This is a genomic window from Amycolatopsis sp. cmx-4-83 (assembly GCF_046548815.1).
Taxonomy (GTDB): domain Bacteria; phylum Actinomycetota; class Actinomycetes; order Mycobacteriales; family Pseudonocardiaceae; genus Amycolatopsis; species Amycolatopsis pretoriensis_A.
This window is the reverse complement of record NZ_JAEBEF010000005.1, coordinates 224,694-277,705: the sequence shown is the minus strand read 5'-3', so window position 1 is coordinate 277,705 and position 53,012 is coordinate 224,694. Positions and strand designations below refer to the sequence as shown.

The following is a 53,012-nucleotide window of genomic DNA, read 5'->3' as shown; positions in this document are numbered from 1 at the left end:
CTACGGCGCGCGGATCGTCTTCTCGCCCGCCGCGGGCGGCTCGAACGAGGCCGTCCGGCGGGCGAAGGAACTGGCCGAGGCCAACCCGGACTGGGTGATGCTCTACCAGTACGGCAACCCGGCCAACGCCGAAGCGCACTACCGCGGCACCGGTCCGGAGCTGCTCAAGGACCTGCCGACGCTGACGCACTTCGTCGGCGGCCTCGGCACGACCGGCACGCTGGTCGGCTGCGGGCGGTACCTGCACGAGGCCAAGCCGGACGTCCAGATCATCGCGGCCGAACCGCGCTACGGCGAGCTGGTGTACGGCCTGCGCAACCTCGACGAGGGGTTCGTGCCGGAGCTCTACGACCCCAGCGTGCTGAACGGGCGGTACTCGGTGGGCGCGTACGACGCGCTTCGCCGGACGCGTGAGCTGCTGGAGCACGAGGGCATCTTCGCGGGCATCTCGACGGGCGCGGTGCTGCACGCGGCGCTCGCCGTCGCCGAGAAGGCCGCGGCTCGCGGCGAAGCGGCCGACGTCGCCTTCGTCGTGGCCGACGCCGGGTGGAAGTACCTCTCGACCGGTGCTTACGCCGGTTCGCTGGACGAAGCGGCGGAGCGGCTCGACGGGCAGCTCTGGGCCTGAGCTACTCCGCTTTCCAGAGTTCGGGCAGGGCGAGGCCGACCCCGTCGGCCTCGGCCAGCCGCTCGAACGTCGCCATCGTGGTGCCCAGGTCGTCGAAGACCTTCGGCAGGAGCTTGAGCGGCTTGCTCAGCGGCCGCCAGAAGGCGTCCCAGTGCACCGGCCGGACGGTCCGGGCGCCGACCGCGCCGACGGTCTCCCGCCAGTACTCCTCGCGCCAGCCCTCGGTCTTCTTCCCCGCCGCGCCGATGCCGAGGTAGACCACGTCCGCGGGGTGGCCGGCCAGTGCGCCGGGCACGAAGTTCGCCGAGGCGTGGACCAGGACGCTGCCCGCCGCGTGGGCGATGTGGAACGAGTAGCAGCGCCCGGTCTTGAACGCCTTGGCCTTCGCCGGCGGCCGGACCGGCCCGGTGATCTCGCCGGGCACCCGGTCGCCGTCGCTGTGGCGGGCGTCGACGGGGGTCACGGTGAACGCCCCGAACTCCACCGGCTGCCCCGGAACCAGCTCCTCGAACGGCTCGTCCGCCAGGCCGTAGCCCTCCTGGATCCGCCGCGTCGACGGCGAGCCGCCCAGCGTGGCGCCGGTCAGCTTCGCCACCACCGGCGCGTCCAGTGCGTGGTCGACGTGCGAGTGCGAAACGAGGACGGCGTCCAGCTCCGTGACGCCGAGGCGGCGCAGGGCGTCGTCGATCCGGGCGCGGTCGGGCGCCACCCGTGTCGCCAGCTTGAGCACCGACGGCTGCGAGAAGAAGCCGTCGACCAGCACGGCCGACGCACCGTCGCTGACCAGCACGTTCGAGACCCCGGCAAACGCCGTCCGCAGTTCGGGCATGCTGTCATCATGAAGGTCATCGGGCTGCTGGGCGGGATGAGCTGGGAATCCTCCGGCGAGTACTACCGGCTCGTGAACGAACGGGTGAAAACCGTGCTCGGCGGGTTCCACTCGGCGCACACCGTGCTCTACTCCGTCGACTTCGCCGAAGTCGAGCGCATGCAGGCCGACGGCCGCTGGGACGACGCCGGCGCCGAGCTGAACCGCGCGGCCAAGGCGCTCGAAGCGGCCGGTGCCGACTTCGTCGTGCTCTGCACCAACACCATGCACAAGGTCGCCGACCGGCTCGAAGACGGCCTCGGCATCCCGCTGCTGCACCTCGCCGACGCCACCGCCGCGGCCGTGCGGGCCGCCGGGATCCGCCGGGTCGGCCTGCTCGGCACCGGGTTCACCATGGGACAGCCCTTCTACCGCGACCGCCTCGCCGCGCACGGCCTCGACGTGCTCGTGCCGCCGGTCGAAGACCGCGACCTCGTGCACCGGGTGATCTACGACGAGCTGGTGCTCGGGGTCGTCGAACCCGCCTCGCGCGAGGCCTACCGCGCGGTGATCGCGCGGCTCGTCGAGGCCGGTGCCGAAGGCGTCATCTACGGCTGCACCGAGATCGAGCTGCTGGTCGGCCCCGAAGACGCCTCGGTGCCGACCTTCCCCACGACTCGCCTGCACGCCGAAGCGGCGGTGGACTACGCGCTGGGCACCACCTCGCTGCCCTTGCCGCCGACGTGAGCCTCGTGCTGGGCGACGCACCGCCGCCACAGCCGCTCGCGCTCCTCGTCCGTGAACAGCGCCGCCGGGATGCCGTAGACGTCACCGGCGGCCGCCCACCAGTCGCCGGGTGACTCGATCAGCTCCTTGGCGCCGTGGCGGTCCAGCGTCAAGGCGCGCAAGGTGTCCACACCCGCCGCGTCCCGCCGTTGCAGCACGCAGACCCGCACGAACCCGGACTCCGGCGCGCTCGACAGCCAAGCGTGCTTCGCCGCGAAGTCGGCCATCTCCGCGACGCCCGGCGCGAAATCCATGCCGGTGAAGCTGCCCGAGGGGTCGTGCTCGAACCGCCAGCCGCCCGGCGCCACCGCGGACGGCCGCAGCCGGTAGGTGTGCGGGCCCTGCACGTAGGTGCCTTCCCGGAGGGGGAGCGGCTCGTGCGGGCCGTCGCCGAGACCGGTGTCGGCCAGCCACGCCGTCTCCGGCGCGTCCGGCAGCCCGGTGACCGTCAGCGCCAGGTGGTTCCGGTCGACGTTCGGCGCGTCCGCCGCGCTGCCCTGCACCCCGCCCAGGTGCCGGGTCACCCGGTAGCCGAGGGCGTGCAGCAGCGCGGAAAAAGCGCCGTTGAGGTGGTAGCAGTACCCGCCGCGGCCGCGCAGGATCCGCGCCAGCGAGGCCGCCGGGTCGAGCGGGGTCGGCCGCCCGAGCTGGACCTCCAGCGCTTCGTAGGGCACGCGTTCGACGTGCGCCGCGTGCAGCCGCCTCAGGGCGGCGAGGCTCGGCGGCTCGGGATCGAGCCCGAGCCGCGCGAGGTAACCGGTGACGTCCATGCCGCGCACGCTAGCGGCGGGCACCGACAAAACCGCCGGATCAGGGATTTCACCCGAGGCGGAGCCGCCCGGCCCGGACGTAGCCTCGAAAGCGTGAGCACACCGATCCCCGCCCCGGAAACCGACGCCGCCAAGCGCGTGCTGCCGCCGCGACCGAAGGCGGCCGCGCTCGTCGCGCTGTCGTTCACCCTGCTGCTCTACCTGGTCGAGCTGGTGGACGTGATCCTGCCCGGCGACCTGGACCAGGGCGGCATCCGTTCGCGGGAGCTGTCCGGGCTGGACGGCGTGCTGTTCGCGCCGGTGCTGCACGCCGGCTGGTCGCACCTGTTCGCGAACACCGTGCCGGTGCTGCTGTTCTCCTTCCTCGCGATGGCCGCCGGGATCGGCCGGTTCGCTCTGGTCACGGCCATCATCTGGGTGGTCTCCGGGCTCGGGGTGTGGCTGATCGGGCCGGCCAACGCGGTCACCGTCGGCGCGTCCGGGCTGGCTTTCGGCTGGCTCGCCTACCTGCTGGTGCGCGGCATCTTCAACCGCGCGGCCGGGCAGATCCTCGTCGCCGTCGTCCTGCTGGGCGTGTGGAGCGGCATGCTGGCCGGGCTGCTGCCGGGCAACCCCGGCGTCTCCTGGCAGGGTCACGTCTTCGGCGCGCTCGCCGGTGTCCTCGCCGCGTGGCTGACCAGCCGCCGGTCGCGCAAGGCCGTGCCGGCGGCAGCAGGTAGCCTCGAAGCGTGACGTCTCCGCCCGCTGATGCCCCGATCGGCGTGTTCGATTCCGGCGTCGGCGGGCTGACGGTCGCGCGGGCGATCCTCGAGCAGCTCCCCGACGAGCAGCTCCGCTACGTCGGCGACACGGCGCACAACCCCTACGGCCCGCTCCCGATCGCCACCGCGCGCAGCTACGCGCTCGCGGCGCTCGACGAACTCGTCGAGAGCGGCGTGAAGGCGCTGGTGATCGCCTGCAACACGGCGTCCGCGGCCTGCCTGCGCGACGCCCGTGAGCGCTACGACGTCCCCGTGATCGAGGTCGTGCTGCCCGCCGCGCGCCGTGCTGTGGTCGCGACGCACACCGGCCGCGTCGGCGTCATCGGCACCGAGGGCACCGTGCGGTCGCGGGCCTACGAAGACGCGTTCGCCGCGGCGCCCGCCATCACGCTCACCAGCGTCGCCTGCCCGCGGTTCGTGGACTTCGTCGAGCGCGGCATCACTTCCGGCCGCCAGGTGCTCGGGCTCGCGCAGGGCTACCTGCAGCCGCTGCTCGACGCGCAGGTCGACACGCTCGTGCTCGGCTGCACGCACTACCCGCTGCTGCAGGGCGTGCTGCAGATCGTGATGGGCCAGGAGGTGACGCTGGTTTCGAGTGCCGAGGAGACCGCGAAGGACCTCGTCCGCGTGCTCACCGAACTCGACCTGCTGACCACGCGCGACACCCCGCCGCGGCACGAGTTCGTGGCCACCGGCTCGGCCGAGCCCTTCGCCCGGCTCGCCCAGCGGTTCATGGGCTTCGCGCCGGGTGTCCTCGCTCCCACCACCGCGTGATCGGGGCGGCGGACGCTTAGGGTGTCGAGGTGCGACTGACCATCCTCGGGTGCTCCGGCAGCATCCCCGGGCCGAACGCGGCCGCGTCCGGTTACCTGCTCGAAGCCGAGGGCTTCCTGCTCGGCCTCGAACTCGGCAACGGCACGCTGGCGCAGCTGCAGGCCGTGGCCGACCCGTTCGACCTGGACGCCCTGGTGCTCACGCACCTGCACCCCGACCACTGCGCCGACGTCAGCGCGCTCACCGTCCTGCGGCGCTACCACCCGGCGCCGCCGTACCCGGCCCGGCCGCGCCTGCTGCCGCTGTACGCACCGCACGACGCTCCGACGCGGTTGGCGAACGCCTACGCGCCCAACGAGACCGAGCGGGCCAGCACGGACCTTTCGGACGTCTACGCGTTCCGCCCGCTGCGGCCGGAGCCGTTCCGGATCGGCCCGTTCGACGTCGTCGCGGTCGAGGTCGACCACCCGACCCCGGCGTACGGCCTGCGCATTTCCTACGGCGGCCGGATCCTGGCGTTCACCGGCGACACCGGCCCGTGCGCGGCGCTGAACGAGCTCGCCGACGGCGTCGACCTGCTGCTCGCGGAGGCGTCCTGGACGGATTCCGCGGAGCGGCCCGCGGGCGTGCACCTGTCCGGCAAGCAGGCCGGCGAGCTGGCGCGCGACGCCGGAGTCGGCAGGCTGCTGCTGACGCACATCGCGCCGTGGACCGACGCGGGCGCGGTTCTCGCGGAGGCGTCGGCCGAGTTCGCCGGGGCCGAGGTCGTCAAGCAGGGTGCCGTCTACGACGTGTGAGCGGTGCGGTCCTAGAGTGCTCCCGTGGCTCGAAAAGATGGCAGGAACGACGACCAGCTCCGTGACATCAAGATCACCCGGGGGTTCCAGCAGTGGCCGGCGGGTTCGGTCCTGATCGAATTCGGCAACACGCGGGTGCTGTGCGCGGCGAGCGTCACCGAAGGCGTCCCGCGCTGGCGCGCCGGCTCCGGCCTCGGCTGGGTGACGGCCGAATACGCGATGCTGCCGTCCGCGACCAACACCCGCGGCGACCGTGAGTCGGTGAAGGGCCGCATCGGCGGGCGCACGCACGAGATTTCGCGGCTGATCGGCCGTTCCCTGCGCGCCTGCATCGACCTGGCGGCGCTGGGCGAGAACACGATCGTCATCGACTGCGACGTCATCCAGGCCGACGGCGGCACCCGCACGGCCGCGGTGACGGGCGGGTATGTGGCCTTGGCGGACGCGATCACGTGGCTGGGCGCGGCGAACCGCCTGAACGACCCGCAACCGCTGTCGTCCTCGGTGGCGGCGGTGAGCGTCGGCGTGGTGGACGGCCGCGTGCGGCTCGACCTGCCGTACGAGGAGGACTCGCGCGCCGAGGTCGACATGAACGTGGTGGCGACGGACGCCGGGACGTTGATCGAGGTCCAGGGGACGGGTGAGGGGGCCACCTTCGCCCGGTCCACTTTGGACAAGATGCTGGACATCGCGCTGGCGGGGTGCGAAGAGCTGACCCGGTTGCAGAACGAGGCTTTGGCCCTGCCGTACCCGGGTGAGCTGCCGGAGCCGCGTCCGGACAAGAAGAAGGGGTCGAAGTGACGAAGCTGCTTCTGGCCACTCGGAACGCCAAGAAGCTCGGGGAGCTTCGGCGGATCCTCGAGGCCGAGGGGATTTCGGGGATCGAGGTGCTCGGTCTCGCCGATGTGCCCTCGTTCCCGGAGGCGCCGGAGACTGCTCCGGACTTCGAGGGCAATGCTGTCGCGAAGGCCCGTGATGCCGTTGCGGCTACTGGGTTGCCTGCCATTGCGGACGACTCGGGGATCGCTGTCGATGCTTTGAACGGGATGCCTGGGGTGCTTTCGGCCCGCTGGTCGGGCAAGCACGGCGACGACGAGGCGAACCTGGATCTGGTGCTGGGGCAGCTCGGGGATGTGCCGGATGAGCGTCGTGGGGCGCAGTTCGTTTGTGCTGCGGTGCTGGTGCTGCCTTCGGGCGAGGAGACCGTGGTCCGCGGCGAGTGGCGTGGGTCGCTCGTGCGCGCGCGGCGGGGGACGAACGGCTTCGGGTACGACCCGATCTTCCGGCCGGACGGCGAAAGCCGGACGTCGGCGGAGATGGAGCCGGCGGAGAAGGACGCGTTGTCGCACCGGGGCAGGGCCCTGCGAGCCCTGCTCCCGGCGCTGCGGGAGCTCGCGGAAGCCTGACGGCGTCCGCGAGCTCGGCGTCAGGCGGCGAGGCCGAGGTCGCGGATCAGCTTCGCCACGTGGCCGCTCGCCCGGACGTTGTACCAGGCGTGCGCGATCTTGCCCTCCGGGTCGACCACGAACGTCGAGCGGATCACGCCCAGGTACGTCTTCCCGTAGTTCTTCTTCTCGCCGTACGCGGCCCACGCCTCGATGACCGACTTCTCCGGGTCGCCCAGGATCGGGAACGTCAGCTTCTCGTTCTCCGCGAACTTCGCCAGCTTCGCCTGCGTGTCCGGGGAAATGCCGATGACGCGGTAGCCGGCGTCGTTCAGCTCGGCCAGGTTGTCGCGGAAGTCGCAGGCCTGCTTCGTGCAGCCCGGGGTGCTCGCCGCCGGGTAGAAGTAGACCACCACGGACTGGCCGCGGAAGTCGTGCAGGGACACGTCCTTGCCCTCGCTGTCGGGCAGGGTGAAGTCCGGGGCTTCGTCACCCGGGGAAAGACGCTCGGTCATGGCCCGAGCGTACTGCGCCGATTGTTACCCATCCGACCGGCAGCCACGGCGGAACGGGTGCCGGTGAGCGGGCCGGCTCCGGTTTGTGTCCGCCTGCTTTCGGCCGGATGGGTAACGTCACGCGGGACCGCAGTAGGTGACCGCGGCGGGTTCGGTCGCGCTCGGGCGCAGCTGCAGGCGCAGCTGGGTCTGCTCGCGCGGGACCGCGAACGCCAGCGTGATGAGCACCGACCGGCCCGGCAGCACGTCCTTGCCCGCGTCGGTGATGCCGGTGAAGCCCTGCGTCGTGTCCACGACCTGCTTGACCGCGGTGCCCGACGACGTCGCGGTGACCGTGAGGCCCGAGAGCTTGTACGTCGTCGCGCCTTCGTTCGTCAGCTGGATGTCGAACGCCGCGCCGCGCGGGCTCTGCGGGTACGCCGACGGGCTGGGGCGGAACGACTTCGGGGAGCCGACCGAGATGGCCAGGCCGCTGGCGAACTGGTGGTCGGCGCCGAACTTCAGGTCGTTGCCCGCCTGCGAGGCCGAGGCACCGGCGCCCGCCGGGGATCCCGCGACGCCCAGTGCCGCGGTTCCGGTCTGCGTCGACGGGACCCCGCACGCCACCGCCAGGCCGAGCAGTCCTGAGGTGAACATGATCTTGCACGTGCGCGCGAGCGCCATCGCGGGTACTCCAGTCGGCGGTTCGGGGGTGCCGTTCGGCAACGGGGGATTGCCGGGCGAACCCGCTCCACTCTGGCCGTGATCGCGCGTGGTTACGAGGCGCGACGGGGGGTTGTCGCGCACCTGGTGCCACCCCGTGGCCAATCCGTGACCGGAACGGCACCGGTGGTGACAATCACTGCCCACATGCCACTTAAACGGCGACGGCGAACAACAGGATGAAGATCGCCACGCCGGCCACCCACGCGGCCATCAGCCAGCCGAAATCCCGGATCGGGTCGACCGCGCGGCTCTCTTCGCCGGGCACGTAGACGCCGCGCTTCTCGAACCAGTCCGCCCAGCGGGCGAACCAGCCGAACAAGTTGCGCGACGACATGCTTCACCTCCGGCCCGGGTACCTGGAGTCACAGTACGGGTTCGGCCGCGGCCACCGAAAGGCACGTAATCGCTTACCGGCCGTGACTCGACGTGCCACGGCTGAGTGAACGCCGTCGTCGCTGGTGTAGATCTTCAGAGGACGCCGTTGCGCTGGAGCACCGACACCGCGCGGACGGTCGCGTAGCCGCGCCATTCCAGCTCCGCGGCGGGCGAATAGTTCGCGAAATCGACCCGCCAGCCACCGTCGTCCTGTTGTTCTCCGGCGAGCCGTCGCAGTTCGCCCTCGACGACGTCGTCCTTGAACAACGCGCGGGCCGGGCGGTCCGGCAAGGGTGCGAAGTCCAGCGCGCGCAGGGTTTCGCCGTCCGACCCGCCGGCCACCGGGGCCAGGCCGTCGGGCGGGACGAACGCGGCCAGGTGGTCCAGCAGGCCGGGTGCCTCCGGGTGGAGGTCGTGGGCCGCGTCCACGAACTGCACCGCGAACGACAGCTCGATCGCGTGCGGCGCTTCGGAAAGCTCGCGGATGGCGCGGAAGCAGTACCGGGTCGCGGCCGCGAGCCACGGGTGTTCGCGCACCGAACGGTCGTGGCGGGCGACGCGCAGGGCGACGCCGGCGGTGAACGCGGTGCTCTGCAGGGTGGCGACCGCCGGATCGGCCTGCGCCCAGAACGGCGCGCAGCCCGCCGGGTCCGCGACGGGGACGGCGAAGGGCAGGCCGCCGTCGGGCAGGGCGACCGACGCGAGCCAGTCGCAGAGCTTCGCCGCGTGCGGGGACGTGCCGGGCGCGACGTCCTCGAAGACCTCGAAGGCGTGCAGCGCGCCGCCGGGCTGGCTCTCCGCCGCGCGCAAGTCCGGCTCGAGGCCCCAGCCGTAGCCGCCGTCGGGATTGCGGTACCCGTCGACGGCGGCCAGCACGGCACCGACGTCGGTCTGACCCCGGAGCAGTTCGAAGCGACGGCGGTCGAGGAGGCGGGCGTGCGTCGCCATGAACGACGCCGCCGCGGGAAGGTTCACGGACATGCGCTCAGCGTCGCACCCGGCGGGGGCGGCCGTCTTGAACGGATCGGCACTCAAGGCAGCTGCGGCCCCGCGGGCGCGGCGGCCTCCCGCAGCCGGGCCGCGTCCTGTCCGGGTGGGGCGCCGAACAGGCGGCGGTATTCGCGGTTGAACTGCGACGGGCTGTCGTACCCCACGAGGTGCCCGACGCCCGCGACGTCGCCCGCGTCCGCCAGCAGCAGGGAACGGGCCTCCTGGAGGCGGATGCGCTTCTGGAACTGCAGCGGGCTCATCGCCGTCACCGCGCGGAAGTGGCGGTGGAACGCCGAGGCGCTCAGGTCGCTCAGGCGCGCGAGTTCCTCGATGCGCATGGGCTCGGCGTAGTTGGACCTGATCCAGCGGATCGCCCGGCTGACGTGCGACAGGCCGCTGTCCGCCAAGCCGATCTGGCGCACCAGGCCGCCGTGCGGGCCGGTCAGCAGGCGCCAGAGGACCTCGCGCTCGATCAGCGGGGCCAGCACCGGGGCGTCGGCCGGGTGGTCGAGCAGGCGCAGCAGCCGCAGCGCCGCGTCGAGGAGTTCCGGGGTCGCGTCGCCGGTCGCGATCGGGGACGGCGGTGGGGTGCGGGACCAGCGCCCGGGCGGGGACTCCAGCAGCAGCGGGGCGATCGCCGCCGGGCGCAGCGTCAGGCCGAGGCCGAGTGCCGGTGTTCGCGGGGTCGCGCCGACGAAGTGGCCCGTGACCGGCAGTTCGGTGCTGACCAGCAGGTACTGCCCGGCGCGGTACTCGTGGACGCGGTCGCCGAGCAGCAGCCGCTTGCCGCCTTGGGCCATGATGACGAACAGCGGCTCGGCCAGCGAGTGGTGCGGCTCGCTCGTGTCCACTTTGGACAGAAGCAGGCCGGGGACCGGCGTGCGCAGGTCGGCGTGCGCGTGGGCGGCGACGAGGTCCCGGATCTCGGTGAGCACCACTCCAGGAAACTCAAGTCGAGAGGATCGTGCAAGGGCGTTCGGGTATCGATCTACCAAATGCCCGGTTAACGCGGTTTCCTGGGTTGACCGATCCGACACGCAAGGAGAGTTTCGTGCCACTCGACCACTACGTCACCCTCGGCCGGTCCGGCCTCCGCGTCAGCCCCTTCGCCCTGGGCGCCATGACCTTCGGCGAGGACCCCGGTGGCGCCGGCTGCGGCGTCGAGGAGTCCGAAAAGATCCTCGCGACCTACCTCGACCACGGCGGCAATTTCGTCGACACCGCGAACTTCTACACCAACGGCCACTCCGAAAAGATCCTCGGCGACTTCTTCGCCGCGCACCCCGGCCGCCGCGAGCGCGTCGTGCTGGCGTCGAAGTTCTTCGGCAACATGTTCCCCGGCGACCCCAACGGCGGCGGCGCCGGCCGCGGGTCGATCACCGCCCAGCTCGACGAGTCGCTCCGGCGGCTGCGGACCGACCACCTCGACCTGTACTGGCTGCACAACTGGGACCGCCACACGCCGGTCGAGGAAACGATGCGGACCCTCGACGACCTCGTGCGCGCGGGCAAGATCCGGTACGTCGGCTTCTCCAACACCCCGGCGTGGGTGACCGCGCAGGCCCACACGACGGCGCTGCTGCGGGGCTGGACGCCGCTGATCGCGCTGCAGGTCGAGTACTCGCTGCTGGCGCGGACCGTCGAAGGCGAACTCGCGCCGTTCGCGCTCGACCAGGGCCTCGCCTGACGCCGTGGAGCCCGCTGAAGAACGGCTTCCTGTCGGGCAAGTACCGGCGCGGCACCGACGTCACCGACTCGGCCCGCGCGGCCTTCGTCGGCGGCCCGTCCGAAGCGGAGTTCGCCGTGATCGAGGCCGTCGCCGGGATCGCGGACGAACTCGGGACGACGTCGGCGGCGGTGTCACTGGCGTGGCTGCTGGCCCGGCCCGGCACGGTGGTCCCGATCGTCGGCGCGCGGCGGCGGGAGCACCTGACCGGCAACCTCGCGGCGCTGGACGTCACGCTGTCGCCGGCTCAGCTCGCGACGCTGGACGAGGTCTCGGCGCCCACTTTGGACTACCCCGCCCCGATGCACGGCGCCCAGCGGGCGATGCTGCAGTTCGCGGGCACGACGGTCGACGGCGAACCGTCCACTGTGTACCCGCCGTTGCTGCAGAGCGACGTGCGCTACTGACCTTTCACGCGGGCGAGGACGTCGTCGAGGGCACGGCGCACGCGCTCCGGATCTCGTACGGCCGTCCGGAACTGCTCGTTGATCCCACCGGGCGTCTCGTGCTTGCGGGCCAGCTCGCCGAGGGTGCCGTCGAACCCGGCCAGGGTGCGGCCGAGTTCGCCGAAGACGTGGGCGAGGTAGCCGTCGGCGTCCGCGGGGGTGACACCGTGTTCGGCCATCCAGCCGCGATCGTCGCGAGCTGGTCCAGGTGCGCGGCGAAGGTCGCGGTGGCGGCGCCGAAGGTGGCCAGGGTCGGTTCGTCCGCCGGCACGACGACGTCGCCGACGCGCTCGAACAGGGCACGGGCGACGACGTCGTCCGGGTACATCGCGGTGCGGCTCGCCCGGCGGCTCGCGGTCGGCAGCGGGATGGACCGGACGATCCGCTCCGCTGGGGCGACCAGGACGCGCAGCTCGTCGAGCGCGACGGCGCTCACGACGACGTGTTCGGGGCAGATACGAGCCCGACCGGCTGTTCCAGGCCCAGGAGCGGCCCGCGGGCACCCCCACCGCTCCCTGGGGGGCGTCCCTCGTCCAGCGTATCGGGCCCGGCCGACAAAACCGGTGGATCGGGGCCGCGGCGGCGAGGTTGTCCACAGCGGCGCTCGGATGTGGACAATTCGGGCTACGCACGGGAATCTTCTGCGCCGGAGTGAAGGCAAAGGACCGCGAGCGGGCGGCGAACCCTAACCGCGGAACGTGCGGCGGTAGGTGTCCGGGGGTACGCCGATCGCGCGGTTGAAGTGGCGGCGCAACGTCGTCGCCGTGCCCATGCCGACCGCCTCCGCGATGGACTCGACGCCGTTGTCGGTGTTCTCCAGCAGCTCCTGTGCGCGGCGGATGCGCTGGGTGAGCAGCCACTGCAACGGCGTCGTGCCGGTCGCCGCGCGGAAGTGGCGGCCCAGGTGGCGGGAGCTCATGTTGGCCTGGCGGGCCAGGTCCTCGACGGTCAGCGGCCGGTCGAGGCGGGCGGTGATCCACGGGAGCAGCGCCGAGAGCGGGTGGTCGTCGCGCGTGGGGACCGGGGCCGCGACGAACTGGGCCTGGCCGCCCGCGCGGTGCGGTGGCACGACCAGGCGGCGGGCGACCGCGTTCGCGACCGACGGGCCGTGGTCGGCGCGCACCAGGTGCAGGCACAGGTCCATCGCCGCGGCCTTGCCGGCGGATGTCAGCACCTGGCCGTTGTCGACGTAGAGCACGTCCGGGTCCACCGTCACCCGCGGGTAGCGGGCCGCGAGGACGTCGGTGTGCGCCCAGTGCGTGGTCGCGCGCAACCCGTCGAGCAGGCCGGCGGCGGCCAGCACGAACGCGCCCGTGCAGAGCGACGCCACCCGTGCACCCCGCGCGTGGGCCGCGCGCACCGCGTCGACGAGGCCGGCGGGCGGGGCCGCGTCGACGTCGGCCCACCCCGGCACGAGCACCGTGTCCGCCCGCGCCAGCCGGTCCAGGCCGTCGTCGGGTTCGAGCAGGAAGCGGCCGACCCGCACGGGCTCGTTGCCGCACAACGCGAAGTCGTAGCGGGGGTTCTCGCCGAACACCTCGGTGGCGATCGTCAGCTCGAACGAGAGCATCCCGTCGGTGGCGGCGAGCGCGACAGCGTGCATGTCCGAAAGTGTACGCATCACGTCGTTCCGGACACTGTCGCCGGCGAACCAAGGTCGCGAGGATTGCTTCATGACTTCGGTACTGGTTTACGGCGCTTACGGACTCACCGGCCGCTTCGTGGTGGCCGAGCTGCGCGAGCGCGGCTTCACCCCGGCCCTTTCCGGGCGCGACGCGGCGAAGCTGCCGGGCGGGCGGCCCGCGTCGGTCGACGACCCGGCCGCCCTCGACCGCGCGCTCGACGGCGTCGCGGCGGTGATCAACTGCGCCGGCCCGTTCGCCGCGACGGCGCTCCCGCTGGCCTCGGCGGCGATCCGCGCCGGCATTCCCTACGTCGACGTCGCCGCGGAGATCGAAGCCAACCTCGACACCTTCGCGCTCGCCGCCGACACCGTGGTGGTGCCCGCGATGGCGTTCTTCGGCGGCCTGGGCGACCTGCTGGCCACGGCGGCGATGGGCGACTGGCCGTCGGCCGGCGAGGTGCACGTCGCCTACGGGCTGAGCGGCTGGCACCCGACGCCAGGCACCCTCGCGGCCGGCCAGGTGTCCCGCGAGCGCCGCGGCGGCAAGCGCGTCCGGTTCGCGGGCGGCCGGCTGGAGCACCGCGACGACGCCCTGCCGTCACTGGAGTGGAGCTTCCCCGAGCCGCTCGGTACGCGGCCGGTGCTCGGCGAGTTCTCGATGGCCGACATCGTGACGATCCCGCGGCACCTGGCGGTCCCTTCGGTGACGTCGTACATGACGGTCGACGCGGCGCAGGGCCTGGCGGCGGCCGCCGAGCGCGACGCGGCGGAGACGTTCGTGGTGGACGTCCGGGTGCGGCGTGGTGCCGAGGAACGCCGGGCCGTCGCGCACGGGCAGGACATCTACGCGGTCAGCGCGCCGCTCGCGGTGGAGGCGGTCGAGCGGATCCTCACCGGGCGGGCGCGGGTGAAGGGCGTCGCGTCGGCGGGGGAGATCTTCGACGCGCCGGACTTCCTGCGGGCGCTGGCGCCGCACATCACCGTCGAATTCAGCTGAGCGAGCGGTAGCCGCCGGGGGTGGTCGCGTACTCGCGGCGGAAGGCTTTGGCGAAGGCGAACGCCGACCCGTAGCCGACGGCCGAGGCCACCTGCGCCAGCGGACGGTCGGTCTCGCGGAGCAGCCGCGCGGCCGTCGTCATGCGCCAGCGGGTGAGGTAGGTCAGCGGCGGTTCGCCGACCAGCGCGGTGAACCGGCGCGCGAACGCGGCCCGGGACAGCCCGGCCGCGGCGCCGAGCTGCTCGACGGTCCACGCCCGGGCCGGTTCGCCGTGGATGGCGGCCAGCGCCCGCGCCGTCACCGGGTCGGCGAGCGCGCCCGACCACCCGGGCGCGCCTGCGGTCTCGCTCAGCCAGGCGCGGAGCATGTAGACGAGCAGCGCGTCGACCAGCGACGGCGCGACCACGGCGGCACCGGGCGGGTGCGCGGCGAGTTCGTCGCGCAGGAGCCCGACCATCGCGCGCAGCCCGGGGTGGCGCCCCGGCGCGGCGGGCAGGTGCACGACCTCGGGCAGGTCCCGCAGGAGCGGGTGCGGCCGGTGGCGCCGCAGCCGGTACGCGCCGCAGACGATCGTCGCGCGGGAGCCGGGACCCGGCAGCGAGACGCGGCCGAAGGGGGTGGCCGGCGACGGCCGTTCGGGCCGGAAGGCGACCTGGGGCGTGCCGGGTGCGGACGTCATCGCGTGCGGGACGCCGCGGCCGAGCAGGACGACGTCACCGGGACCGAGCTCGACCGGCTCGAAGCCGGGGCCGCCGGGCAGCGGGGTCAGCCAGGACGTGCCGTCGAGGACGACGTGGAACGCGGCTCCCGTGGTGTGGTCGAAGCGCAGGCCCCACGGCGCGTGCGCCTCGGTGTGGGCCGCGACCGGGGTGCCGGCGCGCAGCGCGGTGAGCACGTCCGCGAGAACGTCCATGGGCTCACCCTAGCGAGACGATCGGACAACACAACGCGCTTTTCAGCCATTCTGCGTCTCGTTCTCCGGGCCTAGCTTGGGGGCATGACGGTTTGGGTCGAAGGAGCGACGGGCAAGGCGGGCCGGCGCGTGGTGGCCGCGTTGACGGCGGCGGGGGTGCCGGTGCGGGCCGCGAGCCGCCACCCGGGTGCGGCGCGGGGTCCGGTGACCCCGGTGCGGTTCGACTGGTACGACGAGACGACGTGGGCCCCGGCGCTCGGCGACGCCGGCACGCTGTTCGTCAAGGGGCTGGACAGCGACGACGGTGCCGCCGCGCTGGTCGCGCGGTTCCTCGCCGCGTCGCAGGCCGGGCGGGTGGTGCTGATGTCGGCGGCGGGGGTCGACCGGACGCCGGACCACGCGCCGCGCCGGGCGGTCGAGCTGGCGGTGCAGCGGTCCGGCAAGCGCTGGACCGTGCTGCGGCCGAACTGGTTCCTGCAGAACTTCGACGAGGACGAGTGGGTGTTCGCGAAGGCGCTTCGCGAGACTGGCGAGCTGTACGCGGGGAGTGGCCGGGCCGGGTTCACCGACACGCGCGACCTCGCCGACGCGGCGGCGGCGGTCTTGACGTCGCCGGGGCACGACGGCCGCGGCTACACGATCACCGGGCCGGCGGCGCTGACGTTCGGGGAGGTGGCGCGGGTGCTGGCGGAGACGTCGGGGCGGCCGATCCGGCTCCGGGACGTGACGCCGGCGGAGCACCGGGAGCACTTCGCGAAGTCCGGGCGTCCCGAGGCGTGGGTCGACCACATGCTGCACCTGTTCGAGCTGGTGCGAGCGGGCGCGTTCGCCGCGGTCACCGACGACTTCCGGCGGCTTACGGGGAACGAACCCCGCACGTTGGCGGCGTACGCCGAGGAGAAATGGGCGCCGGCGGCAGTCAGCCCGAGGTGACCACGGCGGGGGTCCGGGGGCGAAGCCCGCCGGGCGGGGTCCGGGGTTGCACCCCCAGAAGACACGACGAGCGAGTCCGGCGAAGGCGCGAAGCGCCGAGCAGGACTGACCAACGAGCGAGTGGGCCCGGAGAGACTCGAACTCTCACTGGCATGGACCTAAACCATGTGCCTCTGCCAATTGGGCTACGGGCCCCCAGCACGGGGAAGCGTAGCGTGCGGCGTGGCCCGTGCGGGAGCGGTGGGGCGGTCGACTAAGTTGGGGCTCGGAAGACCCATGCGGCGAGGAGGAAACGTGGCTCGCGACCCCGAGACGATCGAGCGTGAGATCGAGCAGGCCAGGACCGCTCTGGCGGCGACGCTCGACCAGCTGACCGTCAAGGCCGACCCCAAGAAGCTCGCCGACGCGGCCAAGGACGGCGTGCGCGCCAAGCTGGACAACCCCAAGGTGAAGTACCCGCTGATCGGTGGCGGGATCCTGGTGCTCGTCCTGCTGGTGCGCAAGCTCCTCAAGTAGCGGCTCAGGCCTGGTTGGCCGGCGCCTTGCTCTCCGTGGCGGGCGCCGGCTCGGCCGGGGCCTTGCGGTCCTCGACCGCCTTCGGGAGCTGCTTGCTCGGGGGCAGCTGCGGCTTCTTGTCCGCGACCTCCGGGACCTGCGCGGCCTCCGTGGTCTGCTGCTTCGGCACGCTGCCCGGCGGCGGGACCTCGAGCGGCGGGAGCTTCGGGAGCGTCAGCCGCGCGGTCATGTACGCGCTCGTGAAGTCCAGCGCGCTGCCGTTGAGCAGGTGCACCACCGTTGCCTTGCCGTCGACCGCGAGCTCCTCGACCAGCTGGTCGGCCCGGTCACGGGCCGCGATGATGCCGGGTGCCCGCGCGGTCAGCTCCTTGCCCTGGCCGCTGACCGTGATCGTCCAGTCGGCGTCCTCTTGAACGTACGTCGCCGTGATCGCTTCCACCATCTGCCTCACGCCCCTCTCATGCCTTCACAACCGTGACGCGGTCGCCGCGATTCCATGACGCGGTACCGCGCCCCCTCTCGGCCGTGAAGGTCCAGCACACTTTCTACCGTGTCTTCAGTACCGTAGAGCAACTCTGTGTCACAGGACACGACAGCAGTGAGTAACGACCGAATGGCCTAATGCACTTGCAGGCTACCGTGCACGGTGCTGCAAGCCGCTCCACAGCACGTCCATAGCGTATTCGGTGGCCGTCTCGGGGTTCACCTCATCGTGTTTCTCGCACCAGATCGCGAGCCGTTCGCACGCCCCGACCACGAATTCCGCGGCCGCTTCGGCCCGCAGGTCGTCGCCGCTGTCGAAGTAGCCGCTCATCAACGCGGCGATCAGGTCGGTCTGCTGGCGGCGGGTCTCCTCGACCTCGTCCGCGGCAGGCGTGCCGATCAGCGCCATTTCGTGGCGCAGCAGCGACCACGCCTGGCGCCGCTCGCGGATGAAGACGAAGAAGGCGAGCAGGCCGCGGCGCAGCGCGTCCTCGGCCGTCGCCGCGCCGACCGTCGCCTGCTCGGTGACCTCGCGCAGGATCGACCGCGACTCGCGGATGCAGGCCAGCAGCAGGCCTTCCTTCGAGTTGAAGTACTCGTAGAGCATCGGCTTCGAGACGCCCACCAGTTCGGCGATCTCGTCCATCGACGCCGCCGCGTAGCCGCGTGCCGCGAAAACCTCTTCGGCGACCTCGACCATCTGCCGCATCCGCTCGGCCCGGGGCATGCGCTTGCGCTTCGCGGTCGTCATGGGCAACACTCTACCGGCAGTAACCTACTCTGAGTAAGATGGACGACGAGTAACAGGCAACGGGAGGGCGCCATGGGCAACCGCACGGAAACCGGGGTCGTCATCGTCGGGACCGGCTTCTCCGGTCTCGGCATGGCGATCCAGCTGCGCAAGGAGGGGCGCGACGACTTCGTCATCCTCGAAAAGGCGCAGGACGTCGGCGGCACCTGGCGCGACAACAGCTACCCGGGGTGCGCCTGCGACATCCCGTCGCACATGTACTCGTTCTCCTTCGAGCAGAACCCGGGCTGGTCGCGGGCCTACTCGCCGCAGCCGGAAATCTGGCGCTACATGCGCGAGGTCGCCGACAAGTACGACCTGCGCCGCTTCGTCCGGTTCGGCCAGGAGATGACCGGCGCCCGCTGGGACGCCGAGGGCAACCGCTGGCACGTCGCCACGAGGGGCGGCGACGAGTTCGTGGGGAACGCCCTGGTCGCCGGGGTCGGCGCGCTGCACCTGCCGATGGTCCCGGACCTGCCGGGCATCGAGAAGTTCGCGGGCCCGGCCTACCACTCCGCGCAGTGGCGCCACGACGTCGACCTCGAGGGCAAGAAGGTCGCCGTCATCGGCACCGGCGCCAGCGCGGTCCAGTTCGTGCCGAAGATCGCGCCCGAGGTGGCCGAGCTGACGCTGTTCCAGCGGACGCCGCCGTGGATCATGCCCAAGGCCGACCACGAGATGTCCGGGCGCACCCGCGCGCTGTTCAGGGCGTTCCCGCCGGCCCAGCGCGCCTACCGGAACCTGCTCTACTGGCTGCTCGAAGCGCGCGCGATCGGCTTCAACGGCCAGTCGTGGGTGATGAAGCTGGGCCAGCGCCTGGCCAAGCGGAACATCGACCGCGCGATCAGCGACCCGACCTTACGCCGTAAGGTCACGCCGGACTACACCATGGGCTGCAAGCGCGTGCTCATCTCCAACGAGTACTACCCGGCGCTGGCGCGGGACAACGTCGACGTCGTCACCGACGGCGTGCGGGAGGTGCGCGAACGCAGCGTCGTCGACGCGGCGGGGGTCGAGCACGAGGCCGACGTCATCATCTACGGCACCGGCTTCCACGTCACCGACGCCTTCGACGACCTGGAGATCGTCGGCCGCGACGGGCGCAACCTCGGCAAGGAGTGGGCGACCGAGGGGATGCGGACGCACCTGGGGATCACCGTCGCGGGCTTCCCGAACCTGTTCTTCCTGCTCGGCCCGAACACCGGGCTCGGGCACAACTCGGTCGTGTTCATGATCGAGGCCCAGATCTCCTACGTCGCGGAGGCGCTGCGGCTGGCCCGGGGCCGGGCGATCGAGCCGAAGCCCGAGGTGCAGGAGCGGTTCAACACCGACATCCAGCGCAAGCTGGCGAAGGGCATCTGGACGCGCGGCGGCTGCAAGAGCTGGTACCTCGACGCCAAGGGCGTCAACCGCACGATCTGGCCGGGCTTCACCTGGCGCTACTGGCTGGACACCCGGAAGGTGCGGCGCGAAGACTTCCTGGTCGGCTGAGGGCCGTGGGTGTTCAGGGCGGTTCTGACCGCCCTGAACACCCACGACCGGGCAGGGACTAGCGGGAGACGTAGCGGCGGAGGCCGGCGATCAGCTCGACGGTCGGCAGCTCGCAGAGCTCGGCCATGCGCTCCAGCGCGGGCAGGTCGAGCGCCACCTCGGCGGCGCCGTGCTCGCCCGACTGGCGCAGCCGGTCCTCGGCCCAGCGGCGCAGGGGGAGCAGTTCGGGGGACTCGTCGGCGACGACCTTGCGCAGGTCGACGCGGACCCGGCCGGGCTCGTCGACGAACACGCGGCGGTGCACCTTCGCCAGCAGGTCCTGGGGCAGCTCGTCCATCGCGACGCACAGCTCGACCAGGCGCACGACGGAGCACTGTCTCGTGCCCAGTTCGTAGGTGGCCAGCGTCTGCAGCGAAATCTCGCTCTGCAGGTGCTGGTTGAGCTCCTTGCGCGTCCAGCCCCGGCTGCGCCGGAGCTTCCGGAGCTCGTCCCCGAGTATCCGCTGGTACTCCTCGCCGTCGATCAGCACATCAATTTCCCCTGCCGTGCGCTCCCGCGGCACCCGTACGGTTGTGACAACTTTCCCGTGCAGGTGCACCCTCACGTGTATGTAAGTGCGCAGGAGCCCGACCCTTACGCGAATTCGCGCATGTCTTTGATACCGATTGCGCGAGTTAGGCCGAACGGGTTAACGCCGGCTCGCTCACCGGCGCATTCCCGGGGGTCAGTTGACGCAGGGAACGCCCTCGGCCGTGATCGGCTTCTCCGCGTCGGCGGGCGGCGCGGCGGCCTGGGACGGCGCGCTCGAGGAAGCACCGGCACCGGCGCCCGAGTTCGCGTCGGAGGTGGCGCCCTGGAAGTCGGCGCCGAGGAAGACCAGCACGTGACCGGCCTGGACGCTCTTGTCCTCCTGGATCGTCGGCGAGCCGCCCAGGGCGTCCGCGACGGCCTGGCCCTTGTCCTTGCCGCCCTTCGGCACCCAGATGACCGTCGTCTTGCGCGAGGTCGCGTTCGCCGTGTCGCCGGAGGTGAAGCCCTTGCCTTCGAGGGTCTTGGCGACGCTCGCGGCCAGGCCGGTCTTGCCGGAGGCGTTGCGGACGTCGACCGTGGTCGCCTTGTTGGCGGGGTCGGCCTGCGGCGCGGGCGGCTGCGAAGTCTGGCCGGGCTGCGGCCCGGCGAGGCTCTGCACGAACTGCTTGACCTCGGTGGGGTCGACCTGGATGGCGACGCCGTCCTCGGGGGTCCGGTACTCGACGTTCTTCACCGGGATGGTCCGGAACTCGAGCTGGCCGCCGGTCAGGCCCTTCATCTGCTGGGCGAACCCGAAGATGTCCCAGTTCTGGTTGAGCACGACCGACTTCTTGATGGCGTCGATCAGGTCGTTGAGCTTGCCGGGGTTGGTCAGCGTGCCCGCCGAGAGCACCTTGCGGGCCATGCCGGCCATGAAGACCTGCTGCCGGACGACCCGGTCGAGGTCGCCGTTGGGCAGGCCGTGGCGCTGGCGGACGAACTCGAGCGCCTCGACGCCGGAGATCGTGTGCCGGCCCTTGCTGAAGTTCGCCCCCGAGTACTGGTCCTTGACGTTGTCGTTCAGGCAGACGTCGACGCCGCCGATGGCCTTGGTGATGTCGCTGAAGCCGAGCAGGTTGACCGCGGCGTAGTTGTCGATGGTCGACCCGGTGAGCTTCTCGATCGTCTGGATCAGCTCCTTCGCCCCGGCCTGGTTGGCCTTGACGTCGAGCTCCTTCGGGTCGGTGACGCCCTGCTTCTGCAGGTCCTTGCGGGCCGCGAGCATCGCGCGGGCGTACGCCGAGTTGATCTTGTGCTTGCCGTAGCCGGGGATGTCGACGTAGGAGTCGCGCGGCAGGGACATCGCGACGGCCTTGCTGCCGTCGTTCGGGATGTGCACGAAGATGAGCGAGTCGGTGTTGAGCTCGCCGTCGGACTCGCCGGCGCGCAGCTCGTCGAGCACCTCGCGCGGCAGGGGGTTGCCCTGGGCGTCGGTGCGGCTGTCCAGGCCGACCAGCAGGATGTCGCGGGCGCCGTCGGCCGGCTTGTCGCCGCCGGCGTCGTCGCTGATCACGTTCGCGTAGTTCAGCCCGTTGACCAGGCCCTGCATGGCCGCCCACGCGTACCCGGTCAGGCCCATCACCAGCAGTGAGACGACGGCCAGCGCGATCTTCGCGCCGCGGAAGGAGTTGCGTCGGCCCCGCGCGACCGGGCGCGGCTGGGGGCGGCGCGGCGCAGGAGCGGGACGGCGGGCGTCCACGGGTTCGCGGCGGGGCGCCGGGCGGCGGGACGGCGGTGGGGTGCGCCGGCCCGGCTCGTCCTGCCAGGGCCGGGCGGGGCGGCGGTCGCCTTGCCCGTTCCGCGGCGGGTGATCCACGCGGGCGACTCCTCACTGCTTCGATCGGTGGTCCTGGGGTTGGGACGCATGGTGCCTGCCCCGGGTTGCCGTAGCGTTACACATCCCCCCACGAATGTGTCATGCACCACCCAGTTTCCCGCAGGACCGGCGCTTTCGCCTGGTCAGGAAGCCGCACCCGCCGGACGTCCGGCCGGCAGCAGCGTGCCGGCCGCGGCGAGCAGGGCGAACGCCGCCGTCACGGCGTGCAGGGTGACGCCGAGGAAGCCGGGCGTGCCGCCGTCCGCGGCGAACAGCAGCGAGGGCGCGCAGGCCAGCGCCGTGGCCAGCCAGGTGCCGGTCGCCGCGCCCGCGCCGATCCGGATCGTGTGCAGCAGGAAGACCCCGAGGAGCAGGTGCACCAGGCTCTGGATCGGGTCGAGCCGCAGGCCGAGCAGGTCGGCGTCGGCGGCCACCCCGCCGAACCGGGTCAGCGCGAAGCCGAACACGCCGAGCATCGCGTAGCCGATGCCGAGCACGGCCGCGGCCCGCGTGAGCACTGCCGTCCGGCGGCCGGGGAGCTCGGCCGCGCGAGGTGCTCGTGCACCGTGGCTGTGCCGCTCGAACCACCAGAAGACCACGGTCGCGGGCACCGCGAGCAGCCCGACCGCGACCAGCGTCCGCGGCCGGATCAGCCAGCTCAGGCCGTCGGCGATCCGCCCCGGCAGGTAGACGACGGCGACGAGCAGCAGCATCGCGGCGAGGAACGCCAGGTAGAGGCTCATCGGCGCGCGCAGGACGAACCGGCAGGCGGTGGCGACGCCGGGACGGCGGCCGAGGCGCGCCAGCGGGCCGGCGAGGAGCCCGAGCAGGCCCAGCTGGACCAGGCCGAGCAGCAGCACGCCCCACGGCGGCGCCGACAACGCCGCCGGGGCGCCCGGGCTGCCGAGCAGGACAGGTGGTCCGGCCCGCAGGACGCTCGCCACGACGAGGCCCGCCACCCCGGTCGCGGTGGCCGCGGCGAGCAGCCGTCGTGCCGGGCGTACGCCGTCGGCGTGGGCGAAGGCGAGCTGCTGGGCGAGGAGCGCGAGGGCGAACGTCGCCGCGTAGCGGGGCAGCGGCGAACCCACGGCGTCCGCGAGCACCTCGCCGCCGACGACCAGCGCGAGCAGGACGGCGGCCGCGCTCACCGGCGCCCGGCGGTGCAGGGCCAGCAGCGCGGGCGCGCAGACGATCGTCAGCAGGTAGACCCCGAGCAGCCAGAGCGGGTGCAGCGCGATCCGCATGACCGTGGCCGTCGTGCCGGCCGGGATGCCGAGCAGTTCGAGCGCGAGCGGCGTCAGCAGCGCGACGACGGCGAAGATCAGCGCCGGGCGGAGCAGCGGGCTGGCGCGTTCGGCCAGGAAGTGGCGGTAGCCGCCGCCGGCTTCCTGCTCGGCGCGCCAGCCGGCGGCGTTGGCGTGGCCGCCGGCGAAGAAGATCAGCGGGGTGAGCTGGGTGAGCCAGGTGAGCGGCCACCACGCCGTCTCGGCGGCGCCCGCCCAGTGCGCGAGCGCCGTCACCGACTCGCCGAGGAGCAGCAGGACGACCCCGCCGGCGCCGAGCAGCGCCCACCGGCTGACGTCGGCGGGGGTGGCGGGGGCCGGCCGCCGTGGTTCGCGGCGGGTGCGCAGCCAGCCGCGCAGCCGGAACACCAGCAGGCAGGCGATCACGAGCACGCCGGCGACCATCGGCCCGATCGGGTCGCCGACCGGCGGGCCCCAGCGCTGGTGCCACGAGTTGACGACCAGGCCCGCCGAGTAGAACGACGCGACCACCCGGCAGGTGAGCGCGGAGTTCATCGGGTTGAGGTCGCAGGCGTGGTGCATGTCGTAGGAGAGCCGGTCGTCGAGCGCCTCCCGGACCTCCGGGCCGAGCGGGTGGCCCTTGCGGTCGGCGTAGCGCAGCAGGTCGTAGCCGAGGTCGTGCGCCTTGCACGGCACGGCGTAGTCCCACTTGGTGTTGTCGTCGCCCCACGGCGTCGAGCAGCCGCCGTCGACGTGGACCGCGCGGACGGTCCCGTCGCGCGCCGGCAGCGCGCCCGGGGTGACGCCGCTGAGCGCGGTGAAGTCCTTCGGCAGCAGGGCCAGCGCGTCGGGGTGCGGGCCGGGGTGCACGAGCGCCTCGACGGCGTTCTGCGCGGCGAGCACGTCCCCGGTCGGCGGCCCCTGGTCGGGCGGCGACGGCGGGCGCGAGGCGATCAGCCCGAACGCGAAGACGACCAGCAGCACCAGCAGCAACCACCCGGACGTCGACCAGGGTCGGCGACGGCGCGGCGGCTCGGGGGCGGCTGGCATGGGTCCAGGGTGCCAGCCCGCCGGCGGGGCCGACATGGGGACAACCCCAGTGCCGCGGCGCGGGTTTCCCCTAAGCTGCCCGATCGGCCGCCCGATTTCCTCTTCCCCGCGCGTACCCGGGTCGGTGACGCTGTCCCCGGGGGCGCGGTGACCAGGAGGGCGTGCGGTGAGCTCGACCGATCCCGGAGTACCGGTGGAGAACGCGGTCCGCGCCTTGCGCCGGCTGGCCCCCGGCGCGCTGGTGCGCCGGCCGCGGAGCCCGGAGCTGCGCGCGCTGGCGCGGGCGTTGCGGTCGCTCGCACCGCGCGAGCTGGCCCGGACGTGCCCGGACGCGGTGGCGCGGGTGGTGCTGGCCGGGCAGCTCGATGCGATCGGCCGGGCGATGACGGGGTGGTACGGCTCGGCGGGTCCGGAGGCGGCTCGGCTGGTGCGGGCGGCGCGGTACAGCCGGCGGTTCGGGCGGGCCGGGCCGCTGCGGGAGCGGTTGCGGGCCGAGCCGGGCCTGCGCGCGGCGGCGTTGGGGTGGGCCGAAGCGAGCGGCTGCCGGTTGTTGGTGGACGAGCTGCTGGGAGCGCCGCTGGTGCCGAGGGTGGAGGACGGACGGCAGGCGGCGGAGCTGGTGGTGGCTGCTGTGCTGCCGCAGGTGGAGCTGCGTGACCTGGGGCCAGGCGGCCCGGCGCCGGGCAGAGTGGCCGGCGCCGGGCCGGGCGGCGGTGACCGGGCCGGTGCCGGGCTCGAAGTTCGGGCGCTGCACCTCGGTGAACTCGGCTTCCGCGTCGACATCGAGGCCGATCCCCCCGTCGACCTCGCTCGCGACGACGGCGGCCTGACCCTGCGCGCCCTCTGGTGGAACGGGCTCGGCCGCGTCGCCGACGACCTCGGCCACGAGTACCTCCTGCTCGCCAAGGACCCGGCCGGGACCGGAACGGTCCGGCACTGGTGTCACCCGCGGCCCGCGGCCGGGGCCCGGGTGCTGCGGCTCGAGTCCGGCGGCTACCGCGGTGAGCTGCTGCGGCTCGATCCCTCCGCCGCCCGGACCTGCGCCGACGTCCTCGTCAAGCTCGAGCTCACGGTGCGGCTGGCGGCGTGAGCGTGTCCGGGGCGAAGCAGACCTGGTCGCGGCCGTTCTCCTTGGCCAGGTAGACCGCCGCGTCCGCGGACTGGAGGAGGCGCTCCAGGGTGTCGCCGTGGCGGGGGTGGCGGGCCACGCCGATCGAAGTGGTCCGGTCCGCGATCGTCGCCGGGTCGCCGCGCTTGTCCGTGGTCACGATGTGCAACTTGGCAATCGCGACGCGTATCCGTTCGGCCGCGTCCCAGGTGGCCTCTTCGTCGATGTCCGGGAGCAGAATGAGGAATTCCTCACCGCCGAAACGGCCGACCAAGTCGCTCGGTCTCGTCACTTCGTCCAGCGTTTGCGCAACGGTGCGGAGCACGTCGTCGCCCGCCGGATGTCCATAGGTGTCGTTAATCCACTTGAAGTGGTCGAGATCGACCATCAGGAGCGCCAGCTGATCACTCGATCGAGCGGTCCGTTCCAGTGCCCGCTCCGCCGACTCCGACCAGCCGCGCATGTTGAGAATGCCCGTTTTCGGGTCGGTCCGGACGTCGTTCTGGAGCTGGTCGAGTTCCGCGAGCCGATTGAAGACCACGGTGGCGACCGCCATCACCACGACCATCGGCGGGACGACGGCGAGCAGAATCGCGGTCACCGCGCCGAGGCCGACAGTGATCGCTTCGAGCATGTTGTCGGCCGGGCTGCCCAGGACGTTACGCAGGGTCGGCTCGGAGGACATGCCGAGCGCGAGTGCCCCGCCGACGTAGACGATCTGGATCGCCTCGTAGATCGCGGCGGTGACGACGATGGCGCCGAACTCGGCGAGGAAGTCGTCCCAGCCGGTGCCCAGGAAATGGGGGCCGAGCGCGGTGTAGGTGAGGTGCGCGAGCACCGCCGCGAGACCGTGCGTGATCGACGAGAAAATGAAGTTGTGGGCCGGGCGGCGGGCGATGAACCAATGCTGGAGCCGGACGACGAAGATGACGAGCAACGTCAGCGGAACCGGGAGGATCATCGCCGCGGAAAAAGTCCACACGGCGGTGAGGTCGATCAGCACCGTCTTTTTGCGGTTGCGGCGCCGTTCTTCCTGCCGTTGGGTCAGCTGAATGTGCACCGTCGCGCCTGCCGCGAGGATTCCGAAATTCAGCCAATCGCGGGAAACGAGCGCCTGTGAATAGGCGAGCGAAACCGCGAGAACGGCGATGGCCAATCCCTCGCTGCCCAGCATGAACGCGATGACGCGGGGACGTCGCCGCCAGAGCGCCCAGTTCCGCGGCGAGTACGGGTGGTCGCGCCGGACCGTCCCGGGTGGACCACCGGGCGTGGTCGGCTGGTCCGGCTGTTCGTGCGGCGACGGCGGCCGCGGCCGGTCGCCGCCGGCCGGTTCGCCGCCGCCGGTCGCGGCGTCGTCTGGTCCGGGATGCAATTGGTCACCTCCTTTCCAGCCTACTTCGGGTGTTGAGTAATCTCATCGGTACCTGCCAGAGTGTTCACACATTCCGTCGGCGGGTACCATCCCACTGCAACGGAACTGCCGAGTCCTCGGTGGAACTGCCGGGAACGCGGACCAAAAGCATCTTCAGGCTCCCCACACGGAGGTGGCACCGTTGACCAACCGCGATCTCTGATGCGCCGTCGAATTGTCCTCCCCGATTACCCAGAGAGGTGGCGACCATGCGCAACCGCGACCTGTGACCGCCTGAATACCATTCATGATCTTGACCGCACGGAGAGGTGGCTCCCGATGGCCAACCGTGACCTCTGAACCCCGGCTCATGACGGCCGCGGTTCCCGTTCGGCACCGCCGACCCGGCGCCAGGCGAACCCGACCGGCACGGCCAGCAGCAGTCCCACCGCACCGGCGAGCGCGATCGTCGCGTTCGCGGAGCCGAGCCACTGGGCGACCAGCCCGCCGATGCCGACGCCCACACCCTGGGCGACGCGCAGCCCGGTCCGGTACAGCCCGCCGGCGCTGCCCCGGATGTCGTTGGGCACCCACGTGATGAACGTGGCGGACACCGTGATGACGTACGCGCCGGTCGCACCGGCCAGCGCGAGCAGGACCAGCGCGAGCGCCAGGTTCGGGTGCAGCGCGAACGCCGCGAGCGCGGCCAGCGGCAACGCGGCCAGCACACCCAGCAGCTTGCGGCGGTGCTCGGTGGAGACGAACCGCGACAGCAGGAACGTCCCGAGCACGAACCCCAGCGGATCGGCGGCCAGCAGCCAGCCGACCGCCTGGTCACCCGCGCCCAGCTGCGCGGCGAGCGGCGCGGCGAGGCCCTCCGGGATCACCGCCAGGCCGACCAGCCAGGACAGGTAGAGCAGCACCCGCAGCCGTTCGTCGCCGAAAACCTGCCTCACGGCGCCGAACCACGGGGCGTTCCCGTTCCCCGCGGCCGGGCGCCGCAGCATCATCAGCCGCACCACGGCGGCGGCGACCAGGAACGTCAGCGCGTCGATCGCCAGCGCCCACGACGTCCCGATGCCGGTGACCAGCAGCCCGCCCGCGGCGAGGCCGGCCAGCATGGCCGTGTTGTTCGTGATCCCGCGCAGGTCCTGGCTCTGCAGGTAGACGTCGTCGTCGGCGAAGATCTCCCGGCCGAGCGCGTTCTGCGCCGCGTTGCACGGCGCGTTCGCCAGCCGCGCGAAGACGAACAGGACGAACAGCCAGGCCATCGGCATCCCGGGCACGGCCATCAGCCCGATCAGCACGGCCTGCGCGAGCGAGCCGGTCGCCAGCACCGCCCGGCGGGGGAACCGGTCGGCGAGCTGGGAGAGGCCGAGCCCGCCGGCGAGCGCGGGCAGGAACGTCAGCGAGTAGACGACGGCCGACAGCAGCGGCGAGCCGGTCCGGTCGAAGATCAGGATGGCGAGGGCGACGATGGTCAGCTGGTCGCCGAGCATCGACTGGGTTTCGGCGAACCACAGCGCGCGGAACTCGCGGTTGGCCAGGACGGCCCGCAGCCGCGGCGTCGCGCGCGTCGTCACCTCGTAACCACCGTCCCCCGATCGAGTGAATATGGACCGTCCGCATTGTGCCTCGCCAGTGACGGCCCCGTCCGGGGGAGTCACCGCTGACCTCCCGGAAGCACGAACAGTATGGCGCCGATTACGCGCCGATGTCCTCGGAACGGGCGGCACTCACCCCGTCGAGGGGCGATCGGGTCACACACCCGAAGAGGCGGCGGACGGTGGCTGTGACCGGCCCGCGGGTACCTCCGGACTGATCGAACCGGATTCGCTCGGCGCAGGGCGGCCGCCGCTCGTCGTCGGGGCGCTGCCCCGCTGGGCCGGATGGGCCAAGACTGGACCCAGAGCCGGCCGGGGTGGACGGGACGCGCGCCGCCGGCGCCGCAGAGCGGGGAGTGGACGATGGACGGGTTGATGCAGGGCAAGGCGGTCGTGGTGACCGGCGCCGGGCGGGGCCTCGGCGAGGCGTTCGCGGTGCACGTGGCCCGCGCGGGCGGCGCGGTGGTGGTCAACGACGTCGACGCCGAGCTCGCCGAGCGCACGGCGGCGAACATCCGGACGCACGGCGGCCGGGCCGTCGCCAGCGGGCACAGCGTGGCCGACGCGGGGCAGGCCCAGGAGATCGTCGACCTCTGCGTCAAGGAGTTCGGCGGGATCGACGGGCTGGTCAACAACGCCGGGCTGAACTACGAGGCCCTGCCCTGGGAGGACGACGCCGAGCAGGCGCGCGAGCTCGTCGCCGTCAACGTCATGGGCGTGGTGAACACCGGGCTGGCCGCGATCAAGGCGATGGTCGGCGCGGGCACCGGCGGCTCGATCGTCAACATCTCGTCGGGCGCCTCGCTCGGGCAGCGCAAGCTCGGCGTGTACGCGGCGAGCAAGGGCGCGGTCGCGTCGCTGACCTACTCCTGGGCGCTCGACCTCGAGGAGCACGACATCCGCGTGAACGCCGTCTGCCCGCTCGCGCACACGCGCATGGTGTGGAAGTCCGAGCGCTCCCTGCGCGCGTGCCCACCGGACCGCACGCCGGCGCGGATCGCCCCGGTCGTGCTGTTCCTGCTCGGCGACGGCTCGCACGGCATCACCGGCCAGATGATCCGGTGCAACGGCCCGCAGCTGCACGTCATGGGCCAGCCGTTCCTCAAGCAGCCGATCCTCGAGCGGCCGGTGTGGGACACCGAGACCGTGCAGAAGGCCTTCGACGAGGTGTTCTCCGCCCACTTGGAGAACTACGGCCTGGAGAAGCGCGTGCCGCCGAGGCTGCGCAAGTGGACGGAGTCGACCTCACCCCGCACCGCCTGAGGGCCGCACTTTCACGTGAAAGTGCGGACCTGGGGCTCGCACTTTCACGTGAAAGTGCGAGCCCTGGGGGCGGAGCTTTCGTAGGGAAAGTGCGGCGGGGTGGTCAGGCGCCGGCGGCCGGCTCCGGGTCGCGGGTTGCCGCGTACAGGGCCTCGATGTTCGTCGAGTAGCGGTCGTTGATGACCCGGCGCTTGAGCTTGAGCGTCGGGGTCAGCTCGCCCGACTCGGGCGTCCACGCCTTCGGGAGCACGTGGTAGCGCTTGATCTGCTCGATCCGCGCCAGCCGGCTGTTCGCCGACTCGACCGCGCGCTCCAGTTCCGCGCGGACCGCCGGGTGCGAAGCCAGCTCCTCCGGCGTCGCCTCGACGCCGTTGGCCGCGGCCCAGCCGGGGGCGATTTCGTCGTCGAGGACGATCAGGGCCGTCACGTACGGGCGGTCGTCGCCGATCGCGACCGCCTGGCCGATCAGCGGGTGCTCCTTGAGCAGGCCCTCGATCCTCGTCGGCGCGATGTTCTTGCCGCTCGAGGTGATGATCAGTTCCTTCTTGCGGTCGGTGATCGTCACGAAGCCGTCTTCGTCGATCGTGCCGATGTCGCCGGTCGCGTACCAGCCGTCCGCGTCGGTGGCGTCGGCGATCGTGCCGTCCTCCTGCAGGTAGCCGAGGAAGACGATCGGGCCGCGGACCAGCAGCTCGCCGTCGTCGGCGACCTTCACCTCGACGCCGTCGAGGGGCTTGCCCACCGAACCCGCGCGGAAGTCCGTGCTCGAGTTCGACGTCGCCGCGCCGGTGGTCTCCGACAGGCCCCAGACCTCGCAGATCTCGACGCCGAGGCCGGCCAGGAAGTAGATGATCTCCACCGGCAGGGCGGCCGCGCCGCTCGAGGCGACCAGGAGCTTGTCGAGGCCGAGCAGGCCGCGGACCGGCGCCAGTGCGGCTTCGTCGGTCTGGCGGATCTTCTCGGCGAGTTCGGCCGGTACCTCCTGGCCGGCGCTGCGCAGCTTGTAGCCCTGCTGCAGCAGCTCGTTCGCCTGCAGCAGCGCCGTGCGCCGGTCTTCGGGGACGCTGCCGAGCATGTTCTTGAGGCCGGCGACCATCTTCTCCCACACGCGCGGGACGCCGAAGAAGCTCTGCGGGTGCACCTGGCCGAGCGCGCCGGCGACCGCGGTCGGGTCGGCGAGGGTGTGCACGTGGCCGGCCCACACGATCGGCAGGTACACCGACAGCTCGCGCTCGGCGATGTGCGCGAGCGGCAGGTACGCGATGTTCGTCGCGTGCATCGGCGGGTGGTGCAGCTCGGTGACCGCGTACGCCTGGTGGATCGCGTTGCGGTGCGAGAGCACGACGCCCTTCGGGTCGCCGGTGGTGCCCGAGGTGTAGATCATCGACAGCGGGTCGTCCGGCTTGATGTCCTGCCACGACCGCTCGAACGCCTCGGGGTCGGCGGCAAGCGCTTCCCGGCCCCAGCTCCGGAGGTCGGCGAGGGAGACGAACCGGCCGTCGCCTTCGGGGATCGCGGTTTCGTCCATCACGACGATGCGGCGCAGCGCCGGGAGGTCGTCGAGCACCGGGCGCCAGCGCGCCAGCTCGGTCTCGCCGCCGAGCACGACGACCGGGGCCGCGCTGTGCCGCGCGACGAACCGGATCTGGTCCGGGCTGAGCGTGGCGTAGGCGGTGCACGGGATCGAGGACAGGTGCGTCGCGGCGAGGTCGGCGATGATGTGGTCGGGACAGCCGGGCGCCATGATCAGCATGCGGTCACCCGCGGCGAGCCCGAGCCCGGCGAGGCCGCGGGACACCTCCGCGATCGCCGTGCGGAATTCCAGCCAGCTCAGCGTCGGCCGGCCTTCGAGGTCGAGCGAAGTGATCGCCGGCAGGTCCGGGTAGTCGACCGCGTTGCGGTGCAACAGCCGCGGGATCGTCTGGCCTTCGGTCTGCTCGGCGACGGACGGGGTGGTCAACGCTGGCCTCCTCGGTGCTCCGGATGGCCACACTGTAGGGGCTCCCGGCCGAGGTGGATAGAGAATCGCGGCCAGGTCAACCGTCGCCGTCGAACCGGACATCCCGGTCAGCCGCCCACCACCGTCCACTGTGTACACGGGCGCCCGCGCGCCGGCCGCGCTTCAATGGAGGTACCACGGACTCCAGGGGGAAGCGATGACGCGGTCGGCTCGTGAGCTGCTTGACCGGATCCAGGCCGAACTCGCGCCGCGCGACGGCGACAACCGGCTGGTCCCGCTGATCACCGCCGGCCGGGCGCCGCGCGAGGTGTTCGCCGCGCTCGCCGCCGAAGAAAAGCTGATCACGGCCAGCGACTGGCGGAGCTTCCACGCGCTCGCCGCCCGCGCCGACGAGCCGAACGCGCGCGCCTTCTTCGGTGGTCTGGCGCCGGGGGAGCAGCAGGCGAACGGGATGCTGGACGCGTTGCTCGCGGCGACCGGCCCGGACCACGGGAAGGAACTGCCGCGCGCGGGCTGCCAGGCGTACCCGGCGTACGTGGCGTGGCTCGCGCTGAACGGCGAGTCGGCGGCCGCCGTGGCCGGGATCTTCGCGAACTTCGCCGCCTTCGGCCGGTACTGCCGGGACGTCGCCGCCGCGATGCGCGCGCACTACGGCTTCACCGCCACCGAATGCGCGTTCTTCGACTTTTTCGCTGCGGACGTCCCCGAAATCGAAGAACAAGCGCTCGCGGCCGTCCAGGCCGGCCTCGACGCGCGGCGGCTCGACAGGGCCGAGGCGCATCGCTACGCGCGGCTCTTCCAGAGTTACGAACTGCTCTTCTGGAACACCCTCGCCGACGAGTTCCCGGCCTGACCGCCCGCGGAACCGGTACCGGCGCCACGGGCCGTGTCCGCGCGGACGCGCATGCGGAATGGCGGGAATTCCGGTGTGCGGCCCGGGGAATCCGTGGCGGTCTTCACGAATGCCGCGCATTTCCGCTTTCCGGAAGCCGTCCGGCCCGGACGAAGTGGCGGCGGACGGCCGGCTTCGCGAACCCGTGACGTTTCTCACCGAACCATCCGGCGCTGTCGTACGTAGCGGCCCCGGCGCGGGACGGGGGCCGGACCGCAACCGGTACCAGCGTGCATCCCTGCGGTGAAACGGAAGTCGACCTGGGACGAACGTCACGACTTTCGGTGGTGGACTTTCCAAGAGCAGGCAGCAAGTGTGGACGGGTCACCGTGCCAAGATCACGTTCGCGCCACGGACTTGACGCGCCCTGAGCGGCTGCATACCGTCGTCGCGGGCGAAGCAGACCACGGTGATGTTGATCCGGCTGGTCGGAATCCGGGTGTTGACCGCCTCGGGCGACCCGAAACCATGTACTGCCGGAAGGAAAACGGACCCAGGTGAAGCAGATTTCTCTTCGACGCAACCGGGGATCCTCGATTCGGAAGCGCGTGCTCACGATCGCGCTCATCCCCAGTGTGGCCTTGTTGCTGGTCGGCGTGGCCCTCGCGGGCTACCTCATCTACGACGCGGTGACCGCACGCGACTACACCACGCGCATCCGGAATTCGGAAGCTCCGGCGATCCCGTTCTTCGCCGCGCTCCAGCAGGAGCGCCAGGCGACGCTGAGCCTCCTCGCCGGCCAGGGCAACCAGCGGGCCGTGCTCGCTGCCGTCCGCCCGAAGGTCGACTCGACCGCCGCGAAGGAGATCGAGAACCTCCGGGACAACTTCGCGGACTACGACGACACCCCGCCGAGCGTCCAGAAGAACATCGCCACGTTCTTCGGGGTCTTCCAGCAGCTGCCGCAGACGCGCCAGGCGGTCGACAGCGGCCAGATCCAGATCAGCCAGGCGTTCGCCTTCTACAACAAGATGCTCGACCAGTTCACCGACGGCGTCGCCGGGCTGGCGCAGAAGGCCCGCGGCGCGCAGAACGCGTTCGACCGGCTGACCGCCATCCCGCTGTTCACCGCGGCCGACGCGATGCAGCGCAGTGACGCGCTCGCCGCCGCCGGGCTCGCCGCGGGCGGGCTGACGAATGACGACTTCCGCGCCTACGTCGGCCAGGTCGGTGCCTACCACGCCCAGCTCGACGCGTCGGCGCCGAAGATGATCCCCGAGGTCAAGGCCAAGTACGACCAGCTGCTGGCCAGCCAGCCGTGGCAGACCGTGACCCAGGTGGAAACCGCTTTCCTGCGCGGTGACCTGACGAAGCTGCCGGTCGCGCAGGACCAGTGGCGCACCGCCGCCCGCCAGGTCGGCGACGCGCTGATGGGCATCTTCGTCGCGCAGAGCTCGAACGCGAGCCAGGCCGCCATCGAGGACGCCGACTCGACGTTCACCGAGTCGCTGATCGCCGGTGTGATCGCCGTCCTGTTCGCGGTCTTCGTGGTCTTCGTCGCCGTCCGGCTGTCGAACCGGCTCATCGGCCGGCTGCACCGGCTGCGCGAGGACACCCTCGACGCGGCGGAGGTCCGGCTGCCCGAGCTGGTCGCCCGGGTCCAGGCGGGCGAGCCCGTCGACCTCGAAGAGGGCGGGCACTTCCTCGACCACGGCACCGACGAGATCGGCCAGGTCGCCGACGCGTTCAACAAGGCGCAGCAGACCGCCATCGCGGCCGCCATCGACGAGGCGAAGATCAAGGAGGGCACCAAGGCGGTGTTCCTCAACATCGCCCACCGCAGCCAGGTCATCGTGCACCGCCAGCTCAAGGTGCTCGACCAGGCCGAGCGCAAGCAGGAGGACCCGGAGCAGCTGGACACCCTGTTCCAGCTGGACCACCTCTCCACCCGCGCCCGCCGCAACGCCGAGAACCTGATCATCCTCGGCGGCGGGCAGCCGGGCCGGCAGTGGCGCAACCCGGTCGGGCTGGCCGAGCTGGTCCGCGGCGCGTCCGCCGAGACCGAGGACTTCGCGCGGGTCAAGACGGCGGCGCTGCCGCAGATCGCCATCCGCGGCCCGGTCGTCGGCGACCTCGTGCACCTGCTCGCCGAGCTGATCGACAACGCGACGTCGTTCTCGCCGCCGCAGTCGCGGGTCGAGATCCGCGGCAACGTGGTCGGCAAGGGCGTCGTGATCGAGGTCGAGGACCAGGGCCTCGGGCTCGAGCCGGACCAGACCGAAGAGATCAACACGATGCTGGCCAGCCCGCCGGACTTCGGCATCATGGCGCTGTCCGACGAGCCGCGCCTCGGCCTGTTCGTGGTCGCGCGGCTGGCCGCCCGCCACGGCATCCAGGTGCACCTGCGCGAGTCCGCTTACGGCGGCACCCGGGCCATCGTCCTGGTGCGCACCGACCTGCTGGCCCCGCTCGCCGAGTCCGAGCCGGAGCAGCCGATCACCCCGCCGAAGCCGGAGCTCGTCCCGAACCCGGTCGAGCCGGAGCAGGGCAACGACGAGGTCGCGCCGCTCAAGCGCCCGCAGCGCCGCCCGGCCCGGCACCGCACCGAACCGCCCATGCCGACCCAGCCGGCGCCGGTCTCGCCGCCGCCGTCCGCGCCGACCCCGGTGGCGGCGCCGCCCGCGCCGCCGTCCGCGCCGACGCCGGTCCCGGTCGCGTCCGTCCCGGAGCCGGTGAGCCAGCCGACCCAGGCGCAGCCGGTGGCCCCGCTCCGCCCGCCGTCCCCGCCGAACCGGACCTCGCGCCCGGCCCGCCCGGCCGCGCAGCAGCCGGCGTGGCCGCCGCAGGAACCGCGCCCCGCGGTGCCCGAAGGACGGCCGCAGCAGCCGCGCCGCCCGGAGGCGCCCGGCCGCCCGCCGCTGCCCCAACGGCGACGCCAGCAGAGCCTCGTGCCGCAGTTGCGGGAAGATAAGCCCGCACAGGAACGCGAAGAGGTGCGGCTGGACTCCCCGGAGGCCGCCCGCAGCAGGCTTTCCGCGTTCCAGCAGGGCACCCGCCGGGCCCGTGACGAAGAGTTTCCCGAGAACGACGACACGTACGGAGAGCGCGAGTAATGGTCAACTCAGGCGCCCACGAGCTCGACTGGCTGCTCGACGACCTCGTAAAACGGGTCGCCGGGGCGGACCGGGCGGTGGTCCTGTCCTCGGACGGCCTGCTCATCGGGCGATCGGGAAACCTCTCCGAGGAGGACGCCGAACACCTGTCCGCGGTGGCTTCGGCGTTCCAGAGCCTCGCGCGCGGGACCGGACGGCACTTCGGCGGCGGCAACGTCCGGCAGACGATGGTCGAGATGGACCACGCGTTCCTCTTCGTGACCGCGGCCGGGCGGGGTGCCTGCCTGGCCCTGCTCGCGCGTGAAGACGCGGACATGGGCCTCGTCGCGTACGAGATGAACCTGATGGTGAAGCGCGTCGGCCAGGTGCTCACCTCGGCCCCGCGGACCGGTGCCGGCGTCCTGCCCACGTCGCCATGAGCGGACGGCACGAAGCCTGGTTCGACGACGAGGCCGGCCCCCTAGTCCGGTCGTACGCGGTCACGGGCGGCCGCACGCGGTCGGACACGCTCGGGCTCGACCTCATCACGCTCGTCGTCGCCCTGCGCACCGCGCACGAAGCGGGCATGCTCGAACCGGAGTACGCGCGGATCATCGCCCTGTGCCAGCGGCCGGTCTCGGTGGCCGAGGTGGCCGCCCGGGTCGACCTCCCGCTGCCCGTGGTCAAGGTGATGCTCAGCGACCTCATCGAGCAGAACCTGGTGCTGTTCCGTACCGCGGCACCGGCTCAGGAATCCCCCAACCGACACGTATTGCAGGCGGTCCTTGATGGCATCCGGAAACTCTGACCCCCGGCGGAACCTGACCGCGACCGCGGTCAAGGTACTCATCGCCGGCGGGTTCGGGGTCGGCAAGACCACGATGGTCGGCTCGGTGAGCGAAGTGCCGCCACTGCGGACCGAGGAGGTCATCACCACCGCCTCCGAAGGCGTCGACGACCTGTCGGGCGTCGAGCAGAAGACCACGACGACGGTCGCGCTCGACTTCGGCCGCATCACGATCAACCCGGACCTGATCCTGTACCTGTTCGGTACGCCGGGGCAGGACCGGTTCTGGTTCATGTGGGACGAGCTGGCCGAGGGCGCGCTCGGCGCCGTCGTCCTGGCCGACACCCGCAGGCTGGACAGCTGCTTCGCGGCCGTGGATTTCTTCGAGCGCCGCAACCTGCCGTTCGTCGTCGGCGTGAACTGCTTCGACGGCGCGTACCGCTACGGCACCGAGGAGGTCCGGCAGGCACTCGACGTCGGCATGGACGTCCCGCTGCTGCTGTGCGACGCCCGGGACCGGGAGTCGACCAAGCAGGTGCTGACCAGCCTGATGGAACACGTGATGGCGCGGTCCGATCTGGCAGCCGCCCAGGGTGGCTACTGACCGGACCGCGCTCTCGCGGCGTCAGCGGCGGCGCTTGACGAGCGTGTCCACGGCGAAGCGGCCCGGGCCGATCGCGGCGAACAGCAGGAAGACCCACGCGTACACCGCGGCCGGCTCGCCCATGTTCTGCAGCGGCAGCAGGCCCATCGGGGCGTGCACGGTGAAGTAGGCGTAGGCCATCACGCCGGAGAGCAGGATCGCGGCGGGCCTGCTGGCGAGCCCGACGAGGAGCAGCAGCGCGCCGGCGAGCTCGAAGACGCTGCCCCACCAGCCGGGGAACGAGCCGAACGGGACGCCGCCGCCCTGGCCGTCGACGCCACCGAAGAAGCCGAATCCCTGCAAGCCGTGGAAGCCGAACAGGAACGAGATCACGATCCGGCTCGCGCCGATGACGATGCCGGTGACCTGCGTCTTCGGGGTGGCGGTGGACTGGGTTTCGCGGGCGATGGTGGTGGTCATTTCGGGGTTCCTTCCCTGGGTTGCTTCCGTGCCTTCTGCCTACGCGTCGAGCGGGTCACCACCGGATCGACAACCCCGGCGGATTTTTTTCCGGGGGTTTCGGCAGACTGGGCCGATGGCGGGCAAACGCAGTGCCGGGCTCCTGCTCCACCGCGGGCGGGGCGAGGCCGTCGAAGTGCTCCTCGGGCACATGGGCGGGCCGTTCTGGGCGAAGAAGGACGCGGCGGCGTGGTCGCTGCCGAAGGGCGAGCTGGAGCCGGACGAAGAGCCGGAGGCCGCGGCGCGGCGTGAGTTCGCCGAAGAGCTGGGCCTCCCGGCCCCGGACGGCGAGTACGTCCCGCTGGGCGAGGTGAAGCAGTCGGGCGGCAAGGTCGTCACGGCGTGGGCGGTGGCCGGCGACCTCGACCCGGCGCTGGTGGTGCCGGGGACGTTCACCATGGAGTGGCCGCCGCGCTCGGGCCGTCAGCAGGAGTTCCCCGAGGTGGACCGGGTCGAGTGGTTCTCGGTGGTGGCGGCGCGCGAGAAGCTGCTGAAGGGCCAGCTGCCGTTCCTGGACCGGCTGCTGGAGTTAGTGCGCGAGTAGGGCGTCCAGCGGTTCGGCGGTGAAGGACGGCAGCACGACGTCGGCCTGCCCGAAGTCGAGGCTTTCGGTGATGGCGTTCGGCACGGCGACGCAGGTCAGCCCGGCGGCCTTGGCGGCGGTGACACCGTGCGGGGTGTCCTCGAAGGCGATGGTCTGCGCCGCGGTCGTTCCGAGGGCGTCCAGCGCGGCGAGGTAGAGGTCGGGATCGGGCTTGGCTTTGTGCCGGTCGCCGGTGAGGACGGCGTCGAAGTGGTGGGCGATGCCGAGCCGGTCGAGGTGCGGGTTGACCCAGCCCCCGGACGAGCTGGAGGCGACGGCGAGCTTGAGGCCCCTTTCGTGCGCGGCCGCGAGGTAGGTCTCGACGCCTTCGCGGGCGCCGAGGGTCTCGAGGAGCTCGTAGACCCGGGCCTTGGTCCGGGGGCGCAGCGCGTCGACGTCGATGCCGGGCACGTGCTCGGCGAGCAGCGCGAACATGGCGGGCGTGGTGTGCTGGGTCCCGATGACGGCGTACCAGGCTTCCAGGGGGAGCTCGGTGCCGTGCTCGAGGAAGACCTCCTGCCACGCCTGGAGAACGGCGGACTCGGTGTCGGCGAGCGTGCCGTCGAAGTCGAAGACCAGGGCGCGGGTGGGCACGGGTGAACCCTGCCCGGTCGGTGATCGTTCAGGCAAGGGGGTTGTGACGAGCCTCGAAGGCCCGCATCGCGTGTTCGCCGCGGAGGGCGAAGACGACCTCCTCGATCCCGCCGGGGTCGGCCTGGCTGACGGTGGCGAGCGCGATCTCGGCGGCCGAGTCGAGGGGCCAGCGGTAGCTGCCGGTGGAGATGGCCGGGAAGGCGACGGTCCCGGCGCCCAACTCCTTCGCGACTTTCAGGGCGTTGCGGTGGCAGTCGGCGAGCAGCCCGGACCGGTCTTCGGTGGCCGACCAGACGGGACCGACGGTGTGCACGACCCACTCGGCCGGCAGGTTCCCCGCGGTGGTGGCGACGGCTTGGCCGGTCTTCAGCCCTTTCCCGTAGTGCCCGGCCCGCAGCTCCGGCACGCGGCGAGGATCTCGGGGCCGCCCTTGCGGTGGATGGCCCCGTCGACCCCGCCCCCGCCGAGCAGCGAGGAGTTGGCGGCGTTGACGACGACGTCCACCTCGAGGGTGGTGATGTCGGCGTCCAGGATCCGGATGCGCATGGGGTGGATCCTCCCGGACAGAATGGGTTCGTGCTGCTGAATTCCATCGCCGAGCCGGCCACCGAGGAGTACCTGGTCGAGCCGTCGGACCCGCTCGCCGAGTCGCGGCAGAACACGTGGCACCTCGGCGCGTCCGCGGAGCAGCGGGCCGGCCTGACGGTCGAGCAGGTCGTCGCCGTGTTCGAAGCTGTGGTGCGGGCCCTCGGCCGGCGCTCCGGTACGCCGTCGACCTTCTACGTGTGGCACGACCAGCAGGTCGGGGCGCTCAAGTCGTCGCTCTCGTCGCTCGGCCCCGGCGAGCTGCTCTTCGGCGCGGAGTACGTGCCGACCCGCGAGCTGGCGCCGATCGTCGAGGAGTTCCTCGCCGACCCGGGTCCCGGCTTCGTGGCGTGGAGCGCGATCGCTCCCTAGCCCAGGAAGAACTTCGTCAGCACCGGGGCCAGTGCCGTCGCCTTCACGATGTGCGTCTGGCCCGGCAGGGTCGCGTACTCCGCCGACGGCAGCACCCTCGCCAGCGACGACACCCCGTGCCGCATCCACTCGGGGCTGCGGTCGCCGTCGATCGTCAGCGTCGGGATCGTCACCTCCGGCCACGACGGCGTCAGGGGCTCGCCCGACTGGCGGTCGCCCACCACTGCCGTGTCGTACGGGATCGTGTGGGCCACCTTCTTCAGCTTCGGCCAGAACGGCATCACGCGCATCATCGCCACCGTCGCGCGGCCCAGGCCGACGCCCTCGGTCATGAACATCTTGACCGCCTTGCCGCGCTTGCCTTCGGCTAGAGCCGCGTCGAGGCGGGCCGGGTAGTCGGCCGGGACGCGGGGGCGGGTGGCGTCCACCACGAACGGGGGTTCGTACAGCGCCAGCTTCGGGACCGGCAGGGTGCGAGCCGCTTCGAGGGCCAGTGCCGCGCCCGACGAGATGCCGAACAGGAACGCTTCACCGCCCGCTTCCTTCAGCAGGGCCTCGATGTCCTCGACCTCGCGCTCGATCGCGTACGGGCCCGTGTCGGTGCTTTCGCCCCGGCCGCGGCGGTCGTACGTGTACACCGTGAAGCGCGCGGAGAGCTCCTTCGCCAGCGCGTCGTTCGGGGACGAGCCGCGGTAGCACATCGCGCCGTCGACCAGCACGAGCGCGGGGCCGGTGCCGGAGCGCGTGTACGCGATCTTGGTGCCGTCGGCGGAAATCGTCGTGGTCATCGGGACTCTCCTCGCGGCATCAGGTGGGCGGACGTCGTGGCGAGCCAGGCCCAGGCGAGCACCACGGCCGCCCAGAAACCGAGGGTGACGGCCGGGCTCGCCGAGCCGGACGCTACGCCGCCGAAGCCTACGAGGAACAGCAGGCCGGTGATCCGCGAGTACCACGCCCGTGCGGGCGGCAGGTGCGAGCCGATCGCGAAGCACGCGGCGACCAGCGCGGCGAAACCGACGCCGCCGCAGGCGAAGTGCAGGACGCCGTGCCAGCTCACCGACGACGGCGGGCCGGCCGGCGTGCCCAGCGGGAAGCCGTCCTGCGGGTCGGCGCGGAAGACGCCGGCGCAGTGCAGGCTGACGCCGTACACCGCCAGCAGTCTCGGCCCCCACCTCCCGGGCAGGACGCGCCGGAGGCCCGCCGCGGCCGCGAGGGTGAGGAGGCCGGTGACGAGGAAGTTCGCGACCTGGACGAAGCCGAGCGAGCCGTTGGCCAGGATGCTCGCCGGGTGCCGCGTGAAGTCGAAGCCGGCGCGGGTCAGGCCCTGGAGCACGCCGGTGCCGACGAAGACCGGTCCGGCGAGGATTCCGCAGGTCAGCAGTGTGCGGGTGGGCGTGGAGACGCGGGTGGGAAGCGTGGTCGTGGTCATGCGGACAGCCTGACAGCCGATCATTCGAACTGTCAAGACAAAAAAAGTTGTCGGTGACACCGGTTCGGATCGGCTGCGGCCGAGATTCGGCTCAGGCGGAGCGCAGGGTGAGGAGCGTGATCTCGCTGGGCGCGAAGACGCGGAACGGCGGACCCCAGAACCCGGTGCCGCGGCTGTTGTACAGCTGGGTCGGGCCGTGCCGGGTCAGGCCGGACAGCGTCGGCTGGTCGAGGCGCACCAGGAGGTGGAACGGCCAGATCTGCCCGCCGTGCGTGTGGCCCGAGATCTGCAGGTCGACGTCGGCCTCGCGGGCCTCGCGGACCTGCTTCGGCTGGTGTGCGAGCAGCACCACCGGGACGCCTTCGGGCCGGTCGGCCAGCGCCGCGGCCAGGTCGGGGCCGTGGCCGGGGAGGCCCGAGGAGGTGCCGGTCGGGTCGTCGATGCCGGCGAACAGGATCCGGTCGCCGCCGCGCTCCAGCAGGGTCGAGCGGTTGTGCAGCGTGTCCCAGCCGAGCCCTTCCATGTGGTCGAGCCACGCCTGGGCTTCGCCGAAGTACTCGTGGTTGCCGGTGATGTAGAAGCGCCCGAGCGCGGCCTCGACGCCGCCGAGCGGGTCGACCTGCTTGCGGCGCTTGGCCACCGCGCCGTCGGCGAGGTCGCCGGCGTGGCAGACGACGTCGGCCTGCAGGGCGTTGACCGCCGCGACGACCTGCTCCGACCACTTCGTGCGGTCGATCGGGCCGAAGTGGGTGTCGGTCAGCACGGCGACGCGCAGGCCGTCGAGCCCCGGCCCGAGGCGCGGGACGACGACGTCCGTCCGCTTCACCGGCGGCACGCGCATGGCGACGCGGTTGCCGTGCACGAGCAGGACGGCGGCCACCAGCACGGTCGCGCCCGCGACGATCCGCGACCGCAGCGGGTCTTCGACGCCGAGCAGCGCGACCCGCAGGACGAGGCTCAGGATGCACCAGCTGAACAGCACCCAGATCACGGCGAGCAGGGAGTCGCCGAGGCGCGCGGAGGCGTCGCTCTGGCGCTTGGAGTGCCCGCGGAACATGGCGATCGGCATCGTGACCAGGCCGGCCGCCAGCACGACGGTGCCGGCGATCGTGCCCGCCAGGCCCCATTCCGGCGCCAGCACGAGCGTCCACCACGGCACGCCGTACAGCAGCAGCATGGCCAGGATCGGCACGACGACGAGTTGCCCTCTCATCGAACCAGGTTACAGCCCATCGGGCTGTTAGCGTTTTCGCTACCCTGGGAGGCGGAGGAAGGGGGACGGCCGTGAACACGCTGCTCGAGCTGGCGTTCCCCGCCTTGACCGGCCCGACCGCGCTGGTCGCCTTCGCCTCCCTCGCCGCCGCGAGCCTCCTGGTCGTGCTGCTGGCCGGCAGCACGCACCGCAGCGAAGTCGCGCTGTGGTCGGCGCCGGTGCGCAGCCGCGTCACGGCGTTGCGCCGCCGGGCCCGCCGCGCCGAGTCGATCCGCCTCCGCGATCCGGGAAGAGCCGGCCGCAGCAGGCCACGAGCACCCGGGCACCGCAGCACGGCTGCGTAGGTTCGGCACGCAGCCATTCCGCCTGTCCCCATTCCTTTCACTCACGCGGAGTGCTGCCCATGTTCGGCTTTCTCGACGTGCCCGTTTCCGGCGCGTACCACCTGATCCACGCCCTCACCGGCCCGCTTTCGACGGCGCTGGCCATCGTCGTGTTCACCCTCGCCGTGCGGCTCCTGCTGCACCCGCTCGCCCGTTCGGCTGCCCGCGGCGAGCGCGCCCGGGCCACTCTGCTGCCGGAGCTGCGGGCTCTGAAGGAGAAACACGGCGGCGACCGCGACAAGCTGGCCGCGGAGATGACGAAGCTGCAGCAGGAGTCCGGGACGTCGTTGTTCGTCGGCTGCCTGCCGATGCTGCTGCAGCTGCCGTTCTTCACGGTCATGTACCGGCTCTTCACCACCCCGGCGATCGGCGGCGAGCCCAATTCCCTGCTCGGCGCGACACTGTTCGGGACGCCGCTGGGCGCGCACGGCCTGGCCGGCAGCCCGCTGGTGTTCGTCATCGCGGCGGGGCTGGCGGTCGTGGCGTGGTGTTCGGTCCGCTGGCAGGACCGCCACCGCTCCGAGACACCGGACGTCCCGGGCGTCCCGGGCGTCCCGGGCGGCAAGCTCCTGCGCCTGCTGCCGTACGGAACGGTGCTCGCAACCCTGGTCCTGCCCCAGGCGGCGGGCCTCTACCTGCTCACGACGACGGCGTGGACCGCGGCCGAGCGTGCGCTGCTACGACGCGGTTCGTGAGCGGCGCCAGTCCCGGACCGCTTCCTCGACGTCCACCAGCGCCACCGTCAGCGGGGGTCCCGTGTGGTGGTTGAGGTAGGCCTGCCGGATCCGCTCGTTGAGGTCGGTCACGACCTCCCGCACGCGCGCTTCGGTGCGCTCGGCGGCGAGCGTCTCCGGCAGGTCCTGGACTTCGCGTTTGAGCGCCAGCGCCGGCGGCAGCAACGCCTTCGTGTCGTGACCGCCCCTGCGGACCTCGCGCAGCACCCAGTCGGTCGCCGCGTCGTTGCCGGTCGGTTTCGGCAGCGGGCGGCCGGTGCCCGGGAGGTCGTCGAACTCGCCGCGGTCGCGGGCTTCGGCGATCTGCCGGTCGACCCACCAGCGGAAAGAGACTTTCGTCGGCTTGCGCCGGGTCATCGCCGCACCCCCCTCGTCCGCCGTCCAGGGTAATCTCCGGGGAAGGAGCGAGGGGACCGCATGACCGTCGAACGCAGTGGCGCCGATGCCGTCGACCGCACGCTCGCGCTGCTCTGGCGCGCCCGCGGTGGCACTTCCGAACCGACCAGGGGCCGCAAGCCGACGCTGACGGTCGAGCGGATCGTCGCCGCCGCGATCGGGGTCGCGGACGCCGACGGGCTGGCCGCCGCGTCGATGCACCGGGTCGCGAAGGAGCTCGGCGCCGGCACGATGACGCTCTACACCTACGTGCCCGGCAAGGCCGAGCTGGTGGACCTGATGGTCGACGACGTGCTCGTCGAGCGCCGGCTGCCGGGCCCGGGCGAACCGCGGTCCGGGGACTGGCGCGAACAGGTGGCGCTCTACGCCGAACGGACCAGGGCGGCTTACCGCGCCCACCCGTGGCTGTGCGAGGTTTCGCGGGTCCGGCCGCCGCTCGGGCCCGGGCAGCTGGCCGGGCAGGAGTACCTGCTGTCCATTGTGGACGCGCTGGGGCTGGCGCCGCGGCAGGCGGTCGCCGCGGCCAACGCGATCGGCACGTACGTCGACGCGAACGCCGCGCTCGGCGCGGAGAACACCAGCCTCGAACGCAGCACCGGCCAGTCGACCGAAGCCTGGTGGCACCAGCGGTCTTCCTTCTGGGAGGACTACTTCGTGGTCGACGCGCACCCGGCGATGAACCGGATCTGGCTCGGCGGCGGCTTCGACCAGAGCGCCGAAGCGCAGGGCGAAAAGGCGTACGAGTTCGGCCTGAACCGCATGCTCGACGGCATCGAGGCGCTGGTCGGCTAGCGCCGGCTGCGCCACCGCAGCCGGCGTCGCTCCTGGCGGGGCACTTCGACCGCCGAGCCGCCGCGCAGCAGGTCGCGGCAGACCGGGTCGAACCGGCCGGGTGCCTCGATCATCGGCGCCGCCAGCACCAGGTGCCCGCACACCGCCCGGAACCGCCCGTCGTGCCGTCCCGTCGCGAACTCGTCTTCGGTGACGGCGTGGGTGTAACCGTCGGTGTCGCAGCGGATGTGCACCAGGAACGGCTCCACCGGGCTCACCCGGCCGGGGTGGTCGAGGTGGTTTCGGTCGGGGTCGCCGGAGCGTCGGCCGGGTTGGTGCTCGAAGGCGTCTCCGGCGGCGGGGTGGTGGCGGCCGTCGTCGACGGCGGCGGCGTGCTGGTGGACGGCGGCGGCGTCGACGGGTCCGTGGTCGGGGTCGTCGGCTTGGTGGTCGGGCTGGTCGGGCTGGTCGGCGACGTCGGCGTGGTGCTGCCCGGCGGCGTCGACGTGCCCGGCAGCGAGCCCGGCGGCTGGGCGGTCACCGGCGGCGCGGGCGGGGCCGGGACCCCGACCGGGGCACCGGCCGCGGCGGCGTCCGGGGCGTCGGGCGCGCCGATCGGCACCTGGCTGTCGGGCAGCTGGGCCACCCCGCCGCGGTAGGCCGACGCCCACGCCATCACCGTGTCCACATAGGACTGCGAGTTGTTGTAGCGGCGCACGGCGATGCGCTGCCCCGCGTCGGTCGAGAGGTCCAGCCCGCCCGAGCACAGGTAGCGCGCGGTGGCCAAGGCCTCGTCGTAGACGTTGTTCGGGTTCGAAACGCCGTCGCCGTTGCCGTCGGAGGCGTAGCCGCGCCACGTCGACGGGATGAACTGCGTCGGGCCGACCGCGCGATCCCACACGGCGTCGCCGTCGTACTTGCCGCCGTCGGTGTCCGGGATCGCGGCGAACGCGCCGGCACCGTTGAGCACCGGGCCGAGGATCGGTTCGAGGGTGTCGCCCTTGGCGTTGACGTACCCGCCGCGGGCGTGGTTCGACTCGATCCGGCCGATGCTCGCGATCAGCGCCCAGTCCAGGTGGCAGTTCGGCTGCTCCTTGGCCAGGATGTCGGCGGCGTTCTGGTACGCCTTGAGCATGCTGCCCGGGATGCCGAGCGGCCCGGAGATGCCCGCGGAGCCGGCGCGCCCGCCGGGCACGACCAGCGGCGTGGGCAGCGGGGGCTGGGGCAGGCTGCCGTCGACGGCGATCGGCGGCATGACGATGGTGGGCTGCTGCAGCGGCGCGGCCTGGTCCGGCAGGGCGTTGCCGGCGTCGGCGACCACGACGGGCGCGGGCAGGCCGGTGGTCAGCGTCGGCAGCACGACGAGCGCGCCGCCCGCGAGCGCGGCCGCGGTGCGGCGTACCGCCCGCGAGCTCTTGCGACGTGGCCGGTGCTTCGGCATGGTCGTCCCCGCTTCCCTCGATCTTCGCTGATCGCCTCACCCGATCGGCCCCACCCACCGGTACTGACCGGTAGGAGCAAGCTATCCGATGGGAGCGAACTTTGGCGAATGGCACAGCGAAATCCGGCCGTCGCGGAGAAGTTCGTCCTGATGGCACAAAACCTTAGTAGGGAATCTGTCACATTCACCAGGACTTAACGGGTCGCCGAGGACAGTTTGCCGAGCAGTGCGCCGGGCACGGTGATCCCGCGCTGTGCCACGTCCGAGGAAAACCGCCGGACGAGCGAATCCGAAGGCGTCGCGGCGAACACCACGACTTCGCGGTGCAGCGCCGGCTTCAGCCGCCGCAGCGCACCGGCGAAGGTCCGGGAGAGCGCGGTCGTCGGGACCAGGGCCAGACCGAGCCCCGCCGCCGCGAGCTGAGCCGCCGTGGCCGCTTGTTTCGTCCGCATCACCGCCTCCAGCACGGCGCCGCGGCGCGCCGCTTCCTCGTCGAGCCAGCCGCCGAGTCCGTTGTCCGGGTGGTAGTGCACCACCGGCAGCCCGGCGAGGTCGGTCATCGCGAGCGCCGTTCGCGCGGCGAGCGGGTGGTCCGCGGCCAGCGCCACGACGACCTCCTCGCGCCCGACCACCTCGACCGGCCCGGTCCAGCGGCTCGGCCGCGGCCCGGCGGCGACGTCCGCTTCGCCCGATTCCAGCGCCCTGACCAGCGCGTCCGCGCTCGTCGTTTCGGTCAACGTGATCAGCACGTCCGGGCGGTGGCGGTGCCAGGCCCGCAGCACCGGGGCGAGCAGACCGGCGGTCATGCTCTCCGCGCACGCGATCCGCAGGGTGCCCGCGCCGCCGGCGGCCACCGCGCGCCCGGTCCGGACCACCCGTTCGGCGGCGGCGAGCGCCGCTCGCGCGTCGGCCAGGACCGCCCGCCCGGTGGCGGTCGGCCGCACCCCGCGCGGCAGCCGTTCGAGCACCGGCGCGCCCAGTTCGCGTTCGAGCGCGCCGATCTGGTGGGACAGCGCGGGTTGCGAGAGGTGCAGCCGCGCGGCCGCTTCGGTGATCGACCCCGCGTCCAGGACGGCGACCAGGCACTCCAGCGCGCGCAAGGTAGGCATTCGCCGATTTTATCGCAACCCTCGAAAACATCGAGATCAAGACGGGATTGTCCGCGGGGCCGTGAGCGCTGAACGACGTGTGCGAGACGGAAGGAGCACGGAAATGTCGTTCGAAGGAAAGCGCCTGGTGGTCGTCGGTGGCGGTTCGGGAATCGCCCGGCGGATCGCGGTGGACGCGCGCGACGCGGGTGCCGAAGTCACGGTCGCCGGGCGGAACCCGGCGCGGTTCGCCGAATCCGGGGTGCGCACCGCATTCGCGGACCTGACCGAAGAATCGTCGCTGAAAGCGCTTGCCGAAGAGGCCGGCGAAGTCGACTACCTGGTCGCGCTCGCGTCGGCGCCGGCGAACGGCCCGGTCACGACGCTGGAGCGGGACGCGGTCACCCGGGCGTTCGACGCGAAGGTGGTCGGGCCGCTGCTGCTGGCCAAGCACTTCGCCCCGCGGTTCCGCGAGGGCGGAGCCGCGGTGCTGTTCTCCGGCGTCGCCGCCTGGCGGCCGGCGCCGGAACGGACCGTCATGGCCACGACGAACGGCGCGGTGGCCTTCCTCGCGGCCGCGCTCGCGGTCGACCTGGCGCCGATCCGGGTCAACGCCGTCTCGCCGGGCATCGTGGACTCGGGCGCGTGGGATCGCCTCGGGGACGCGAAGGACGCGTTGTTCCGGCGGACGGCGGAAGCGAACCCGGCACGCCGGGTGGGCACCGTCGAAGACGTGTCGGCGGCGACCCTCCACTTGCTCCTGAACCCGTTCGTCACGGGCACGGTGCTGCATGTGGACGGTGGCGGCCGGTTCGCCTGAAACCCAGGGTGAGCAAGCCTTTACACGGCGGTTGACCATTCCTATGATCGGGCCCGACCGGACGCGCCGCCGCGGTCCGGTCGGCCCGAGGTGGAGGGTTCAATGGCACGTAGGGCGCCGCGACGGGAGCACGTCACCGTCGCCGAGCTGCTGGTCCGGACCACCGCGCCGCGCGAGCAACCCGACGGGGCGCGGGCCCGGCACCGGGAGAAACCGCAGGTCTTGCGTTCGCTCGCCCGGCTGCGGGTGTTCTCGGTGGTCGCCGGGGCGCTGGCGCTGACCGGCGGGGTCGGCGCGGCGGTGTCGATGCCGGTGCAGCGGGGCGCGGGCGGGTCCTGGCCCCCGGTGGGCCTCGAACCGCCGCCGATCGCGCTGATCCCGTTGCCCGCCGACGTCGTGGTGCCGGCCGCGCGGCCGGGTGCGGAATCCGTGGTTTCACCCGCGAATCCCGCCGCGACTTCCCCGGAGGCGGCTTCGGCGAACCCGGATTCCGGAATTTCGCCGGGACACCGCGGAACCCTCGCCCGTGCGGTCAAGATCGTCGAGAAGGCGAAACCGAAACCGCGGCACGCCGCGCCGGTGCGGCACGAAATCCCGGACGTGCCGGTCTGGTCGCGCGGCCGGGCCCCGGCTCCGGAGCGGCAAGCGATCCACACCGGACGCCACCGCGGCGGCGGGCACCACGAGTGCGGTGGCCGGCACCGGCGCTAGGCGTCCAGCGGGATCTGGTACTGCATGAATCCCTTGTCGACGGCGACCTGGTCGTAGAGCCGCCGGGCGGTCGTGTTCGACGTCTGCGTGTGCCAGTAGACGCGGACGCACCCCTTCGCCCGTGCCCAGCCGGCGACGGCTTCGATGAGCGCCCGGCCGACGCCATGCCCGCGGGCTTTCGTGTCGGTGAACAGGTCCTGCAGGTAGCAGACGTCGTCCGAAGTGGTGCTGACGTGGGTGAAGAAGTGGACGATGCCGACGAGTTCGCCGTCGAGCCGCGCGCCGAGGGCGTGCATGCGCTCGCCGGTCGCGAACTCGCGCCACGCCCGGTCCACCCGCTCGGCCGGGAGTGTCCTGCCGTAGAACGTGTTGTAGCCGGCGAACAGGTTTTCCCAGGTCGCGCGGTCGCTTTCGGTGAGTCCCCCGGTGGTGATCATGGAATCAGGCTAGTCCACCGGACACAACTCACCAGTAAGGTGACGAACCCGAATCAAATTCATAGAATCAGGGCGCTCATTCGGCAGCAGTCAAGCGGAGGTTCCTGATGGCGCGCACGGCGCACCGCGGCAGTGGCAGACCCGTCTCGGTGGGCGAGCTGATGCTCCGCTCGGACGTCCACGGCAGGCGCCGCCCGGAGGACCTCGAGGTGCTGGAACTGGCGTACCGGATGCGCCGCCGCACCGGCGTGGCCGCGGACCTCCCCGCGGTGAAGAGCGGTGGCTGGTGGCAGGTGCTGCGCCGCGGTTTCCGCCGGGGCTGACCTACCGGAACGCGACCGCCACGGCCAGCGCCGCGGCGAGGGCGCGGTGGCCCGCCGCGCTCGGGTGGACGTCGCACCCGCCGGACGGCAGCTTCACGAGCAACCCCGCGGCGCACGGGTCGCCACCGGCGCGCAGGGAAGCCAGCCGGAACGCGGTGAACCCGTCGGCGACGGTGCCGCGGTGGTGCCGGGTCACCTGGGCCAGCGTCGCGTTGATCGCCTTCACCTGCGCGACCTGCGCCGGATCGCGGTAGTCGAGCGAGTAGTACGACACGAGCACGAGCTCGCCGCGGTACTGCGCGCGCACCGCGCCGAGGATGGTCGCGAGGTTCGCCCCGACCTGCTTGAGCGCGGCGTCGAACGTGGCGCCGGTGCAGTGGTCGGGCGTGGTGTCGCGGCAGCGGAACAGGTCGTTGGCGCCGACGGTCAGCGTGACGAGCCGGGTGTCCCGGTGCGTCTTCAGGTACTGCACGGCGTAGCCGATCTGGCTGCCGGGATAGGCGACGTGCAAGGGAAAGGCCAGGCGGTAGGCGTTCTCGCAGCCGTTGCTCGGCGCGGCGACGTCCAGCATGCTCCCCGTCGTCTCACCCGGGCAGGACGCATTGGCGAGCTTCAGCCCGCGCGCGGCCGCGTACTTCTCCGCGTAGCCGCGGAAGTTGGCCGCGTCGAGGTAGTCCGCGTCGGCGTCGGGCCGGTAACCGAACGCGACCGAATCACCCAGGGCGAGGTACCCACCGTGGGACCGGGCCTCCGCCGGGGCCGTGAGCAGCGTGCTCGCCGCCAGGACCGCCGCCGTGACGGCGAAGAATCGACGAAGTACCAATCCGGCCGAAAGCAGGCGGACACGGTCCGCAGCCGATCTGCACGACGCACCAGGTTCCGCCGTGACTGCCGTCGGGATTGGTACTCGACGGCACAGCATCTTCGGCTCCTTCCGCGCACCGGTGCGTGGCCGGAACCGATTCCGCCGGTTCCGGCCACGCGGCGGTAGGCGTCAGAAGGCGATCGTCGACGGTGCCTTCGGCCCGGCGACCCGCGCCTCGGGCGTACCCGGCTCGACCGCGGCGCAGTGCGTGCCCTTGGCCGGCAGCTTGCCGGTGATCAGGTAGTCGTCGGTGGCCTTGGTGACGCACTGGCTGTTCTTGAAGTACGCGCCGTGGCCCCAGCCGTCGTAGGTGAGCAGTGTGCTGCCGCTCTGCCGGGCGGCGGTCTGCGACCACGCGTACGGCGTCGCCGGATCGTGGCGGCTGCTGACCATCAGCAGCGGCGGCGCGCCGTGGACCTGCAGCGGGTGCTGCGGGTTGCTCGCCCGCTCCGGCCAGCCGATGCAGCCGGTGACGGCGGTCCAGCCCAGCGAGTTGACCTTGACGTCGGGTGCGAGCGCCGCGGCGGCCCGGCGGTAGGTCTCGAGTTCGGCGAAGTTGTGCACCGGCAGGCGCCAGTCATCGCAGAACACGCTCTGGAAGACGTTGTTGATCGGGACGTCGTCACGCAGCCGCGCCGACGCGGCCGGCGGGGTGCCGTCCTTGAACGACTTGAGCACGGTCGCGAGCCGATCCCAGCTGGGGCCGTAGAAGCTGCCCTGGATGATCGCCGCGAGGTCCAGCGGGGTGACCGGCTCCTCGCTCTGCGGGTCCTTCAGCTCGCCGCGCGCGGCCTTGTCCTGCAGGTCCCTGGTCACCTTCGAAACGTTCTGGCCGTGCAGCGCGCAGCTCGCCGTCCGGGCGCACCAGGCGGCGAACTCGCCGAACTCCGCTTGCACGGACTGCGTTTCGCTGTTCAGGAAGTCCCACGCGGTGTACTGCGAGTGGTCCATGTTGCTGTCGAGGACGAGCGCGCGGACCTTGTCCGGGAACAGTTCCGCGTACTGCTGGCCCATCAGCGTGCCGTACGAAACGCCGTAGTACGTCAGCTTCCGCTCGCCGAGCGCGGCGCGGATGGCGTCCATGTCCCGCGCGACGCTCTTGGTGTCGCCGAACCGCGCCAGCGGCCCGGTGAGCCGGCCGCAGCTTTCGCCGAGCTTCCGGTTGTACTGCGCGAGCTGCTCGAACTCCGCCTGGTTCGCCGGTACCTCCGGGTGGTCGGCGATGATCTCGTCGAGCCCGCACTTGATCTGCGTGCTGTCGCCGACGCCGCGCGGGTCGAACCCGACGGTGTCGAACCGCTTGGTGATCTCGGCCGACAGGGTCCAGCCGGCCTTGACCTCACCCGCACCCGCGCCGCCGGGACCGCCCGGGTCCATCAGGATCGAGCCGATCCGGGCCTGCGGATCCGTGGCCTTGCGCCGCGCGAGCGCGATGCTCGTGGTGCCGCGGTCCGGGTGCCCCCAGTCGATCGGCACGGTGACCGTGCCGCAGTCGACGTCCGGCGCGTCCGCGCACGGCTTCCAGGCCACGGATTCCGCCGCCGAAGCGGGCGCCGCGAACAGGCTCCCCAGTACCGCCGTTGCCGCCGCGGCCGTCAGCAGCCGCTTCACTACCCCCGACATTGCCAGCCCTTCCCCTCACCGACAGTGTTTGCCCGGCTCCAGGAAATCACCGATCCGGTGATCGCGCCAGCTTCCCAGGTGAACCGGCCCTTGGTGTCTATTGTGGACAGATCAAGCGGGCCGAGCTGCCGCGGACGATCAGCTGCGCCGCCAGCGTCGTCGTGGTCGCCGGGCGGGCGCCGCCGTCGGCGATGCGGTCGAGGAGCAGCCGGGCCGCCCGTTGTCCCATCGCGTAGGCCGGTTGGGCGACGACCGTCAGCGACGGCGTGATCAGCGTGGCCCACGGCACTTCGTCGAACGAGACGATCCCGACGTCGCGGCCCGGGCGCAGGCCCAGTTCCGCCAGCACCTGCAGCACGCCGACCGTCATCGGGCTGCCGGAGACGAGGAGCGCGTCCGGCGGATCGGGTGCCGTCAGCAACCGGGTCGCGGCTTCCCGGCCGCCGGCTTCGCGGAATCCGCAGCGGTGCACCAGGTTCGCGGAGTGTTCGCGGCGGGCCGCGCGGAGCCCGTCGCGGTAGCCCGCGAGCCGCGCGTCCGCGGTGGTGATGCCGGGCGGGCCGGCGACGCAGCCGATCCGGCGGTAGCCCCGGCCGGTCAGGTGCCGCACGGCTTCGGCGGCCGACTCGCGGGAATTGACGAGGACCGCGTCGCAGTCGGCCGAAGCGAGCCGCCGGTCGACCGTCACGATCGGCGTCCGGTGCGTGCGCAGCGGCCCGACGTCGCTGTCGGGTGTCGTCGGCGACAGGATCACGCCCGCGAGCCGTTCCTGCGCCGCGACTTCGACGTAGCGACGTTCCTTCGCGACGTTTTCGTCGGAGTTGCAGAGCATCACCGAAAACCCGGCGGCCTGCGCGGTGTCCTCGGCCCCGCGCGCGATCGCCGTGAAGAACGGGTTTTCGACGTCGGAGATGATCAGCGCCAGCACCGCGGTCTCGCGGCGGCGCAGGCCGCGGGCCAGTCCGTTCGGCGTGTAGCCGAGCTGCGCCACCGCCCACGCCACGCGTCCGGCGAGCACCGGGTCCACAGTGGACTTGCCGTTGAGCGCCCGCGACACGGTCGCGGTCGAGACCCCGGCCAGCGCCGCCACGTCCGCGATCGTCGCCACCGCGTCCTCATCCGCTCGTCGTTTGACGGGGTTTCCGGCACACCATAGCGTGGCGCCGGTGACGGGACTGCTGCTCGGCGTCGACATCGGCACGGCGGGCTCGAAAGGCGTACTGCTGGACCCCGGTGGCGCGGTGCTCGCCCGGGCCGTCCGCGAGCACGCCGTGTCGACGCCGCGCCCCGGCTGGTTCGAGCACGACGCCGAAACCGTCTGGTGGGCGGACTTCACCGCGATCGTCGCGGAGCTGCTGCGCGCCGCCGGCGGGCGTCCGCTGGCCGGGCTCGGGGTGAGCGGCATCGGGCCGTGCCTGCTCCCGGCGTCCGCGGCGGGTGAGCCGGTGCGGCCGGCGATCCTCTACGGCGTCGACACCCGCGCCGGCGAGGAAATCGCGGCACTGAACGAAGAACTGGGCGCGGACGCGATCCTGGCGCGCGGCGGTTCGCCGTTGACCAGCCAGGCGGTGGGGCCGAAGCTGCGCTGGCTGGCGCGGCACGAGCCGGACGTCTACGCGCGCACGGAGAAACTCCTGATGGCGAGCTCGTTC

58 protein-coding genes, 1 tRNA gene and 2 pseudogenes (2 of these 61 cut by a window edge) are annotated in these 53,012 nt (G+C 72.2%); 28 read left to right on the top strand and 33 right to left on the bottom strand.

The window, feature by feature from the left end:
- On the top strand, nt 1–628 hold the 3' portion of the coding sequence (locus ACLJQM_RS17060) for a PLP-dependent cysteine synthase family protein (RefSeq protein WP_360765580.1). It extends 323 nt beyond the left edge of the window; the window shows 628 of its 951 coding nt (coding positions 324–951); its start codon lies off the left edge, out of view; its stop codon occupies nt 626–628.
- 1 nt (nt 629) lies between these two features.
- Here ACLJQM_RS17060 and ACLJQM_RS17055 read toward each other — a convergent pair whose 3' ends face one another.
- Entirely contained in the window at nt 630–1,457 is an 828-nt protein-coding gene (locus tag ACLJQM_RS17055) for an MBL fold metallo-hydrolase (RefSeq protein WP_410631993.1), read from the bottom strand.
- 9 nt (nt 1,458–1,466) lie between these two features.
- Here ACLJQM_RS17055 and ACLJQM_RS17050 point away from each other — a divergent pair, with 9 nt between their 5' ends.
- Nucleotides 1,467–2,183 carry an aspartate/glutamate racemase family protein gene (locus ACLJQM_RS17050; RefSeq protein WP_410631992.1) on the top strand — a complete coding sequence of 239 codons (717 nt, stop codon included), beginning with the start codon at nt 1,467–1,469 and terminating at the stop codon, nt 2,181–2,183.
- Here ACLJQM_RS17050 and ACLJQM_RS17045 read toward each other — a convergent pair.
- Complete coding sequence (locus tag ACLJQM_RS17045; RefSeq protein ID WP_396126666.1) at nt 2,141–2,992, bottom strand: arylamine N-acetyltransferase family protein; 852 nt, start codon at nt 2,990–2,992, stop codon at nt 2,141–2,143. The two genes, ACLJQM_RS17050 and ACLJQM_RS17045, sit on opposite strands and share 43 nt — an antisense overlap.
- A 93-nt stretch (nt 2,993–3,085) precedes the next feature.
- Between ACLJQM_RS17045 and ACLJQM_RS17040 the strand changes: the two genes are divergently transcribed.
- Genes ACLJQM_RS17040 through rdgB form a run of 5 tightly spaced genes read left to right on the top strand, consistent with a single transcriptional unit; the run spans nt 3,086 to nt 6,730 of the window.
- A complete protein-coding gene (locus ACLJQM_RS17040) occupies nt 3,086–3,724 on the top strand; it encodes a rhomboid family intramembrane serine protease (protein WP_410631991.1) in 639 nt (212 codons plus the stop codon).
- Nucleotides 3,721–4,527, top strand: a complete 807-nt coding sequence (gene murI / locus ACLJQM_RS17035) for a glutamate racemase (RefSeq protein WP_410631990.1) — start codon at nt 3,721–3,723, stop codon at nt 4,525–4,527. Before ACLJQM_RS17040 ends, murI begins: the two co-directional genes overlap by 4 nt.
- A 29-nt stretch (nt 4,528–4,556) precedes the next feature.
- Nucleotides 4,557–5,324, top strand: coding sequence for an MBL fold metallo-hydrolase (locus ACLJQM_RS17030; protein ID WP_247019268.1), 768 nt, complete (start codon nt 4,557–4,559; stop codon nt 5,322–5,324).
- A 24-nt stretch (nt 5,325–5,348) separates the two neighbouring features.
- Nucleotides 5,349–6,125 (top strand): ribonuclease PH, encoded by a 777-nt coding sequence (rph, locus tag ACLJQM_RS17025; RefSeq protein ID WP_160694094.1) that lies wholly within the window; start codon nt 5,349–5,351, stop codon nt 6,123–6,125.
- Nucleotides 6,122–6,730, top strand: a complete 609-nt coding sequence (gene rdgB / locus ACLJQM_RS17020; protein ID WP_247019269.1) for an RdgB/HAM1 family non-canonical purine NTP pyrophosphatase — start codon at nt 6,122–6,124, stop codon at nt 6,728–6,730. Before rph ends, rdgB begins: the two co-directional genes overlap by 4 nt.
- Before the next feature lie 20 nt (nt 6,731–6,750).
- Here rdgB and bcp read toward each other — a convergent pair whose 3' ends face one another.
- From bcp to ACLJQM_RS16995, 5 genes are all read right to left on the bottom strand, one after another.
- On the bottom strand, nt 6,751–7,224 hold the full coding sequence (gene bcp / locus ACLJQM_RS17015) for a thioredoxin-dependent thiol peroxidase (protein WP_247019270.1): 474 nt from the start codon (nt 7,222–7,224) through the stop codon (nt 6,751–6,753).
- Nucleotides 7,225–7,341: 117 nt separating this feature from the next.
- Nucleotides 7,342–7,887, bottom strand: coding sequence for a hypothetical protein (locus ACLJQM_RS17010; protein ID WP_410631989.1), 546 nt, complete (start codon nt 7,885–7,887; stop codon nt 7,342–7,344).
- Between the two features lie 193 nt (nt 7,888–8,080).
- Nucleotides 8,081–8,263 carry a hypothetical protein gene (locus tag ACLJQM_RS17005; RefSeq protein ID WP_247019272.1) on the bottom strand — a complete coding sequence of 61 codons (183 nt, stop codon included), beginning with the start codon at nt 8,261–8,263 and terminating at the stop codon, nt 8,081–8,083.
- A 134-nt stretch (nt 8,264–8,397) separates the two neighbouring features.
- Entirely contained in the window at nt 8,398–9,285 is an 888-nt protein-coding gene (locus ACLJQM_RS17000; RefSeq protein WP_247019273.1) for a hypothetical protein, read from the bottom strand.
- 50 nt (nt 9,286–9,335) lie between these two features.
- On the bottom strand, nt 9,336–10,229 hold the full coding sequence (locus ACLJQM_RS16995; RefSeq protein WP_360765605.1) for an AraC family transcriptional regulator: 894 nt from the start codon (nt 10,227–10,229) through the stop codon (nt 9,336–9,338).
- 116 nt (nt 10,230–10,345) lie between these two features.
- Here ACLJQM_RS16995 and ACLJQM_RS16990 point away from each other — a divergent pair.
- Nucleotides 10,346–11,427, top strand: a pseudogene (locus ACLJQM_RS16990) (aldo/keto reductase).
- Here the strand turns inward: ACLJQM_RS16990 and ACLJQM_RS16985 are convergent.
- Together ACLJQM_RS16985 and ACLJQM_RS16980 are read right to left on the bottom strand one after the other, a co-directional pair.
- Complete coding sequence (locus ACLJQM_RS16985; protein WP_360765611.1) at nt 11,421–11,645, bottom strand: hypothetical protein; 225 nt, start codon at nt 11,643–11,645, stop codon at nt 11,421–11,423. The pseudogene ACLJQM_RS16990 and the gene ACLJQM_RS16985 sit on opposite strands and share 7 nt — an antisense overlap.
- Nucleotides 11,646–12,151: 506 nt before the next feature.
- Nucleotides 12,152–13,069 (bottom strand): helix-turn-helix domain-containing protein, encoded by a 918-nt coding sequence (locus tag ACLJQM_RS16980; protein ID WP_410631988.1) that lies wholly within the window; start codon nt 13,067–13,069, stop codon nt 12,152–12,154.
- 70 nt (nt 13,070–13,139) lie between these two features.
- Here ACLJQM_RS16980 and ACLJQM_RS16975 point away from each other — a divergent pair, with 70 nt between their 5' ends.
- Nucleotides 13,140–14,087, top strand: a complete 948-nt coding sequence (locus tag ACLJQM_RS16975; protein WP_410631987.1) for a saccharopine dehydrogenase NADP-binding domain-containing protein — start codon at nt 13,140–13,142, stop codon at nt 14,085–14,087.
- Here ACLJQM_RS16975 and ACLJQM_RS16970 read toward each other — a convergent pair.
- Nucleotides 14,080–15,000 (bottom strand): AraC family transcriptional regulator, encoded by a 921-nt coding sequence (locus tag ACLJQM_RS16970; protein ID WP_410631986.1) that lies wholly within the window; start codon nt 14,998–15,000, stop codon nt 14,080–14,082. The genes ACLJQM_RS16975 and ACLJQM_RS16970 overlap by 8 nt on opposite strands.
- A gap of 84 nt (nt 15,001–15,084) precedes the next feature.
- Here ACLJQM_RS16970 and ACLJQM_RS16965 point away from each other — a divergent pair, with 84 nt between their 5' ends.
- On the top strand, nt 15,085–15,933 hold the full coding sequence (locus ACLJQM_RS16965) for an NAD(P)H-binding protein (RefSeq protein ID WP_410631984.1): 849 nt from the start codon (nt 15,085–15,087) through the stop codon (nt 15,931–15,933).
- A gap of 121 nt (nt 15,934–16,054) precedes the next feature.
- On the opposite strand, the gene ACLJQM_RS16960 is transcribed toward ACLJQM_RS16965, so the two are convergent.
- Nucleotides 16,055–16,128: transfer RNA gene (locus ACLJQM_RS16960), tRNA-Leu, on the bottom strand.
- Between the two features lie 99 nt (nt 16,129–16,227).
- On the opposite strand from ACLJQM_RS16960, the gene ACLJQM_RS16955 reads away from it, so the two are divergent.
- Nucleotides 16,228–16,449, top strand: coding sequence for a DUF3618 domain-containing protein (locus ACLJQM_RS16955; protein ID WP_086864478.1), 222 nt, complete (start codon nt 16,228–16,230; stop codon nt 16,447–16,449).
- Between the two features lie 4 nt (nt 16,450–16,453).
- Here ACLJQM_RS16955 and ACLJQM_RS16950 read toward each other — a convergent pair whose 3' ends face one another.
- The gene (locus ACLJQM_RS16950) at nt 16,454–16,891 is read right to left on the bottom strand and encodes a hypothetical protein (RefSeq protein ID WP_247025538.1); all 438 of its coding nucleotides are present in this window, start codon (nt 16,889–16,891) and stop codon (nt 16,454–16,456) included.
- Between the two features lie 192 nt (nt 16,892–17,083).
- Nucleotides 17,084–17,683, bottom strand: coding sequence for a TetR/AcrR family transcriptional regulator (locus ACLJQM_RS16945; RefSeq protein WP_247019285.1), 600 nt, complete (start codon nt 17,681–17,683; stop codon nt 17,084–17,086).
- A gap of 72 nt (nt 17,684–17,755) precedes the next feature.
- Here ACLJQM_RS16945 and ACLJQM_RS16940 point away from each other — a divergent pair, with 72 nt between their 5' ends.
- Nucleotides 17,756–19,213, top strand: a complete 1,458-nt coding sequence (locus ACLJQM_RS16940; protein ID WP_247019287.1) for a flavin-containing monooxygenase — start codon at nt 17,756–17,758, stop codon at nt 19,211–19,213.
- A gap of 58 nt (nt 19,214–19,271) precedes the next feature.
- On the opposite strand, the gene ACLJQM_RS16935 is transcribed toward ACLJQM_RS16940, so the two are convergent.
- The 3 genes from ACLJQM_RS16935 to ACLJQM_RS16925 all read right to left on the bottom strand — a co-directional run bounded on the left by ACLJQM_RS16935 (nt 19,272) and on the right by ACLJQM_RS16925 (nt 23,893).
- Entirely contained in the window at nt 19,272–19,742 is a 471-nt protein-coding gene (locus ACLJQM_RS16935) for a helix-turn-helix domain-containing protein (protein ID WP_247019289.1), read from the bottom strand.
- A gap of 195 nt (nt 19,743–19,937) precedes the next feature.
- Nucleotides 19,938–21,599, bottom strand: coding sequence for an LCP family protein (locus ACLJQM_RS16930; protein WP_410631983.1), 1,662 nt, complete (start codon nt 21,597–21,599; stop codon nt 19,938–19,940).
- 143 nt (nt 21,600–21,742) lie between these two features.
- Nucleotides 21,743–23,893, bottom strand: coding sequence for a phospholipase (locus ACLJQM_RS16925; RefSeq protein WP_410631982.1), 2,151 nt, complete (start codon nt 23,891–23,893; stop codon nt 21,743–21,745).
- A gap of 166 nt (nt 23,894–24,059) precedes the next feature.
- Here ACLJQM_RS16925 and ACLJQM_RS16920 point away from each other — a divergent pair, with 166 nt between their 5' ends.
- Nucleotides 24,060–24,983, top strand: a complete 924-nt coding sequence (locus ACLJQM_RS16920) for a hypothetical protein (protein WP_410631981.1) — start codon at nt 24,060–24,062, stop codon at nt 24,981–24,983.
- Here ACLJQM_RS16920 and ACLJQM_RS16915 read toward each other — a convergent pair.
- A complete protein-coding gene (locus ACLJQM_RS16915; protein WP_247019296.1) occupies nt 24,961–26,175 on the bottom strand; it encodes a sensor domain-containing diguanylate cyclase in 1,215 nt (404 codons plus the stop codon). The genes ACLJQM_RS16920 and ACLJQM_RS16915 overlap by 23 nt on opposite strands.
- A 545-nt stretch (nt 26,176–26,720) precedes the next feature.
- The gene (locus tag ACLJQM_RS16910) at nt 26,721–27,935 is read right to left on the bottom strand and encodes an MFS transporter (RefSeq protein WP_281506235.1); all 1,215 of its coding nucleotides are present in this window, start codon (nt 27,933–27,935) and stop codon (nt 26,721–26,723) included.
- 384 nt (nt 27,936–28,319) lie between these two features.
- Here ACLJQM_RS16910 and ACLJQM_RS16905 point away from each other — a divergent pair, with 384 nt between their 5' ends.
- Nucleotides 28,320–29,219, top strand: coding sequence for an SDR family NAD(P)-dependent oxidoreductase (locus tag ACLJQM_RS16905; protein WP_410631980.1), 900 nt, complete (start codon nt 28,320–28,322; stop codon nt 29,217–29,219).
- Nucleotides 29,220–29,322: 103 nt separating this feature from the next.
- Here ACLJQM_RS16905 and ACLJQM_RS16900 read toward each other — a convergent pair whose 3' ends face one another.
- Nucleotides 29,323–31,179, bottom strand: coding sequence for an AMP-dependent synthetase/ligase (locus ACLJQM_RS16900; RefSeq protein WP_247019300.1), 1,857 nt, complete (start codon nt 31,177–31,179; stop codon nt 29,323–29,325).
- Nucleotides 31,180–31,375: 196 nt separating this feature from the next.
- Between ACLJQM_RS16900 and ACLJQM_RS16895 the strand changes: the two genes are divergently transcribed.
- The 5 genes from ACLJQM_RS16895 (at nt 31,376) to ACLJQM_RS16875 (ending at nt 36,494) form a co-directional block, all read left to right on the top strand.
- Nucleotides 31,376–32,032 carry a transcriptional regulator gene (locus tag ACLJQM_RS16895; RefSeq protein WP_247019302.1) on the top strand — a complete coding sequence of 219 codons (657 nt, stop codon included), beginning with the start codon at nt 31,376–31,378 and terminating at the stop codon, nt 32,030–32,032.
- A 587-nt stretch (nt 32,033–32,619) separates the two neighbouring features.
- Nucleotides 32,620–35,124, top strand: coding sequence for a nitrate- and nitrite sensing domain-containing protein (locus ACLJQM_RS16890; protein WP_410631979.1), 2,505 nt, complete (start codon nt 32,620–32,622; stop codon nt 35,122–35,124).
- On the top strand, nt 35,124–35,543 hold the full coding sequence (locus ACLJQM_RS16885) for a roadblock/LC7 domain-containing protein (protein WP_013229428.1): 420 nt from the start codon (nt 35,124–35,126) through the stop codon (nt 35,541–35,543). Before ACLJQM_RS16890 ends, ACLJQM_RS16885 begins: the two co-directional genes overlap by 1 nt.
- On the top strand, nt 35,540–35,911 hold the full coding sequence (locus tag ACLJQM_RS16880; protein ID WP_155541361.1) for a DUF742 domain-containing protein: 372 nt from the start codon (nt 35,540–35,542) through the stop codon (nt 35,909–35,911). The genes ACLJQM_RS16885 and ACLJQM_RS16880 overlap by 4 nt, the downstream gene beginning before the upstream one ends.
- The gene (locus ACLJQM_RS16875) at nt 35,892–36,494 is read left to right on the top strand and encodes a GTP-binding protein (RefSeq protein WP_247019304.1); all 603 of its coding nucleotides are present in this window, start codon (nt 35,892–35,894) and stop codon (nt 36,492–36,494) included. The genes ACLJQM_RS16880 and ACLJQM_RS16875 overlap by 20 nt, the downstream gene beginning before the upstream one ends.
- A 21-nt stretch (nt 36,495–36,515) precedes the next feature.
- Here the strand turns inward: ACLJQM_RS16875 and ACLJQM_RS16870 are convergent, their stop codons facing one another.
- The gene (locus ACLJQM_RS16870) at nt 36,516–36,953 is read right to left on the bottom strand and encodes a DoxX family protein (protein ID WP_247019305.1); all 438 of its coding nucleotides are present in this window, start codon (nt 36,951–36,953) and stop codon (nt 36,516–36,518) included.
- Between the two features lie 115 nt (nt 36,954–37,068).
- Between ACLJQM_RS16870 and ACLJQM_RS16865 the strand changes: the two genes are divergently transcribed.
- Entirely contained in the window at nt 37,069–37,536 is a 468-nt protein-coding gene (locus ACLJQM_RS16865) for an NUDIX domain-containing protein (protein ID WP_410631978.1), read from the top strand.
- Here ACLJQM_RS16865 and ACLJQM_RS16860 read toward each other — a convergent pair.
- Both ACLJQM_RS16860 and ACLJQM_RS16855 read right to left on the bottom strand, forming a co-directional pair.
- The gene (locus tag ACLJQM_RS16860) at nt 37,522–38,169 is read right to left on the bottom strand and encodes an HAD family hydrolase (RefSeq protein WP_410631977.1); all 648 of its coding nucleotides are present in this window, start codon (nt 38,167–38,169) and stop codon (nt 37,522–37,524) included. The genes ACLJQM_RS16865 and ACLJQM_RS16860 overlap by 15 nt on opposite strands.
- Before the next feature lie 28 nt (nt 38,170–38,197).
- Nucleotides 38,198–38,715, bottom strand: a pseudogene (locus tag ACLJQM_RS16855) (O-acetyl-ADP-ribose deacetylase).
- Nucleotides 38,716–38,745: 30 nt separating this feature from the next.
- On the opposite strand from ACLJQM_RS16855, the gene ACLJQM_RS16850 reads away from it, so the two are divergent.
- Nucleotides 38,746–39,126 (top strand): hypothetical protein, encoded by a 381-nt coding sequence (locus ACLJQM_RS16850; RefSeq protein ID WP_410631976.1) that lies wholly within the window; start codon nt 38,746–38,748, stop codon nt 39,124–39,126.
- Here the strand turns inward: ACLJQM_RS16850 and ACLJQM_RS16845 are convergent.
- From ACLJQM_RS16845 to ACLJQM_RS16835, 3 genes are all read right to left on the bottom strand, one after another.
- Complete coding sequence (locus tag ACLJQM_RS16845; RefSeq protein ID WP_360765656.1) at nt 39,123–39,914, bottom strand: alpha/beta fold hydrolase; 792 nt, start codon at nt 39,912–39,914, stop codon at nt 39,123–39,125. The two genes, ACLJQM_RS16850 and ACLJQM_RS16845, sit on opposite strands and share 4 nt — an antisense overlap.
- A complete protein-coding gene (locus ACLJQM_RS16840; protein ID WP_410631974.1) occupies nt 39,911–40,555 on the bottom strand; it encodes a DUF998 domain-containing protein in 645 nt (214 codons plus the stop codon). The genes ACLJQM_RS16845 and ACLJQM_RS16840 overlap by 4 nt, the downstream gene beginning before the upstream one ends.
- A gap of 91 nt (nt 40,556–40,646) precedes the next feature.
- Nucleotides 40,647–41,768 (bottom strand): metallophosphoesterase, encoded by a 1,122-nt coding sequence (locus ACLJQM_RS16835; RefSeq protein WP_360765662.1) that lies wholly within the window; start codon nt 41,766–41,768, stop codon nt 40,647–40,649.
- A 71-nt stretch (nt 41,769–41,839) separates the two neighbouring features.
- Here ACLJQM_RS16835 and ACLJQM_RS16830 point away from each other — a divergent pair, with 71 nt between their 5' ends.
- A complete protein-coding gene (locus ACLJQM_RS16830; RefSeq protein ID WP_360765665.1) occupies nt 41,840–42,112 on the top strand; it encodes a DUF6412 domain-containing protein in 273 nt (90 codons plus the stop codon).
- Nucleotides 42,113–42,171: 59 nt separating this feature from the next.
- Entirely contained in the window at nt 42,172–42,846 is a 675-nt protein-coding gene (locus ACLJQM_RS16825) for a YidC/Oxa1 family membrane protein insertase (RefSeq protein WP_410631973.1), read from the top strand.
- Here ACLJQM_RS16825 and ACLJQM_RS16820 read toward each other — a convergent pair.
- The gene (locus tag ACLJQM_RS16820) at nt 42,829–43,242 is read right to left on the bottom strand and encodes a DUF1992 domain-containing protein (protein WP_360765670.1); all 414 of its coding nucleotides are present in this window, start codon (nt 43,240–43,242) and stop codon (nt 42,829–42,831) included. The genes ACLJQM_RS16825 and ACLJQM_RS16820 overlap by 18 nt on opposite strands.
- 60 nt (nt 43,243–43,302) lie before the next feature.
- On the opposite strand from ACLJQM_RS16820, the gene ACLJQM_RS16815 reads away from it, so the two are divergent.
- Complete coding sequence (locus ACLJQM_RS16815; RefSeq protein WP_247019317.1) at nt 43,303–44,073, top strand: TetR/AcrR family transcriptional regulator; 771 nt, start codon at nt 43,303–43,305, stop codon at nt 44,071–44,073.
- Here the strand turns inward: ACLJQM_RS16815 and ACLJQM_RS16810 are convergent.
- The 3 genes from ACLJQM_RS16810 to ACLJQM_RS16800 all read right to left on the bottom strand — a co-directional run bounded on the left by ACLJQM_RS16810 (nt 44,070) and on the right by ACLJQM_RS16800 (nt 46,602).
- The gene (locus tag ACLJQM_RS16810) at nt 44,070–44,330 is read right to left on the bottom strand and encodes a hypothetical protein (protein WP_410631972.1); all 261 of its coding nucleotides are present in this window, start codon (nt 44,328–44,330) and stop codon (nt 44,070–44,072) included. The two genes, ACLJQM_RS16815 and ACLJQM_RS16810, sit on opposite strands and share 4 nt — an antisense overlap.
- Nucleotides 44,327–45,493: a lytic transglycosylase domain-containing protein gene (locus ACLJQM_RS16805; RefSeq protein ID WP_410631971.1), complete on the bottom strand. Its 1,167-nt coding sequence runs from the start codon at nt 45,491–45,493 to the stop codon at nt 44,327–44,329. The genes ACLJQM_RS16810 and ACLJQM_RS16805 overlap by 4 nt, the downstream gene beginning before the upstream one ends.
- A gap of 194 nt (nt 45,494–45,687) precedes the next feature.
- The gene (locus tag ACLJQM_RS16800; protein ID WP_410631970.1) at nt 45,688–46,602 is read right to left on the bottom strand and encodes a LysR family transcriptional regulator; all 915 of its coding nucleotides are present in this window, start codon (nt 46,600–46,602) and stop codon (nt 45,688–45,690) included.
- A 103-nt stretch (nt 46,603–46,705) separates the two neighbouring features.
- On the opposite strand from ACLJQM_RS16800, the gene ACLJQM_RS16795 reads away from it, so the two are divergent.
- A complete protein-coding gene (locus tag ACLJQM_RS16795) occupies nt 46,706–47,401 on the top strand; it encodes an SDR family oxidoreductase (protein ID WP_360765681.1) in 696 nt (231 codons plus the stop codon).
- A 102-nt stretch (nt 47,402–47,503) separates the two neighbouring features.
- Nucleotides 47,504–48,112, top strand: coding sequence for a hypothetical protein (locus ACLJQM_RS16790; protein WP_410631969.1), 609 nt, complete (start codon nt 47,504–47,506; stop codon nt 48,110–48,112).
- Here the strand turns inward: ACLJQM_RS16790 and ACLJQM_RS16785 are convergent.
- Nucleotides 48,109–48,549 (bottom strand): GNAT family N-acetyltransferase, encoded by a 441-nt coding sequence (locus ACLJQM_RS16785; protein ID WP_247019329.1) that lies wholly within the window; start codon nt 48,547–48,549, stop codon nt 48,109–48,111. The genes ACLJQM_RS16790 and ACLJQM_RS16785 overlap by 4 nt on opposite strands.
- Before the next feature lie 107 nt (nt 48,550–48,656).
- Here ACLJQM_RS16785 and ACLJQM_RS16780 point away from each other — a divergent pair, with 107 nt between their 5' ends.
- Nucleotides 48,657–48,872 carry a hypothetical protein gene (locus tag ACLJQM_RS16780; protein ID WP_410631968.1) on the top strand — a complete coding sequence of 72 codons (216 nt, stop codon included), beginning with the start codon at nt 48,657–48,659 and terminating at the stop codon, nt 48,870–48,872.
- A 1-nt stretch (nt 48,873) separates the two neighbouring features.
- Here ACLJQM_RS16780 and ACLJQM_RS16775 read toward each other — a convergent pair whose 3' ends face one another.
- The 3 genes from ACLJQM_RS16775 to ACLJQM_RS16765 all read right to left on the bottom strand — a co-directional run bounded on the left by ACLJQM_RS16775 (nt 48,874) and on the right by ACLJQM_RS16765 (nt 52,468).
- A complete protein-coding gene (locus ACLJQM_RS16775) occupies nt 48,874–49,695 on the bottom strand; it encodes an SGNH/GDSL hydrolase family protein (RefSeq protein WP_410631967.1) in 822 nt (273 codons plus the stop codon).
- 171 nt (nt 49,696–49,866) lie between these two features.
- Complete coding sequence (locus ACLJQM_RS16770; RefSeq protein WP_410631966.1) at nt 49,867–51,360, bottom strand: alpha/beta hydrolase; 1,494 nt, start codon at nt 51,358–51,360, stop codon at nt 49,867–49,869.
- Nucleotides 51,361–51,457: 97 nt separating this feature from the next.
- Nucleotides 51,458–52,468 (bottom strand): LacI family DNA-binding transcriptional regulator, encoded by a 1,011-nt coding sequence (locus ACLJQM_RS16765; protein ID WP_410631965.1) that lies wholly within the window; start codon nt 52,466–52,468, stop codon nt 51,458–51,460.
- Between the two features lie 58 nt (nt 52,469–52,526).
- Between ACLJQM_RS16765 and ACLJQM_RS16760 the strand changes: the two genes are divergently transcribed.
- Nucleotides 52,527–53,012: the 5' portion of an FGGY-family carbohydrate kinase gene (locus tag ACLJQM_RS16760; RefSeq protein ID WP_410631963.1), read on the top strand. Its footprint extends 1,068 nt past the window's final position; only the first 486 of its 1,554 coding nucleotides appear in the window; it begins with the start codon at nt 52,527–52,529; the stop codon falls past the right edge of the window.

Bases quoted from the DNA above. Each gene is read 5' to 3' on its own strand.
- ACLJQM_RS17055 (WP_410631993.1), bottom strand. From the start codon at position 1,457: ATGCCCGAACTGCGGACGGCGTTTGCCGGGGTCTCGAACGTGCTGGTC.
- ACLJQM_RS17050 (WP_410631992.1), top strand. From the start codon at position 1,467: ATGAAGGTCATCGGGCTGCTGGGCGGGATGAGCTGGGAATCCTCCGGC.
- ACLJQM_RS17045 (WP_396126666.1), bottom strand. From the start codon at position 2,992: ATGGACGTCACCGGTTACCTCGCGCGGCTCGGGCTCGATCCCGAGCCG.
- bcp (WP_247019270.1), bottom strand. From the start codon at position 7,224: ATGACCGAGCGTCTTTCCCCGGGTGACGAAGCCCCGGACTTCACCCTG.
- ACLJQM_RS17010 (WP_410631989.1), bottom strand. From the start codon at position 7,887: ATGGCGCTCGCGCGCACGTGCAAGATCATGTTCACCTCAGGACTGCTC.
- ACLJQM_RS17005 (WP_247019272.1), bottom strand. From the start codon at position 8,263: ATGTCGTCGCGCAACTTGTTCGGCTGGTTCGCCCGCTGGGCGGACTGG.
- ACLJQM_RS17000 (WP_247019273.1), bottom strand. From the start codon at position 9,285: ATGTCCGTGAACCTTCCCGCGGCGGCGTCGTTCATGGCGACGCACGCC.
- ACLJQM_RS16985 (WP_360765611.1), bottom strand. From the start codon at position 11,645: ATGGCCGAACACGGTGTCACCCCCGCGGACGCCGACGGCTACCTCGCC.
- ACLJQM_RS16980 (WP_410631988.1), bottom strand. From the start codon at position 13,069: ATGCACGCTGTCGCGCTCGCCGCCACCGACGGGATGCTCTCGTTCGAG.
- ACLJQM_RS16975 (WP_410631987.1), top strand. From the start codon at position 13,140: ATGACTTCGGTACTGGTTTACGGCGCTTACGGACTCACCGGCCGCTTC.
- ACLJQM_RS16970 (WP_410631986.1), bottom strand. From the start codon at position 15,000: ATGGACGTTCTCGCGGACGTGCTCACCGCGCTGCGCGCCGGCACCCCG.
- ACLJQM_RS16965 (WP_410631984.1), top strand. From the start codon at position 15,085: ATGACGGTTTGGGTCGAAGGAGCGACGGGCAAGGCGGGCCGGCGCGTG.
- ACLJQM_RS16950 (WP_247025538.1), bottom strand. From the start codon at position 16,891: ATGGTGGAAGCGATCACGGCGACGTACGTTCAAGAGGACGCCGACTGG.
- ACLJQM_RS16945 (WP_247019285.1), bottom strand. From the start codon at position 17,683: ATGACGACCGCGAAGCGCAAGCGCATGCCCCGGGCCGAGCGGATGCGG.
- ACLJQM_RS16940 (WP_247019287.1), top strand. From the start codon at position 17,756: ATGGGCAACCGCACGGAAACCGGGGTCGTCATCGTCGGGACCGGCTTC.
- ACLJQM_RS16925 (WP_410631982.1), bottom strand. From the start codon at position 23,893: ATGCCAGCCGCCCCCGAGCCGCCGCGCCGTCGCCGACCCTGGTCGACG.
- ACLJQM_RS16915 (WP_247019296.1), bottom strand. From the start codon at position 26,175: ATGCTGGGCAGCGAGGGATTGGCCATCGCCGTTCTCGCGGTTTCGCTC.
- ACLJQM_RS16905 (WP_410631980.1), top strand. From the start codon at position 28,320: ATGGACGGGTTGATGCAGGGCAAGGCGGTCGTGGTGACCGGCGCCGGG.
- ACLJQM_RS16895 (WP_247019302.1), top strand. From the start codon at position 31,376: ATGACGCGGTCGGCTCGTGAGCTGCTTGACCGGATCCAGGCCGAACTC.
- ACLJQM_RS16885 (WP_013229428.1), top strand. From the start codon at position 35,124: ATGGTCAACTCAGGCGCCCACGAGCTCGACTGGCTGCTCGACGACCTC.
- ACLJQM_RS16880 (WP_155541361.1), top strand. From the start codon at position 35,540: ATGAGCGGACGGCACGAAGCCTGGTTCGACGACGAGGCCGGCCCCCTA.
- ACLJQM_RS16875 (WP_247019304.1), top strand. From the start codon at position 35,892: ATGGCATCCGGAAACTCTGACCCCCGGCGGAACCTGACCGCGACCGCG.
- ACLJQM_RS16870 (WP_247019305.1), bottom strand. From the start codon at position 36,953: ATGACCACCACCATCGCCCGCGAAACCCAGTCCACCGCCACCCCGAAG.
- ACLJQM_RS16865 (WP_410631978.1), top strand. From the start codon at position 37,069: ATGGCGGGCAAACGCAGTGCCGGGCTCCTGCTCCACCGCGGGCGGGGC.
- ACLJQM_RS16845 (WP_360765656.1), bottom strand. From the start codon at position 39,914: ATGACCACGACGATTTCCGCCGACGGCACCAAGATCGCGTACACGCGC.
- ACLJQM_RS16840 (WP_410631974.1), bottom strand. From the start codon at position 40,555: ATGACCACGACCACGCTTCCCACCCGCGTCTCCACGCCCACCCGCACA.
- ACLJQM_RS16835 (WP_360765662.1), bottom strand. From the start codon at position 41,768: ATGAGAGGGCAACTCGTCGTCGTGCCGATCCTGGCCATGCTGCTGCTG.
- ACLJQM_RS16825 (WP_410631973.1), top strand. From the start codon at position 42,172: ATGTTCGGCTTTCTCGACGTGCCCGTTTCCGGCGCGTACCACCTGATC.
- ACLJQM_RS16820 (WP_360765670.1), bottom strand. From the start codon at position 43,242: ATGACCCGGCGCAAGCCGACGAAAGTCTCTTTCCGCTGGTGGGTCGAC.
- ACLJQM_RS16815 (WP_247019317.1), top strand. From the start codon at position 43,303: ATGACCGTCGAACGCAGTGGCGCCGATGCCGTCGACCGCACGCTCGCG.
- ACLJQM_RS16805 (WP_410631971.1), bottom strand. From the start codon at position 45,493: ATGCCGAAGCACCGGCCACGTCGCAAGAGCTCGCGGGCGGTACGCCGC.
- ACLJQM_RS16800 (WP_410631970.1), bottom strand. From the start codon at position 46,602: ATGCCTACCTTGCGCGCGCTGGAGTGCCTGGTCGCCGTCCTGGACGCG.
- ACLJQM_RS16795 (WP_360765681.1), top strand. From the start codon at position 46,706: ATGTCGTTCGAAGGAAAGCGCCTGGTGGTCGTCGGTGGCGGTTCGGGA.
- ACLJQM_RS16790 (WP_410631969.1), top strand. From the start codon at position 47,504: ATGGCACGTAGGGCGCCGCGACGGGAGCACGTCACCGTCGCCGAGCTG.
- ACLJQM_RS16785 (WP_247019329.1), bottom strand. From the start codon at position 48,549: ATGATCACCACCGGGGGACTCACCGAAAGCGACCGCGCGACCTGGGAA.
- ACLJQM_RS16780 (WP_410631968.1), top strand. From the start codon at position 48,657: ATGGCGCGCACGGCGCACCGCGGCAGTGGCAGACCCGTCTCGGTGGGC.
- ACLJQM_RS16770 (WP_410631966.1), bottom strand. From the start codon at position 51,360: ATGTCGGGGGTAGTGAAGCGGCTGCTGACGGCCGCGGCGGCAACGGCG.